General features: G+C 69.0%; 53 protein-coding genes (2 of these 53 cut by a window edge). 31 read left to right on the top strand and 22 right to left on the bottom strand.

All coding sequences use genetic code 11. The features are described from left to right. Together VGT00_00545 and VGT00_00540 are read left to right on the top strand one after the other, a co-directional pair. On the top strand, positions 1-911 hold the 3' portion of the coding sequence (locus tag VGT00_00545; GenBank protein ID HEV8529887.1) for a rhodanese-like domain-containing protein. Its footprint begins 712 nt before the window's first position; the window shows 911 of its 1,623 coding nt (coding positions 713-1,623); the start codon falls outside the window, past its left edge; it ends in the stop codon at positions 909-911. Positions 912-918: 7 nt separating this feature from the next. Continuing rightward, positions 919-1,977, top strand: coding sequence for an LLM class flavin-dependent oxidoreductase (locus tag VGT00_00540; GenBank protein HEV8529886.1), 1,059 nt, complete (start codon positions 919-921; stop codon positions 1,975-1,977). Between the two features lie 119 nt (positions 1,978-2,096). Here the strand turns inward: VGT00_00540 and VGT00_00535 are convergent, their stop codons facing one another. From VGT00_00535 to VGT00_00525, 3 genes are all read right to left on the bottom strand, one after another. Beyond that, the gene (locus tag VGT00_00535; GenBank protein HEV8529885.1) at positions 2,097-2,966 is read right to left on the bottom strand and encodes an LLM class F420-dependent oxidoreductase; all 870 of its coding nucleotides are present in this window, start codon (positions 2,964-2,966) and stop codon (positions 2,097-2,099) included. Between the two features lie 145 nt (positions 2,967-3,111). Continuing rightward, entirely contained in the window at positions 3,112-4,107 is a 996-nt protein-coding gene (locus tag VGT00_00530) for a methyltransferase (GenBank protein ID HEV8529884.1), read from the bottom strand. Between the two features lie 73 nt (positions 4,108-4,180). Then, positions 4,181-5,098 carry a diiron oxygenase gene (locus VGT00_00525; GenBank protein ID HEV8529883.1) on the bottom strand — a complete coding sequence of 306 codons (918 nt, stop codon included), beginning with the start codon at positions 5,096-5,098 and terminating at the stop codon, positions 4,181-4,183. 604 nt (positions 5,099-5,702) lie between these two features. On the opposite strand from VGT00_00525, the gene VGT00_00520 reads away from it, so the two are divergent. Further along, positions 5,703-7,082, top strand: a complete 1,380-nt coding sequence (locus VGT00_00520; GenBank protein HEV8529882.1) for a lactate racemase domain-containing protein — start codon at positions 5,703-5,705, stop codon at positions 7,080-7,082. Then, the gene (locus tag VGT00_00515; GenBank protein ID HEV8529881.1) at positions 7,079-7,435 is read left to right on the top strand and encodes a nuclear transport factor 2 family protein; all 357 of its coding nucleotides are present in this window, start codon (positions 7,079-7,081) and stop codon (positions 7,433-7,435) included. Before VGT00_00520 ends, VGT00_00515 begins: the two co-directional genes overlap by 4 nt. A gap of 16 nt (positions 7,436-7,451) precedes the next feature. On the opposite strand, the gene VGT00_00510 is transcribed toward VGT00_00515, so the two are convergent. From VGT00_00510 to VGT00_00490, 5 genes are all read right to left on the bottom strand, one after another. Continuing rightward, positions 7,452-8,306 carry a metallophosphoesterase gene (locus tag VGT00_00510; protein ID HEV8529880.1) on the bottom strand — a complete coding sequence of 285 codons (855 nt, stop codon included), beginning with the start codon at positions 8,304-8,306 and terminating at the stop codon, positions 7,452-7,454. Positions 8,307-8,465: 159 nt separating this feature from the next. After that, positions 8,466-10,148 carry a methylmalonyl-CoA mutase family protein gene (locus VGT00_00505; protein HEV8529879.1) on the bottom strand — a complete coding sequence of 561 codons (1,683 nt, stop codon included), beginning with the start codon at positions 10,146-10,148 and terminating at the stop codon, positions 8,466-8,468. Beyond that, positions 10,149-11,609: an AMP-binding protein gene (locus tag VGT00_00500; protein ID HEV8529878.1), complete on the bottom strand. Its 1,461-nt coding sequence runs from the start codon at positions 11,607-11,609 to the stop codon at positions 10,149-10,151. Positions 11,610-11,629: 20 nt separating this feature from the next. After that, on the bottom strand, positions 11,630-12,046 hold the full coding sequence (locus VGT00_00495; GenBank protein HEV8529877.1) for a cobalamin B12-binding domain-containing protein: 417 nt from the start codon (positions 12,044-12,046) through the stop codon (positions 11,630-11,632). A gap of 22 nt (positions 12,047-12,068) precedes the next feature. Then, the gene (locus tag VGT00_00490) at positions 12,069-15,410 is read right to left on the bottom strand and encodes an ATP-binding protein (protein HEV8529876.1); all 3,342 of its coding nucleotides are present in this window, start codon (positions 15,408-15,410) and stop codon (positions 12,069-12,071) included. Between the two features lie 253 nt (positions 15,411-15,663). Here VGT00_00490 and VGT00_00485 point away from each other — a divergent pair, with 253 nt between their 5' ends. Then, a complete protein-coding gene (locus tag VGT00_00485) occupies positions 15,664-16,692 on the top strand; it encodes an Ldh family oxidoreductase (GenBank protein ID HEV8529875.1) in 1,029 nt (342 codons plus the stop codon). 193 nt (positions 16,693-16,885) lie between these two features. On the opposite strand, the gene VGT00_00480 is transcribed toward VGT00_00485, so the two are convergent. After that, positions 16,886-17,695 carry an amidohydrolase family protein gene (locus VGT00_00480; protein ID HEV8529874.1) on the bottom strand — a complete coding sequence of 270 codons (810 nt, stop codon included), beginning with the start codon at positions 17,693-17,695 and terminating at the stop codon, positions 16,886-16,888. A 45-nt stretch (positions 17,696-17,740) separates the two neighbouring features. On the opposite strand from VGT00_00480, the gene VGT00_00475 reads away from it, so the two are divergent. Continuing rightward, complete coding sequence (locus VGT00_00475) at positions 17,741-17,962, top strand: hypothetical protein (GenBank protein ID HEV8529873.1); 222 nt, start codon at positions 17,741-17,743, stop codon at positions 17,960-17,962. Next, positions 17,959-19,263, top strand: coding sequence for an APC family permease (locus tag VGT00_00470; protein HEV8529872.1), 1,305 nt, complete (start codon positions 17,959-17,961; stop codon positions 19,261-19,263). Before VGT00_00475 ends, VGT00_00470 begins: the two co-directional genes overlap by 4 nt. Here the strand turns inward: VGT00_00470 and VGT00_00465 are convergent. Next, a complete protein-coding gene (locus tag VGT00_00465; GenBank protein HEV8529871.1) occupies positions 19,243-20,058 on the bottom strand; it encodes a BadF/BadG/BcrA/BcrD ATPase family protein in 816 nt (271 codons plus the stop codon). The two genes, VGT00_00470 and VGT00_00465, sit on opposite strands and share 21 nt — an antisense overlap. A 159-nt stretch (positions 20,059-20,217) precedes the next feature. Here VGT00_00465 and VGT00_00460 point away from each other — a divergent pair, with 159 nt between their 5' ends. The 3 genes from VGT00_00460 (at position 20,218) to VGT00_00450 (ending at position 23,527) form a co-directional block, all read left to right on the top strand. Then, positions 20,218-20,781, top strand: coding sequence for an ABC transporter substrate-binding protein (locus tag VGT00_00460; protein ID HEV8529870.1), 564 nt, complete (start codon positions 20,218-20,220; stop codon positions 20,779-20,781). 184 nt (positions 20,782-20,965) lie between these two features. After that, on the top strand, positions 20,966-22,453 hold the full coding sequence (locus VGT00_00455; protein ID HEV8529869.1) for a sodium/solute symporter: 1,488 nt from the start codon (positions 20,966-20,968) through the stop codon (positions 22,451-22,453). 42 nt (positions 22,454-22,495) lie between these two features. Beyond that, positions 22,496-23,527, top strand: coding sequence for a cation diffusion facilitator family transporter (locus tag VGT00_00450; protein ID HEV8529868.1), 1,032 nt, complete (start codon positions 22,496-22,498; stop codon positions 23,525-23,527). A gap of 317 nt (positions 23,528-23,844) precedes the next feature. Here VGT00_00450 and VGT00_00445 read toward each other — a convergent pair whose 3' ends face one another. After that, complete coding sequence (locus VGT00_00445) at positions 23,845-24,579, bottom strand: phosphocholine cytidylyltransferase family protein (GenBank protein ID HEV8529867.1); 735 nt, start codon at positions 24,577-24,579, stop codon at positions 23,845-23,847. 272 nt (positions 24,580-24,851) lie between these two features. On the opposite strand from VGT00_00445, the gene VGT00_00440 reads away from it, so the two are divergent. The 5 genes from VGT00_00440 to yidC all read left to right on the top strand — a co-directional run bounded on the left by VGT00_00440 (position 24,852) and on the right by yidC (position 30,621). Next, complete coding sequence (locus VGT00_00440) at positions 24,852-25,652, top strand: phytanoyl-CoA dioxygenase family protein (GenBank protein HEV8529866.1); 801 nt, start codon at positions 24,852-24,854, stop codon at positions 25,650-25,652. Positions 25,653-25,748: 96 nt separating this feature from the next. Next, on the top strand, positions 25,749-25,994 hold the full coding sequence (locus VGT00_00435; protein ID HEV8529865.1) for a hypothetical protein: 246 nt from the start codon (positions 25,749-25,751) through the stop codon (positions 25,992-25,994). A gap of 45 nt (positions 25,995-26,039) precedes the next feature. Next, positions 26,040-27,233, top strand: coding sequence for a CDP-glycerol glycerophosphotransferase family protein (locus VGT00_00430; GenBank protein ID HEV8529864.1), 1,194 nt, complete (start codon positions 26,040-26,042; stop codon positions 27,231-27,233). Then, positions 27,230-29,029: a DUF3413 domain-containing protein gene (locus VGT00_00425; GenBank protein ID HEV8529863.1), complete on the top strand. Its 1,800-nt coding sequence runs from the start codon at positions 27,230-27,232 to the stop codon at positions 29,027-29,029. Before VGT00_00430 ends, VGT00_00425 begins: the two co-directional genes overlap by 4 nt. Continuing rightward, positions 29,029-30,621, top strand: a complete 1,593-nt coding sequence (gene yidC, locus VGT00_00420) for a membrane protein insertase YidC (GenBank protein HEV8529862.1) — start codon at positions 29,029-29,031, stop codon at positions 30,619-30,621. Before VGT00_00425 ends, yidC begins: the two co-directional genes overlap by 1 nt. Positions 30,622-30,843: 222 nt before the next feature. Here yidC and VGT00_00415 read toward each other — a convergent pair whose 3' ends face one another. The 4 genes from VGT00_00415 to VGT00_00400 all read right to left on the bottom strand — a co-directional run bounded on the left by VGT00_00415 (position 30,844) and on the right by VGT00_00400 (position 36,047). After that, on the bottom strand, positions 30,844-31,656 hold the full coding sequence (locus VGT00_00415; GenBank protein ID HEV8529861.1) for an alpha/beta hydrolase: 813 nt from the start codon (positions 31,654-31,656) through the stop codon (positions 30,844-30,846). A gap of 3 nt (positions 31,657-31,659) precedes the next feature. Then, positions 31,660-33,261: a DHA2 family efflux MFS transporter permease subunit gene (locus VGT00_00410; protein ID HEV8529860.1), complete on the bottom strand. Its 1,602-nt coding sequence runs from the start codon at positions 33,259-33,261 to the stop codon at positions 31,660-31,662. Positions 33,262-33,333: 72 nt separating this feature from the next. Then, positions 33,334-34,878 (bottom strand): beta-N-acetylhexosaminidase, encoded by a 1,545-nt coding sequence (gene nagZ / locus VGT00_00405; GenBank protein HEV8529859.1) that lies wholly within the window; start codon positions 34,876-34,878, stop codon positions 33,334-33,336. Beyond that, positions 34,875-36,047, bottom strand: a complete 1,173-nt coding sequence (locus VGT00_00400; protein ID HEV8529858.1) for a DUF1343 domain-containing protein — start codon at positions 36,045-36,047, stop codon at positions 34,875-34,877. Before VGT00_00400 ends, nagZ begins: the two co-directional genes overlap by 4 nt. Positions 36,048-36,078: 31 nt before the next feature. On the opposite strand from VGT00_00400, the gene VGT00_00395 reads away from it, so the two are divergent. Then, the gene (locus VGT00_00395) at positions 36,079-36,975 is read left to right on the top strand and encodes an N-acetylmuramic acid 6-phosphate etherase (protein ID HEV8529857.1); all 897 of its coding nucleotides are present in this window, start codon (positions 36,079-36,081) and stop codon (positions 36,973-36,975) included. A 187-nt stretch (positions 36,976-37,162) separates the two neighbouring features. Here VGT00_00395 and VGT00_00390 read toward each other — a convergent pair whose 3' ends face one another. From VGT00_00390 to VGT00_00370, 5 genes are all read right to left on the bottom strand, one after another. Beyond that, complete coding sequence (locus VGT00_00390) at positions 37,163-37,873, bottom strand: ABC transporter ATP-binding protein (GenBank protein ID HEV8529856.1); 711 nt, start codon at positions 37,871-37,873, stop codon at positions 37,163-37,165. Continuing rightward, positions 37,873-38,646 carry an ABC transporter ATP-binding protein gene (locus VGT00_00385; protein HEV8529855.1) on the bottom strand — a complete coding sequence of 258 codons (774 nt, stop codon included), beginning with the start codon at positions 38,644-38,646 and terminating at the stop codon, positions 37,873-37,875. The genes VGT00_00390 and VGT00_00385 overlap by 1 nt, the downstream gene beginning before the upstream one ends. Next, the gene (locus VGT00_00380; GenBank protein HEV8529854.1) at positions 38,616-39,551 is read right to left on the bottom strand and encodes a branched-chain amino acid ABC transporter permease; all 936 of its coding nucleotides are present in this window, start codon (positions 39,549-39,551) and stop codon (positions 38,616-38,618) included. The genes VGT00_00385 and VGT00_00380 overlap by 31 nt, the downstream gene beginning before the upstream one ends. A gap of 5 nt (positions 39,552-39,556) precedes the next feature. Next, entirely contained in the window at positions 39,557-40,471 is a 915-nt protein-coding gene (locus tag VGT00_00375; protein HEV8529853.1) for a branched-chain amino acid ABC transporter permease, read from the bottom strand. A 69-nt stretch (positions 40,472-40,540) separates the two neighbouring features. Further along, entirely contained in the window at positions 40,541-41,818 is a 1,278-nt protein-coding gene (locus VGT00_00370) for an ABC transporter substrate-binding protein (protein ID HEV8529852.1), read from the bottom strand. 293 nt (positions 41,819-42,111) lie between these two features. Here VGT00_00370 and VGT00_00365 point away from each other — a divergent pair, with 293 nt between their 5' ends. The 13 genes from VGT00_00365 (at position 42,112) to VGT00_00305 (ending at position 54,278) form a co-directional block, all read left to right on the top strand. After that, positions 42,112-42,738: an enolase C-terminal domain-like protein gene (locus VGT00_00365; protein ID HEV8529851.1), complete on the top strand. Its 627-nt coding sequence runs from the start codon at positions 42,112-42,114 to the stop codon at positions 42,736-42,738. 63 nt (positions 42,739-42,801) lie between these two features. After that, positions 42,802-43,599 (top strand): SDR family NAD(P)-dependent oxidoreductase, encoded by a 798-nt coding sequence (locus tag VGT00_00360; GenBank protein ID HEV8529850.1) that lies wholly within the window; start codon positions 42,802-42,804, stop codon positions 43,597-43,599. A 203-nt stretch (positions 43,600-43,802) separates the two neighbouring features. Next, positions 43,803-44,114 carry a DUF4864 domain-containing protein gene (locus VGT00_00355; protein HEV8529849.1) on the top strand — a complete coding sequence of 104 codons (312 nt, stop codon included), beginning with the start codon at positions 43,803-43,805 and terminating at the stop codon, positions 44,112-44,114. Positions 44,115-44,132: 18 nt separating this feature from the next. Beyond that, positions 44,133-45,326, top strand: a complete 1,194-nt coding sequence (locus tag VGT00_00350; GenBank protein ID HEV8529848.1) for an acyl-CoA dehydrogenase family protein — start codon at positions 44,133-44,135, stop codon at positions 45,324-45,326. After that, positions 45,326-46,312 (top strand): 2-oxoglutarate and iron-dependent oxygenase domain-containing protein, encoded by a 987-nt coding sequence (locus tag VGT00_00345; GenBank protein HEV8529847.1) that lies wholly within the window; start codon positions 45,326-45,328, stop codon positions 46,310-46,312. The genes VGT00_00350 and VGT00_00345 overlap by 1 nt, the downstream gene beginning before the upstream one ends. An 8-nt stretch (positions 46,313-46,320) precedes the next feature. Further along, positions 46,321-47,115, top strand: a complete 795-nt coding sequence (locus VGT00_00340; GenBank protein HEV8529846.1) for an enoyl-CoA hydratase-related protein — start codon at positions 46,321-46,323, stop codon at positions 47,113-47,115. A 216-nt stretch (positions 47,116-47,331) separates the two neighbouring features. Further along, complete coding sequence (locus tag VGT00_00335; protein ID HEV8529845.1) at positions 47,332-47,967, top strand: hypothetical protein; 636 nt, start codon at positions 47,332-47,334, stop codon at positions 47,965-47,967. 135 nt (positions 47,968-48,102) lie between these two features. Then, complete coding sequence (locus VGT00_00330) at positions 48,103-48,738, top strand: LysE family translocator (GenBank protein HEV8529844.1); 636 nt, start codon at positions 48,103-48,105, stop codon at positions 48,736-48,738. A gap of 25 nt (positions 48,739-48,763) precedes the next feature. Next, positions 48,764-49,645, top strand: a complete 882-nt coding sequence (locus VGT00_00325; protein HEV8529843.1) for an EamA family transporter — start codon at positions 48,764-48,766, stop codon at positions 49,643-49,645. A gap of 75 nt (positions 49,646-49,720) precedes the next feature. Then, complete coding sequence (locus VGT00_00320) at positions 49,721-51,112, top strand: CoA transferase (protein HEV8529842.1); 1,392 nt, start codon at positions 49,721-49,723, stop codon at positions 51,110-51,112. 72 nt (positions 51,113-51,184) lie between these two features. Continuing rightward, entirely contained in the window at positions 51,185-52,000 is an 816-nt protein-coding gene (locus VGT00_00315) for an SDR family oxidoreductase (GenBank protein HEV8529841.1), read from the top strand. Then, entirely contained in the window at positions 51,997-53,067 is a 1,071-nt protein-coding gene (locus VGT00_00310; protein HEV8529840.1) for an LLM class flavin-dependent oxidoreductase, read from the top strand. Before VGT00_00315 ends, VGT00_00310 begins: the two co-directional genes overlap by 4 nt. A 2-nt stretch (positions 53,068-53,069) precedes the next feature. Then, positions 53,070-54,278: a CoA transferase gene (locus VGT00_00305; protein ID HEV8529839.1), complete on the top strand. Its 1,209-nt coding sequence runs from the start codon at positions 53,070-53,072 to the stop codon at positions 54,276-54,278. Positions 54,279-54,840: 562 nt separating this feature from the next. On the opposite strand, the gene mtgA is transcribed toward VGT00_00305, so the two are convergent. Further along, entirely contained in the window at positions 54,841-55,569 is a 729-nt protein-coding gene (gene mtgA / locus VGT00_00300; protein HEV8529838.1) for a monofunctional biosynthetic peptidoglycan transglycosylase, read from the bottom strand. Positions 55,570-55,571: 2 nt separating this feature from the next. Beyond that, complete coding sequence (locus VGT00_00295) at positions 55,572-56,096, bottom strand: gamma carbonic anhydrase family protein (protein HEV8529837.1); 525 nt, start codon at positions 56,094-56,096, stop codon at positions 55,572-55,574. Between the two features lie 82 nt (positions 56,097-56,178). Here VGT00_00295 and VGT00_00290 point away from each other — a divergent pair, with 82 nt between their 5' ends. Both VGT00_00290 and VGT00_00285 read left to right on the top strand, forming a co-directional pair. Continuing rightward, positions 56,179-57,204 (top strand): type III polyketide synthase, encoded by a 1,026-nt coding sequence (locus VGT00_00290; GenBank protein HEV8529836.1) that lies wholly within the window; start codon positions 56,179-56,181, stop codon positions 57,202-57,204. Between the two features lie 10 nt (positions 57,205-57,214). Continuing rightward, a protein-coding gene (locus tag VGT00_00285) for a methyltransferase domain-containing protein (GenBank protein ID HEV8529835.1) crosses the window boundary here: on the top strand, positions 57,215-57,425 show its 5' end (the start). Its footprint extends 656 nt past the window's final position; only the first 211 of its 867 coding nucleotides appear in the window; its start codon is at positions 57,215-57,217; its stop codon lies off the right edge, out of view.

Here is a 57,425-nt window from a genome sequence, read left to right as displayed (position 1 = left end):
CCGCCTCGGCGGCGGGGCTGGCCAGGGCGGAAGCCTTCGCCGCGCGCATCGCGGCCGAGGATGGCGTGCCGTCGCTCTCGATTCCCGCGCTCCAGGAGCTGATGGCCACCGCCGACGACCAGAACGTCTACCTGATCGATGTGCGCACCACCGACGAGTACGCACGCGGCCATATCCCCGGCTTTCAGTGGTTCCCGGGCGGGCAAGCCGTGCAGCGCGCGGACGACCTCGTGGCGGTGAAGAACGGCCACGTGGTCTTCGCCTGCGACGGGCGGGTACGGGCGACGGTCGCCGCCTCCTGGTATCGGCAGATGGGCTTTCCCAATGTCCACGTCGTGGACGGGGGCACGACGGCGTGGAGGGCGAGCGGCCAGCCCCTCGTCACCGGCGAATCTCCGGGCGGGCCGCGGGGCTACGACGAAGGCATCGGGGGCGGACTGCCCACGGGCTATGAAGCCGCCCGAGCCCAGGTCGAGCTGCTGACTCCTTCTGCGCTTGACGACCGCCGGAAGGGCTCGCCGCCACCCGTCATCATCTTCGTGGACACGAGTCGCGATTTCAGCGGCGCGCACGTGCCCGGGTCGCGGTGGGTTCCCCGGGGGTGGCTGGAGCTCGCGATCTCCGACGTGGCGCCGTCAAAGGACACGGCCCTCGTCGTGACCTGCGCCAATGGCCTCCAGTCGGTCCTCGCGGGAGCCACCCTGAAGACGCTCGGATATCGGCGCGTGTCCGTGCTCTCCGACGGGATGCCCGCGTGGATCAAGGCCGGGCTTCCCGTGGAACAAGGTCTCAGCGGAGTGATGACTCCTCCGAACGACGTGCTGACCATGGGGACGGATCGCACGTGGGCCGAAGCCATCCAGTACCTGCGCTGGGAAGAAGAGCTGGGCAAGAAGTACGAGACGCCCTGAGGCCACCATGACCGCGCCCGTTCGCGTTCATATCCGCGTTCCCGGCACCGAGCCGATGCCCCGCCTGATGAAGCTCATCCAAGGTATCGAGGCGGCGGGCTTCGACGGCGCGGGGATCCTCGACAGCCAGATGCTCAGCCGCGATACCTTCGTCATCCTCGGCCAGGCCGCTGCGCAGACCACGCGGCTCGCGCTCTTCCCCGCCGTCACCAATCCGTTCACCCGCCACGCCTCCGTGCTGGCGAGCGCCATCCAGACCGTGGAAGAGCTGGCGCCGGGGCGGGTGAGATTCGTGATCGGCACCGGCTATACCTCCGCGAGCACGATCGGGCGGTCGCCGGCGACGCTTGCCGAGATGCGGGCCTGCATCGGCACGGTCAAGGCCTTGCTCGCCGGCAAGACCGTCGACTTCGGCGGCACGCCCGGGCGCCTGGGCTATGTGTCCGGCCGTCACATTCCCGTGCTGATGGCCGCTTCCGGAGCCAAGGCGATCGAGGTCGCGGGCGAGGTGGCCGACGGCGTCCTCCTGCTCGTCGGGTTCAACCGGGGCATCGTGGAGCACGCGCTCGAGCTTCTCGAGCGCGGCGCGCGGCGTGGCGGGCGCCGGCTCGAGGATCTCGAGATCATCTGGGCGGTCCGGACGGCCACGCTGCCCACGACGGCGGAAGCCCGTCGCCTCGCCCGCCCCACCGCCGTGCACTGGGGCATTCTTCGCTGGGGCGGGTACTGGCTCGGGCCCGCCGGTCTCAAGCTTCCGAAGATGGAGATCCCCGACGCGGTGAACAAGGTCTATCCCGACCTCTCCCACGCCCACGACTGGGAGGCCGCCATCGCGGCCACCTCGTTCGTGCCCGACGACGTGGTCGCCGAGCTCTGCGAGGCCCTGGGGCTCATCGGGACGGCGGCGGATTGCGCAGAACGGATAATTGAGATGACCAAGCTCGGCGTGCGGAATCTCTACCTCATGCCGCTCCTGACCTTTGCCCCGCCCGAGCGGGAGATCGCGGCGTTCCGGGACACCGTGTTCCCCCGCCTCGTCAAGGCCGGCCTCCGCCCCGCCTCCTAGCCGGCTTCGGCCTGGTCCCATGCCCTCGCGAGCAAGAACGTTCCGCTCCGAGCGCCGGCTTTGCCGGCGCAAGCTGTTCGGGGGGAGGCTTCGGAAGGGGGGCGGAGCCCCCCTCCGAGTTAACGAAAGCGCGCGATCATTTCTTTGCCGTAGCGAAGCACGTCGTCGGGCGTCTTGACCTGTGCGGGCAGCCCCGCGGCAGCGCTGACCGGCACGGCGACGCGCGTGATCCCTCGCTTGGCCAGCGCCTCGATCTCCGCCGGCTCCGTGGGAGCGGCCACCGTGATCTCGATGGAACCCGGATCGCGGCCGGCCGCCTCGGCGGCGCGGCGCATCTCGTCGAGCAGCTCGGGGGGCGCGGGGCGCGCGGGGAAGTAGCCGTCGCCGAGTCTCCCGGCGCGTCGGGCCGCCGCCGCCGTGTCCCCGCCGACGATGATGGGAATCCGCCGCTCCGGAGGCAGGGGACGGCAGAAGACCTGATCGAAGGAGACGAAGCGACCCTTGTAGCTCGCGCACTCCTGGCTCCAGAGCGCGCGCATGGCGGCGACATACTCGTCCGTGCGGGGCCCGCGGTCCTCGAAAGGCACCCCGAGGGCGGCAAACTCCTCGGCGAGCCAGCCCACGCCGATGCCCAGGAGCACGCGGCCACCGCCAGCCAGGTGGTCGAGGGTGGCGATCTCCTTGGCGGTGATGACGGGATTGCGCTGGGGCAGGATGAGAATAGCCGTGCCGAGCTTGATGGTTCGCGTGGCGGAGCCGATATAGGCGAGCCAGATCAGCGGATCCGGGATCGGATAGTCCTCGAGGCCCGATCCCATGCGCCCGCTCGGGGAATACGGATAGCGCGACTGATATCCGTGCGGCACCACGACGTGTTCCACCGTCCAGATCGAGTCGAAGCCGGCGGCCTCGGCAGCCTGGGCCAGCTCCACTGCCGCGGGGCCACTCGAGTAGCGGCCGAGGCTCGCGTATCGCAGTCCGAACTTCATCGTCGTTCTCCTGTCATCTCCATTGATCGTCGCGTCGCCCGGGCAGGGGAGTCAGTGGCAATCGGGCCTGCCGGTCATTCGCGGCGCCTGATGGATGATCGGCCCGTGGAGTGCCCGAGGTGGGCACGCTCGGAGGAGACCTTGATCAGGGCCGGCGCGCCGTCAGCGCCTTCGTGATCGTCGGGATGAGATCCTGGACGGCGACACCCTCGAAGCCGGCCGCACGAATTGCCTCCGACAGGTCGCCCGGGGTCAGGGAGATCGCGTCCCCCCGGAGCGCCATAGGTAGGAACCACAGCGCGGCGCTGAGCGGCCCGGTCCTGTCATCATCCACCATGAAATCGTGCACGACGAGAAGCCCGTCGGGCCGCAGGGCTCCGTACGCACGCTCGATCAGCGTAGTCACGTCACGCTCTCCCACCGCGCTCAGGACATAGGACATCAGGATCGCGTCCCGATCGCCCGGCCACTCGGTGTCGAGCGCGTCGCCGGGCAGGAAGGCGATGCGCGAGGCGAGCCCGGCCTCTTCCACGTATCGCCGCGCCGTCTCCCCGACGCTCGGGAAGTCCAGGATCGTCGACGTGAGCTTCGGGTTCCGCTGGCACAGGGTGATACTGAAGGCTCCGCTGCCGCCGCCGACGTCGAGCAGCGTGCCACGGCCGTCGAGCGGGATCTGCCGGGCCAGGACTCGGGCCGGGCCAAGTGAGCCCACGTGCTGCGCCCGGCTAAAGAGGTCCGCCTGCTCCGGATCGGCGAGGAAGGTCTCGTAGAACCCCTTGCGCTCGCCGCGGAAGCTCGCCGTCAGCTCGAGGAGCGATGGATAGACCTGCTTGTCGATCTGCAGGCGGAGATAGTCGCCGTAGTATTTCGGGGAGTGCCGCGCCAGGTACGCCTCGCTCGCGGGCGCGTTGGCATAGAGCGCGCCTTCCTTCGCCACCAGCCCGAGGCACACGAGGGCCGTCATGAGGGTGAGGAGCTGATTCGGCCGGACGCCGGCCTCCCGCGCAAGATAGTCGAGATTCTGTGGCTGGCCCGACAGCCGCGTGAAGATGTCGAGGTCGAGCGCCGTGAAGAGGGCCTTGGACGCCATGAAACCGTACCCGATGCTCGAGATCTTGCGCACGTCGGTAATGGGGCGCATCAGGCGCTCCTCCGAGGTCGCGCGGAAGGATTCGGGGCCGCCACGGCGCCGATACTGCCAGCCAAGAGCTTGCTCATGCCGACGCGAGCAGCGCGTCTAGTGCCGTCTGGACCTTCGCCTGCTGCGCGGGTGTCGTCACCTCGCTGAACAGCGCCTGGAAGTTCGGGTGCGTCACGCCACTCTCGATGAAGGTGTAGCGCTTGGCCTTGAGCACGCTCGCGTAGACCTCTTGCTTCTCGGTCCCGGTGAAGGACCGCGCGAGGTAGCGCTCCAGATTGTCCACGTCAAGCCCCGCCTGCTTCTGGAGGAGGCCGTCCACCGCGCCGATCAGGTCAATGAGGTCGTCGATGGCTGTATCCTTCTCCGCCACGGTCATGCGTGCGAACGCGCGCGTGGTCTCCAGGTGATCCATCTTGGCGTGCTGGGACTCCTCCTGCCAGTGCGCGCGGAAGATCGTCTTCGTGAAAGGGTCGAGCGAGTCGTCGTCCTTGAACGCCGTGAGGTAGTGGAGCTGGGTGAACCACTCGATGGCCGCCGTCAGGAGGAGCACTGCCCCGGTGTGCTTGCTCAGGACGGCGCGAGCGACTGCCTTCTCGTCCCCGAGCAGGGCAAGCGGAAAGCCCACCGTCCGGTCCACGCGGGCTCGGATCTCGCGGAAGAGGTTCATGTGCTTGACCTCCTCCGCAGCGAAGTTGGTCAGGGCGTCGAAGGCCTCGCGGTTGTCGACCTCGAAGTCGCAGGCGAGGTGGATCATCTTGGGGGCGATGAACTCCTCCACATACGCGAAAAGATGGGCGTAGGACCCCATCTCGACGTGAGTGAGCCGGACCTTGTCCTGGGCACTCAGGCCAGTGATCGCGTCGGCCCCGGACAGCCGCGCAGGCAGCCAGTGCCGCGAGGAGTCAAACTGGTTGGTGCCGAGGACGTCGGCGATCTTCCAGTTGATCCGGTAGGAGTTCTGCAAGCACTCCGCGTATGAGTACGTCGCCATGGTGCCTCCCACTGCGCACCGAGCCATGGGGCTCTGGCTGCCGCTCGAGCGCTGGACGATGTCGCCTGATGCCAGGGGAACGTAGGAGAAATGGTTTAGACCTGGATTTCCAATATGGGCCGATGTCTGCTCACCGTCGTGGTGTTGAACGCGCGGATCGCCCCGTCGCTCAGTTCATCCTTTCCGGCACGTTGAGGGAAGTCAGGCTCGCGACGGAGGGACCGTCCGCGGCCCCGTGCCTGTGGGTCTCGTCACCCTGACGGTCCTTGTTCAGGGACACCTCCGCTGCTTCGCCCCCCTCCCCTCATGGTCTCCGGGCCTCGTGAGGGGCTCTCGATCACGGGGGGTGCCACCCGAGTCGCTCGATGCGCCCGAGGATTTGCCGAAACAGATCCGATGTCAAGTAGCTCTCGGCCAGCTGGAAGACGAAGTACTGGGCGTGCCGAATGAGCCCTCTGCGTCAGCGAGGAGCGGCCGAGAGTCGCGTTTCTTGCGGGGTTGAGCGATTATGGCCTGGTGCGTTCGCCTCTCAAAACGAAAATGTGGGGTTAGTATGGCCGCACTGTAGCCACGAGGGTATGACCCGTCAAGGAAGCGAGGGGCCATGAAGGTCGAGCTCCCATACGGTGAGACGACGATCGCGGCCGAGCTGCCCGACCACACCCGGCTCCTCTCCAACATCGAGCGCGCGAGCCTGCCCCCGCTGCCCGATCTGGACGGCGCCGTGCGGGCGGCGCTCGCGGCCCCGCGCGGACTGCCGCGCATCGGCGCTCTTGCCCGTCCCGGCGCGACGGTGACCATCGCCTTCGACGATCACACGACCGGATCCTTCGGGCCGATCCGTCAGGTGGCCATCCAGGCCGTCCTCGACGAGCTCGAGGGAGCAGGCGTGCGCCGCCGGGACGTGACGCTGATCTGCGCCAATGCGCTCCACCGCATGCTCCGGCCCTCCGAGCTGGCGCGCCTCCTCGGCGACGGCCTCGTCGCGGAGTTCGGAGACCGGCTCCTCTGCCACGACGCCGAGGACCGCGAGCAGATCATCGATCTCGGGCTGACGCCGGAGCACGGCTATCCCGTCGAGGTACATCGTCTCGTGGCCGACTCGGACCTGACCGTCTACATCAACAGCAACTACATCCGCGGATTCACAGGGGGCTGGAAGTCCGTCTGCGTCGGGCTGTCGACGTGGCGGACCATCCGCGTCACCCACACCCCCGACGGCATGTCGATGGCGGTGAACGGCAACCGCATGCACGCCGTGCTCGACGAGATGGGCCACCACCTGGAGGCGCGCCTGGGCAAGCGCATCTTCAAGATCGACACCCTGCTCGCCGATCCCCATCACCCGGCGCGGGTCTTTGCGGGCGCCGTCGACGAGACGCGCCGCGCGGCCCTCGAGGAGCAGGCGGCGCTCTATCCGCCGCGGCGAGAAGCGAGCCAGGAGCGCTTCGATGTGCTCGTCTACGGCATCCCCGATTCGAGTCCCTACGCCATCTTCGCCGCCGTGAACCCGATCCTTACCCTCATCTCGTCGGGGCTGGGATATCTCGGCGGTATGATCGAGGCCGTGGGCAAGCCCGGGTGCACGGTGATCATGGCGGCGCCGGCCCGCGACGCGTGGGACCGCGTCGCCCATCCCTCCTACCCCGAGGTGTGGGAGCGCATCCTGCCCGAGACGCGCGACCCGTACGAGATCACCGCGCGCTTCGCCGAGGACCTGGCCAGCCGCCCCGACTATATCGAGGCGTACCGCCGTCGTCACGCCTTCCACCCGATCCACGGCATTCTCGCCACGCACCCGCTCAAGCGCCTCCGGCACGTGGGACGAGTGATCGTGGCCGGACCCCGCGATGCCCACGTGCCACGGCACCTCGGCTTCGAGGTCGCCGGGAGCGTCGAGGAAGCCGTCGCGCGGGCGCGCCGGATCCACGGACCAGACTGCGCGATCGCCTACGTCGAGCAGCCGCCCCTGGTCAGGCCGTGACCGCGCTGAAAGAGCGGGATCTTCTGAGCGCCACCTACCGGGCCTTCAATGCTCGCGATATCGACGCCGTCCTCGCCGTCATGCATCCCGATGTGGATTGGCCGAACGGGATGGAGGGTGGACGCGTCCATGGCCACGCGGCGGTCCGTGAGTACTGGAGCCGCCAGTGGTCCGTGATCGACCCCCATGTCGAGCCGCGGCGCTTCGGCACCGATGAGACCGGGCGGGTCGTCGTCGACGTGCATCAACTCGTCCGCGACCTGGCCGGCAAGGTTCTGGCAGAGCAGCTGGTCCAGCACATCTACCTCATCGAGGACGGCCTGATCCGGAGCATGGAGATCAGGAAGCCGTAGGGCCGGCGTGTCTCACTCAGGCTGGCTTCAGTCGCGCCATCACGATCTCGGGCGGCACGAGGAAGCGGACGGGGATGATGCTGGTGGCGAGCCCCGAGGTGACGAAGAGATGCCGGCCCTCCTCCTCGATATGGCCGATCGCATAGCGCTGGCCATACCTCGACGGGACGATGGGCCGGCCGATGAGGGGAAGGTAGACCTGCCCGCCATGGGTATGACCGGCCAGGGTGATGGCGACGCGCGGCGGGATCAGGGGGAAGATGTCGGGATTGTGCGTGAGCGCGACGACGGGCTCCGCGGGCGGAATGGCGCTCGTGGTCCGGGCGGGGTCGGAGGTCCGGGTGTCGAAGTCGGCTAGCCCGACCAGCCAGAACGCGTGGCCGCGATGCCGGAGGCGTACCGCTTCGTCCTCGAGCACGACGATGCCGGCGGCCCGGAGCGCCCGCGCCACCCGCTGACCGTCGTACCACCAGTCGTGATTGCCCAGCACGGCAAAGACGCCGAGGGGCGCCCGCCGCGCCTCGAGCCGCGCCGCGGTCACCTCGGGCTCGATCCTCCGTCCCCCGATCACCCCGTGCACGACAAAATCCCCGGGCAGGACCACGAGGTCGGGCTGTCGCTGATTGATGATGGAGACGATCCGATCGACCTTGGCGGGATCGATGTGGGGCGCGCCCGTGTGGAGATCCGATACGACGGCGATGGTGAGCGGAGGCATGGCCCGCGGCCACGTGGCGAGAGGAAGATCGACCTCCCTGACCACGAGCCGGCCGGGCTCGATGGCCACGGCCCAGACGGCCAGACCAAGGCAGATCACGAAGAGCCCGACCGCGCCGATGACGAGCGACCGCGGGCAGAGAGCCGTCACCATGCCTCGTCTAGCCTGAACAATTCGCGAGACAACGCCACCCTCACCCTGCCCTCTCCCTCGGAGAGGGAGAGGGATTCATTTGATCCCTCGCCCCCGCAGGGGGAGAGGGCAGGGTGAGGGGGAGGCCACGATGCGGTACGCGCGTTCGTGAAGTTCGGGCTAGAAGACGGGGCGCTCGGTGTAGGCGCCGAAGACGGAGCGGAGGTGCGCCACGATCTCGCCCATGGTGGCGCGGGCCTTGACGGCCTCGATGGTCAGGGGCATCAGGTTGGCGTCGGGATTCTTGGCCTCGGCGGCGAGCCGGTCGAGGAGGGCGTCCACCTTGGCGCCGTCGCGGCGGCGTCGCGTCTCCTGGAGCCGGGCGATCTGGCGCGTCTCGACGGCGGGGTCGATCTTGTGGATGGGCACGGGCACCGGCGCCGCCGGCTCGACATTGCGGTTGACGCCGATCACGGGCTGCTCGCCGGAGGCGCGCCGCCGCGCCGTCTCATACGCGCTGTCCGCGATCTCGTGCTGGAAGTAGCCCTCCTCCACGGCCCGGATGGTGCCCCCCATGCCGTCCACCTTGACGAGGATGTCCATCACGCGGCGCTCGATCTCCGCGGTCAGGGCCTCCACGTAGAACGAGCCGCCGAGGGGGTCGACGACCTGGGTGGCGCGGCTCTCCTCGGCGATGATCTGCTGGGTGCGCAGGGCGATCTTCATCGCCTCCTCGGAAGGGATGGCATAGGCCTCGTCGAGGCCATTGGCGTGGAGCGACTGGCATCCGCCCAGCACCCCGGAGAGCGCCTGGAGGGCCGTGCGGACGATATTGTTCATGGGCTGGGCCTTGGTCAGGGTCATGGCCGCCGTCTGGCAGTGGAAGCGCAGGCGCATCGATTCGGCCCGCGTGGCCCCGAAGCGCTCCTTCATGAGCCGCGCGTAGATGCGGCGCGCGGCCCGGAACTTGGCGATCTCCTCGAAGAAATCGTTCTGGGCCACGAAGTAGAAGGCCAGGCGCGGGGCGAAGTCGTCCACGGCCACGCCCGCTCGCGTCACCTCCTCCACGTAGGCGATGGCGTTGGCCATGGTGAAGGCGAGCTCCTGGACGGAGGTCGCTCCCGCCTCGGAGATGTGGTAACCGCTGATATTGACGGGGTTGTAGCGCGCCATGTGCCGCGTCGACCACACGATCATGTCGCGCATGATGCGCATGGAAGGCCGGATGGGAAAGATCCACTCCTTCTGGGCGATGTACTCCTTGAGGATGTCGGCCTGGACGGTGCCCGAGAGGCGGTTCAGGTCGCAGCCGCGACTCTGGGCCAGCGCCACGTACATGGCCAGGAGGACCCACGCCGTCGGATTGATGGTCATGGAGACCGAGATGCGCTCGAGGTCGATGTCCGCGAAGAGCGCCTCCACGTCGTCCAGCGTGTCTATGGCCACCCCTTCGCGCCCGACTTCGCCGAGCGAGCGCGGGTGGTCGGAGTCGTAGCCCATGAGGGTGGGCATGTCGAAGTCCACGCTGAGGCCCGTCTGGCCCTGGCTGATCAGGTAGCGGAAGCGGCCATTGGTATCCTCGCCGGTGCCGAAGCCGGCGATCTGCCGCATGGTCCAGAGCCGCCCCCGGTACATGGTCGGGTAGGGCCCGCGCGTGAACGGGTACTGGCCGGGCAGGCCGAGGTCCTCGTGGCGCAGGCCGGCCGTGTCCTCGGCGGTGTAGACGCGCTTGACGGGGATGCCGGAGAGCGTGCGGTACTCGGCGCGGGACTCGGGCTGGCGGTCGAGGAAGGCGCGAAGCTCCCCTGCCTCCCACGCCGCGCGCAGCGCCGCGGCCCGCGTGATCTCCTCGCGATCGAACATCTAGTCCTCCTTCCTCTTGTCCAGCCCTTCGCGGTACAGGTCCCGGTCGTCGATGATACGCCGCGCCTTGAACTCCGTCCGGGGCAGCGTGCCCTCGGGGACGAGCTCGACCACGGGATGGATGCCGAGCCGCGCGCGCAGCCGGTTGCGCATCTCTCCGCGCAGCGTCTCGAGCCGGCCCGGATCGGTCAGGCCTCCCGCATGCTCGGCGCGCACGAGGAGCTCGTCCATGTGCTCGCGCCGTGACACGATGACCCGGAACTCGCCGCCAAAGCCTTCCGTGGCGCGCAGGGCATCCTCGATGGCGCTCGGATAGATGTTCTCGCCCCGCACGACGATCATGTCGTCGAAGCGCCCGTAGAGCCCCAGGGGCAGCCGCGGGTACGTCCGGCCGCACGGGCACGGCTCGTCCGTCCAGCGCGCGCGATCGCCCGAGACGAGCCGGATCATGGGCTGCGAGGTGCGCTCGAGATGCGTGTAGACGGGCGTGCCCTCCGCGCCGTAGGGCAGGGGCTCGAAGCTCTCGGGATGGCAGACCTGGGTATACACCAGGTCCTGCCAGAGGTGCATGCCGGTCCGGTGCCCGCATTCGGCATTGGTCATCCACGGGGTCATCTCGGCCATGCTGCCCATGTCCACACAGATGCCGCCGAAGGTCTCCTCGATGAGCCGCTTGGTGGCCGGGATGCCCGCGCCGGGCTCGCCCGAGAAAAACAGGACGCGAAAGCCGAGCGCGCGGGGATCGATGCCCTCGCGCTTCGCGGTCTCGGCGAAGTGGAGCGCGTAGGAGGGCGTGCCGTAGAAAGCCGTGGGCCGGAGCTCGCGCGCCCAGCCGACGGCGGCCAGCGTCTGCCCCGCCTGGCCCGCGCCAAATGGAAAGACGGTGGCCCCGAGCGCCTCGGCGCCCGCCAGCGCTCCCCAGGATCCCAGATAGAGGCTGAAGAAGGAGCAGATCAGGATGCGGTCGTGGGGGCGGATCCCCGTGCCCCAGAGCACGCGCGCGTGCGCGAGCGCGATGCGCTCCCAGTCCTCGCTCCCGATGCCGAACACCGTGGGCCGCCCCGTGGTGCCGCTCGTCCCGTGGATGCGGGCGACTTCCGAAGGCTCGATGCCGAGATAGTCTCCGAAGGGCGGGTGCGCGGCCTGCGCCTGACGGAGCTCGGACTTCCGCACCACGGGGAAGCGGGCGAGATCGGCGAGACTCTTGAGGGTGGCGGGGGAGACGCCTGCCTCCTCCCATTTGCGCCGATAGAAGGGGCAGCGCTCCCACGCATAGTCGAGCTGGCTCTTGAGCTTCCTGAAAATGAGCTCGTCGCGGAGGGCGGGAGGCGCGCACTCGACCTCGGGCAGCCAGCACCGCTCCTCGGCCGCCGGCCGATAGCTCGGATCATAGCGGGGCGGCCAGACGCCCAAGTCCACGCCACGTGTCTGCCGGAGCTTTGCCAGGTCGAGCGTTTCCACGATCCGGATTGACGGTGGGCTCAGCCCGCGGTGCGCGAGCCCACGAGCCCGCGGACGCGCGCGACGATCTCCTCGGGCGGGGTGTCCTGCAGGATCACGTCGGCCACCCCCATGTCGCGAAGGGCGGCCACGTCCTCGTCGGGGACGACACCGCCCACGACCAGGCGCACGTCCTCCGCGTGGGCTTGCCGCAGGAGGGCGATGACTTTCGGCACGAGCGTCATGTGGGCGCCGGAGAGGAGACTGATGCCGAGGACATCGATGTCTTCCTGGACGGCGGCGGCCACCACTTCCTCCGGCGTTCGATGGAGACCCGTATAGACGACCTCCATGCCCGCGTCGCGCAGGCAGCGGGCCACGACCTTGGCGCCGCGGTCGTGCCCGTCCAGCCCGACCTTGGCGACGAGGACGCGGATGCGAGGGGAGGACGCGGGCACGAGACGGAGGGTCGGAGCGTGGCTAGACGCGCGTGGGCCGGTTCTGGCCTACGTCTTCGGCGCGCTGGACTATGGTACCGGTGGGCGTCCCCGTGGGCGTCTGGGCGGAGACGGACGCGGGGGGAGCCCCTGCGCCATTTCCATTCGGGGGCGCGCCACCAAACGCGGGCGACGGGGCTCCCTGAGCGGCCGGCGAGGGCTGCGTCTCGAGGACCTCGCGCACCTTGGCGGCCAGCGCGTCCGGCGTGAAGGGCTTGGAGAGGAAGGCCATGCCGGCCCCGAGGACACCATGGCGGACGATGGCGTCATCCGTATAGCCCGACATGTAGAGCACCCTCATGTCGGGACGCAGGGGGGCGAGCCGCTGGGCGAGCTCGCGACCGCTCATCTGCGGCATGACGACGTCCGTGACCATGAGGTGGATGGGGCCCTGGTGCCGCCCGCTGATCTCGAGCGCGTCGGCGCCGTGGCGTGCCTCGAGGACGTGATAGCCGCTCATCTCGAGGATCTCGCGGACCACCGCGCGCACCCGGAGGGCATCCTCCACGAGCAGGATGGTCTCGGCGCGCGAGGGTGTGGCCTCGGCCGCGACGACGGGAACGCTCGGGATGGGGGCCGAGGGGCCGCCGCTCACCGGCGCCGCCGGCCTCGGAGCGACCACCGGGGGAACGGCTGCCGCGACGGCGGGAGCGGGCCGCGCCGGCGTGACCGTGGCCGGGCGGGCCGTGGGGAAGCGGGCCGCTGGGGCCACGGGGCTCTCGCGCTGCTGCTGCACCGGGGCCACGACCTGCGGCAGGTAGATGCGGAAGGTCGTGCCGCGGCCGAGCTCGGTGTCCACCGCGATGGAGCCGCCGCTCTGCTCGACCACGCCATAGACCGTGGAGAGCCCCAGCCCCGTGCCCTTGCCCGGCTCCTTCGTCGTGAAGAACGGCTCGAAGAGGTGCGCCTGGGTATTGGCGTCCATGCCCGTGCCCGTGTCGCTGACCTCGAGCATCACGTGAGGGCCGGGCGCCGCGGCGCCGCCTCCCGGCGGCGACGGCACCTCGCCCGCCTGCACATTCGCCGTGCGGACCATGAGCCGTCCGCCATCAGGCATGGCGTCGCGCGCATTGACGGCGAGGTTCATGATGACCTGCTCGATCTGGCCGGGATCCGCCTTGACTCGACCCAGGGTCGGCTCGGGCACGACCACGAGGTTGATCGTCTCGCCGATCAGGCGCTGCAGCATGGTCTGCATGCCCGCCACGATGCTGTTGAGCTCGAGCACCTTGGGAGCGAGCACCTGCTTGCGGCTGAAGGCGAGAAGCTGGCGCGTCAGGGTGGCGGCCTGATCCGCCGCCTCGCGGACGCCCTCGGCGTTCTTGCGCAGGGGGTGGATGGGGGGCAAGCGCCGGAGGATGAGGTCGCTGTCGCCGCGGATGACCATGAGCAGGTTGTTGAAGTCGTGCGCGATACCGCCGGCGAGCTTGCCCACCGCGTCCATCTTCTGGGCCTGGCGAAGGTGATCCTCGCTCGTGCGCAGCGCCTCGTCCGCGTGCTTGAGCTCGGTCAAATCCACGGTGAGGCCGCGCAGCTGTCCGGCATTGCCCGGGGCGTCCGGGACGACGTGTACGATGTCGCGCAGCCACACGATCTCGCCCGACGCGGTCAGGGCCCGGTACTCGAGCTCGTGGTCCTCGCCGCGCATCAGGGCGGCCCGGCACTTGGCCATGACCTTGGCGCGATCCTCGGGGTGGATGCGCTCGCTGAACCAGCTGGGCTGCTCGAGCCAGCGGTCGGTGGGGAAGCCGAAGATGGTCTGGGCGCGCTGGCTCACGAAGGAGAACCGCAGGGAGGCGGCGTCGGCTTCCCACACGATGGCGTCGAGGCCCTGGACGAGATCCTGGAACCGCTGCTCCGAGGCCAGGCGCGCCGACTGGAGGCGCTCTTCCTCGGTCAGGTCTTCGATGATGAGGAGCAGGCGTGCCTCCTCCTGCTCCTCGATGCGGATGCCCGTCATGGTGACGCGCACGGGGCGCGTCTCCTGGCGGTGAAGGAGGTGGAGCTCGAAGAGCATGTCGGGCTGGGCCACCCCGGACTGCATGACCTCGCGCGCGCGGCGCACGAGGCCCTCGGCCCGCACCACGTCCTCGAGAGAGTGGCCCACGACGTCATCGCGCCGGAGGAAGAACGATTCGAGGAAGGAGCGGTTCGCCGAGAGCACGCGCAGGTCGGCGGAGAGCAGGAGCAGGCCCGAAGGCACCGAGGCGACGATCTTCTCAGCGTAGCCCTTGAGGTTGAAGATGGCGCGCTCCTGCTTCATCTGCTCGCGGAGCAGGGCCGCGCGCTGGCTCTGGCGCCAGAGGCTGATCAGCACGCCGGCCAGGGCCAGGGTGAGGAAGGCGCCGGCCAGGCCGGCCAGCTTGCCCGCCTGGTAGAAGTCGGCCAGCGCTTCTTCGCGGTCGACCTTGAGCACGAGACCCCAGCCGGCCGGCGCGATCCAGCGCGTGGCCGCGAAGACGGGGGTGGCGCGATAGTCGAACATCTCGCCGAAGGTCTCCCGTCCCTCGGTCGCGCGCTTGGCGAGCGGCGAGAGTTCCTCGAGCGAGCGGTCCACGGCCGACCAGCCCGCGGACTGGCCCTTCAGCGGCGAGATGTAGCTCGGCTTCGGGCCATCGATGCGGAAGAGCAGGGTCTCCCCGGTGCGGGTGGGCACCGTCTCGTCGGAGAGGAGGGGGAAGAGCCGCGAGGCCGGATCCATCATGAGCGCCACCACGCCGACCACGGCACGGTTCTGGCCGGTGCCGTCGCCGAAGATGGGCACGCTGATGACGAGGAGCTTCCTCTTGGCCTCCTCGACCAGGTCCGCGCGCATGGCGCGGTTGCGCACGGCCAGGAGCACGGCCTCGGCGCTCTCCCGTCCGGGTTCGGAGGCGCCGGACGAGCGCGCCAGGGTGCGCCCCTGCGTGTCCATGAGCGAGATGCCGGAGTAGCCGTAGGCCGCGGCCACCCGATCGAGCTGCGGGACGAGGGCGCTGCGCACGTCGGCGCCCTTGCCGCCGCCCTCGAGCACGAGCGCGCGCACGGCGGGGGAGGCGGCGAGCACGTCGGCGTCGGCGCGCCGGGCATTGAACCAGTCGGAGACCAGTCGGGCGCGCCCCTCGGCGATGGCGGTCACGCGCGCCTGCCAGTTCGCGAGCACGACCTGGCGCTCGCTCTCGATCTGGTACCAGATGAACGTGGAGACGAGGGCGGTCCCGAGGAAGAAGGCGGCGAGATAGGCCCAGGGCAGCCGCTCGCGCGTCCGGGCGCGGAGGGGCCTCGCCCCGCGCGGGCTGGAGACCGCCGGGTTGGCTGGACGGGAAAGATCGGCGCGGCTGATCATGCCTGCTGTTCCACTCGGCTCAATGCTCGCTGGCATCCTAATACAATGGATGCTCCGTCCGACCAGGTTACGAGAGTTTGAGCCCCGGGGCAAGGATTATGCCGGGGGACATGCATCTGTGTAAAGGCCGAAAAGAGCAGCCTTTTCCGAGTTTCATTGAATTTCGAGCTGAGACGCTGCCGGCGAGCCGGAGGCGAGCAGAGCGGCGAGGCGAGGGCTGAAATAGAATTTGCGATGAGGTATCGTATCCGGCATGCCAACCATCGACGCCGCCCGACTCGAATCGACCGCGACCCGCATCTTCGAGGCCCTGGGCGCCCCCGCCGGCGATGCCGCGTGGATCGCTCGGCTGCTCGTGCTCGCCAATCTCCGCGGCCACGATTCCCACGGCGTCATCCGCATTCCGCAATACGCGGAGGCCGTCCGGAAGGGCACCGTGGACCCGAAGTCGCCGATCACCGTCACCGCCGAGACGCCGGTGACGGCGCGGCTCGACGGCGGGCGCGGCTTCGGCCAGGTGGTGGCGCGGCGCGGAATGGAGATGGCCATGGTCAAGGCCAAGGCCTCCGGGCTCGCCGCGGTGGGGCTCTCGCGCACCGGACACGTGGGACGTCTGGCCGACTATGCGGAGATGGCGGCGCGGCAGGGTCTCGTCGCCATGCTCTGGGTCAATGCCGTGCACGGGCTCAACGTGGCGCCCTGGGGCGGCTCCGGACGGCGCCTGGGCACCAACCCGCACGCGATCGGGATTCCCGGCGCTGATGGACCCGCCATGGTGCTCGACTTCGCCACGAGTGTGGTCGCCGAAGGCAAGATGCGAGTGAAGAAGAACCGCAAGCAGCACGCGCCTCTCGGCTGGTTCATCGACGCGGAGGGTCGGCCGGCCACGGATCCCGAGATCTTCTACGGCGATCCCGTCGGCTCGCTCCTGACGGCGGGCGAGCACAAGGGCTACGGGATGTCGCTCGCGGTGGAGATCCTCGGCGGCATCCTCTCGGGCACGGGTCCGGCGGGGCCCCCGCCCGGCGTGTTTGCCAACGGGACGCTGATGATCTGCCTCGACGTGGAGCGCTTCGTGCCGCTGGCGGACTTCCACGAGCAGGTAGCCGGGCTCTTCGACTGGGTCAAGTCAGCCAAGCTCGCGCAGGGCTCCCAGGAGATCTTGATCCCGGGCGAGCCGGAGGCGCGTCTCGAGGCTTCGCGCCGGCGGGACGGCGTCCCCGTGGAGGACGAGACCTGGAATCAGATCGAGCGAGTGGCCGCCGAGCTCAACCTCCGCTGAGCCGAACCGTTCACGAGCGCGCGTACCGCATCCTGGCCGCCCCCTCACCCTGCCCTCTCCCCCGATGGGGGAGAGGGATGAAAATGAATCCCTCTCCCTCGGAGAGGGAGAGGGCCGCAGTTCGAGCTGAAGGGCGAGCCCTGAGGCGAGGGCTGAGTAGATCAGGGTGGCGTTGTCTCGCGAGTAGTTCAGGCTAGGGGAACAAACGCTCGATGTTCTTGTAGGCGAGCTTCTCGGCGACATCGGGGGGGAGCTGCTTGAGGATCTTGCGAGCTTCCCCGGCCATCCCGACCACCTGCTCCCACCGCGACGTCGTCCACGTGTCGCTGCCGAGCATGAACCGGTCGGCGTGGCGGATGAGGAGCGCGCGCCACGCGGGGTCGAGGGTGCCGCCGGGGGCCACCTCTCCATAGCGGTAAGACAGATCGGCCCACAGGCTCGCGTGCTTGTCCATGAGGGCGCCCACGGCCGGCGCGCCCGCGGACATGCCCGCGTGGGCCCAGATGATCCTCGACCGAGGCTCGATGGCGAAGAGCTCGATCACGGCGGCGTCGTCGGAGTGGGCGTGCAGGTACAGGTGTCGCTGCACCGCGATTTCCGTGATGCGCGTGAGCACGGGCGTGCGAATGTCCTTGCCATGGATGTGAAACTCGCCGATCCCCTTGTGCACGCCCTTGGCCAGCCGCTCCTCGAGGTACGGGATGATGGTCGGATCTTTCCACCACGTGCTCATGTCATCGCGGGTGCGATACGGGCGGAGGATGGGGATGACCCGCTTGGGATCGCGCTCGTAGAGCTTGAGGGTGCCGTCGTCCGGCGTGCTCGACACGAGGGCACGTCGGATGCCCGCCTGATCGAGGATGGCAAAGACCTGGTCCGGCGTGTACGTATTCCAGTCGGGCCGACTGTAGTGGATGTGGCCGTCGAAGAGCGGCGGCTCGGCGCTGCGGGCGGGGGTACTGAAGGTGAGCAGGGTCACGGCGAGCAACAAGATCCGTCTCATTGACCCCGAGGCTATCACAACTTACGATGCCGACGGGAGGAGCCCATGCTCGATGCGGTCGGCATGAACGAGATCAACAAGATCTTCGAGGTCCTGGACGCCATGGGCATTCACCGCGAGCACGTGGTGATCCCGCTCGGCACCGGCCAGGGTCGCGTGCGCCGCCTGCCCAGCGGCAAGCTCGAGATCATCGTGGACGCCACCACGCCCATCGACGAGTGGCTGAAGGGTCTGCCGGAGCTGATTCGGGCCGCGCAGTCTGCGTGAGGTCGGCCGCCTCCTCGCGTCTCGCCTTCCTGCCTTTCCTGGCCGTTGTCTTCTTCAATGTCAGCGGTGGTCCGTACGGGGTCGAGGATGCCGTCTCCGTCTTCGGCCCGGGGCTCGCGCTCTGCCTCCTCGTCCTCACCCCTCTGCTCGTGAGCCTTCCCGTCGCCCTCGCCATGGCCGAGCTGGGCTCCGCGCTGCCCGAGGAAGGCGGCTACGTCGCCTGGGTCGGGCGCGCCTTCGGGCCTTTCTGGGGCTTTCAGGTCGGCTGGTGGAGCTGGCTCAACAGCTTCGTGGATGTGGCCGTCTATCCCGCGCTCTTCGTGGACTACCTTCGCTACTGGCATCCGGAGATGACGGTGGCGGAGCGCTGGGCGCTGGCCCTGGGCTTCATCTGGATCTTGACGGCCGTGAATCTCGCCGGCGTCAGATTGACCGGCTGGGGCGCGGCCGCCCTGGCCGCCGGCGCCCTCTCGCCCATCGTGTGGCTCACCATCGCGTCCGCCTCGCGTGCCGTGCATGCGCCGTGGGTGCCCTTCGCGGCGCCGGGGCAGGGCCTCGTGGGCGGGCTCGGGCTGGGGCTCGCGGTGATGATGTGGAACTATTCGGGCTGGGACACCCCGAGCATGGTTCTCGGGGAGACGCGCGCGCCCGAAACGACGTATCGCCGCGCGCTCTGGTGGGCGCTGCCCGTCATTGCACTCGCCTACGTCGCGCCGGTGGCCTCGGGTCTGGCGGCCACGGAAGACTGGCAGAGCTGGCGAACGGGCCACTGGCCCGTGATCGCCGCGGCCGTGGGCGGCCCATGGCTCGCGGGCGCGGTGGTGGCCGGCGCGGTGGCGGCGACGGCCGGGCTCTTCCTCTCGCTCGTGCTCACCAATTCGCGGCTGCCCTATGCGCTTGCCCTTCGCGGTTTGCTGCCGCGATGGCTCGCAATCGTCTCTCCACGCACCCAGGTGCCATGGGCCGCGGTGCTCGTCTCGTGCGCGGCCTACAGCGTGTGCGCGCTCTGGTCCTTCAAGGAGCTGGTCATCCTCAATGTCTGGCTCTACTCGCTGACCCTGCTCCTCGAGATGGCGGCCTTCGTCGTCCTGCGTCTGCGCGAGCCGGCCCTGCCGCGGCCCTTCCGGGTGGGGGGCGGCGCCGCGGGCTTCTGGCTCACCGCCGTGCTGCCCTCCCTGGCCGCGCTCCTTGCCATGGCGACGGCGGGTTGGCTCAATACGATGGCCGGGCTCGCCGCCGCCCTCACGGGGCCGGCGGCGTGGTGCTGGTACCGCGCGCGATCAGCGAGGGCGGGCGGCTAGACGCGCGGCGGCCTGGAGAGGGCTCTCTCGCGGCGTGCGCGAGACGATATTCAGTCCCTGACGTCGTGCCCACCGCCATACCTGGCCGCGGAAGTAGTCATTGCTCATCAGACTCCCCGCCCAGCTCACGGGCACGCGGCCCTCGAGACGGAGAGGGCCGGCGACACGGGCGAGGGTCCAGGCGAGGGCCGCCGCTTCCGCGCTGGCGATGAGCCGCGCCGTGGCATTGCCCCCACGGGCCAGATGCAGCACGCGCGGCCCGAGCGCCGCGATGCGCGCCACGGCGTCCGGAGCCTTGGCGAAGCGCCGCGCCCGCGCTTCGTCTCCGTGCCCCAGCCACGTGAGCCCGAGCGAGAAGGCCGATCCCGCGTCGTGAAAGAGCGGTCCGAGCCCGCCGCCTCGCCTCCATCGTCCCCGGGCATCGCGGCCGAGAACGATGGAGCCTGTCCCCGACAGAACGAGCACGCCGGGGGTGGGGCCGAGGGCGCCGAGATATGCAGCCTCGGCGTCTGAGATGACCGTGATCCGGCGGGCGAGGTCCTGCAGGCGGCGCGCGGCCACGCGACGCTCGGCCGGCGTCCACACCCCGCGGGAGGCGACGACGAGGCGCGCGACGTCGCGGCCGCGCAGTTGCCATCGCCGCCAAATGCTCGCGAGCGTGATTCCGATCTCGTCCGAGGCCGAGGCGCGCACTCGGGCCCGCCGCCGCCGGCCGTGATCATCGGTGGCGAGCGCGCGCACCCAGGTGCCGCCCGCGTCGACGCCCACCGTCCATGTCCGCGCCATGGCGGTCATTTTGCGCCGTGCGCCTGCGCCGGCGATATGAATTTGTTGCGTGCTGGCATCGTCTGGGCACCTGTGGGACACTCACGGAGTCAGCAGCTTCCCCCCAACGGCGAGTCGCGGAGAGAGAACAGGGTGATCAGAGTGACCAGACCAATCAGGCTGAGTGTGATGATGGTGATGCTGCTCACGTCGGCCGGAGTGGCGGCTGCGGCGAGTCCGACGGAGACGGTGCAGGTCGCCGTGAAGCAGGTCTTCCCCGAGCAGGGCAATACTGCGGCGCCGAAGGTGTCCACGGACCAGCGCCGCGCGCAGATCCGCCAGGTGACGGAATCGCTCTTCGACTTCCAGGAGATGTCGCGCATCTCGCTGGGCGGATACTGGACCCAGGTGTCCCCGACGGAGAAGGACGAGTTCATCCGACTCTTCAGCAATCTGGTCGCCACTTCCTACATGGGCAAGATCGAGCAATATGCAGGCGAGCCCATCAGCTTTGTCGGCGAGCGCGTGGAAGGCAATGCCGCCGTCGTGCAGTCCCGGGTCGTCACCCCCAAGGGCTCGCAGATCCAGGTCGAGTACCGCCTGGCCAAGGCGGGCGATCGCTGGGCCGTCAACGACGTGCACGTCGATGGGGTGAGCCTGGTGGCCAACTACAAGACTCAGTTCGCCCGCATCATCCAGCGCGGCTCGTTCGCCGACCTCCTCAAGGCACTCCGCCAGAAGTCCGGCTCCTAGTAGCTCGGAGGGGGGCTCTGCCCCCCTTCCGAAGCCTCCCCCCGAACAGATTGCGCCGGCGCAGCCGGCGCTCGTAACGGAACACTCCTGTTCGCGAGGGCAGGGGAATTGCTTGGACAGACTGCTAACCCCGCTCTACTTGTGACGACGGCGTCGTGAGCCTGGGCCATAATGGCCCAGGCCCATGGCTTCCGCGCTGACCTGGCCCGACTACGCGATCCTCCTCGGATCGCTCGCGGCGCTCGTCGCCATAGGCGGTGCCTTCAGCGGCGAGCAGCGCGGCACCGCCGACTTCTTCCTCGCCCGTCGCCGCATCCCCTGGTGGGCGGCCTGTCTGTCCTTTCTCGCCACCGAGATCAGCGCCGTCACCATCATCTCGGTGCCCGCCACCGCCTACAGCGAGAACTGGGAATACGCGCAGTTCTTCGTGGGCTCGAGCCTGGCCAAGCTCGCCGTGGCCTATCTCTTCATTCCCGCCTTTTACCGCTACGACTGCACGACGATCTACGAGTTCCTGCGCCACCGCTTCGGTCCGGCGAGCCAGGTGACGGGCTCGATCTTCTTCTTCATCACGCGCCTCCTGGGCTCGGGGGTGAGGCTCATGGCCGCGGCCCTCGCCGTGGCCGTCCTGGTGGGCTGGCCGCTGTGGGCGACCATCACCCTCTTCACGGTGGTGTCGATCGCCTATATCGGCCTGGGCGGCGTCAAGGCCGTGGTGTGGACCAATGTGTTCCAAGCGAGCACCTTTCTCATCGGCGGCGCCCTCACCGTCGGCTTTCTCGCCTTCAGCACCGAGGGCGGGCTCGGAGCCATGCTCGGCACTGCCGCCGAGGCGGGCCGGCTCAGCGTCATCAACTGGGGGCCCGCGCCGGGGGCACCCGATTTCTGGAGACGGGTGCTCACCGATCCCAATATCGTCTGGCTCGCCGTGCTCAACGGCTTCGTCGGCTCCATGGCCGCCTTCGGCACCGACCACGACCTGATGCAGCGCCTGCTCACCGTGGAGACGCGCGGCGAGAGCCAGCGCACGCTGAGCCTCACGCCCATCGGCACCCTGGTGACCCTCGCGTTCTATCTCTCCATCGGCGCCGGGCTCTTCACCTTCTACGCGCAACACCCGGGGCAGACGCTGCCGCGACCGGACGAGATCTTCCCCTTCTTCATCCGGACGGCCATGCCCGAGCTGCTCCGCGGCGTGATGCTCACGGCCATCGTGCTCGCCTCCATCGACTCGCCCCTCGGCTCGCTCGCCGCCTCCTTCGTCACCGACATCTACCGGCCGTTGCTGGTGCGTGACGGCACCGAGCGCCACTACCTGATGGTCTCGCGGGTCGCCGTGGTCATCTTCGGCTTGCTCCTGGCCATCCTGGCCTGGGGCTTTTCCTTCTTCGACAAGATCCTGTGGCTGGCCTTCAAGATCGCCGGAGTCACCTTCGGCTCGCTCCTGGGCGTCTTCCTGCTCGGTCTTCTCACGAAGCTCCGCGCCAACCGCGCCAATGTCGCGGCCATGATCATCATGGCCATGGTCAACCTCGTGCTCCTGACGCTTTCGGAGTCGGGCCGCATCGCGCTCGGCTGGTCGTGGCTGGTGATCCTGGGGACGGCCGGGACCATGCTCCTGGCCCCGCTCCTCGCCCCCCTGCTCGACGGCGACCGCGACGCTCGCGCCTGACCCGCGCTCCCGTCGCGCGCTCCGCCGGAGTATGATCGGAGCGTGACGCCAGAGCTCACCCCGCCCGCCGCGGTTCCCACCCTCGGAGACGACTCGCGCGTCCGTCTACGCGCAGGGATCCTGTCGCTCGTCGTGTCGGTGATCCTTCTCGGCGCCAAGTACCAGGCCTATCGGATGACGGGCTCCACGGCCATCCTGTCGGATGCTCTCGAGACCATCGTCAACGTGGTGGCCGCGCTCTTCGCTCTCGGCGGCCTCGTCTTCGCCGGGCGCCCCGCCGATCGCAACCATCCCTATGGCCACGGCAAGATCGAGTTCTTCTCGGCGGCCTTCGAGGGCGGGTTGATCGCCTTCGCGGCCGTGGTCATCGTGTACGAGGTCGGCCGGAGTCTCCTCGCCGGACCCGAAGTGCGCCAGCTCGGCCTGGGCGGCCTCATCATCTTCACCACCGGCCTCGTCAATCTCGCTCTCGGCGGGTACCTCGTGCGCACGGGCCGGCGCTATCAGTCGCTGACCCTGGTGGCCGACGGGCAGCACGTGCTCGCGGACTTCGTGACCAGCACGGGCATCGTGGTGGGCCTCGGCCTCGTGTACCTGACGGGCATCGCCTGGCTCGACCCCGTGGTGGCCCTGGTCGTCGCCCTCTCATTGATGTGGACCGGCTTCCGGCTCGTGCGTCACGCCGCCGGCGGCCTCCTCGACGAGGAAGATCCGGCGCTCCTGAGCCGTGTCCTCAGCGGGCTTCAGACTTATGTCGGCCACGGCGTGATCCGCGTCCATCACCTGCGCGCGATCCGTTCGGGGCGTTTCCACCACGTCGAGGCCCATCTGGTGGTACCGGAGTTCTGGAGTGTCGACCGGGCGCACGAGGTGGCGGAAGATGTGGCGGCGCGGGTGATCAAGGATCTCGGCGTCGAGGGTGAGATGGTCTTTCACACCGATCCCTGTCACCGGATCTACTGCGCGGCCTGCGACCTCCAGGATTGTCCGATTCGGCGCGAGCCCTTCCGGACGGTGACGCCCCTCACGCTGGAGGAAGCCGTCCAGCCGGATATGCCCCGCCCCGTACCCTAGATGTTGGCGGGCAGGGCCAGGCTGGCCGCTCACGCGCGGGTCGTTTCAGCCCTCGCTTCGCCGCTGACTAACTCAGCCCTCGCCTCGCCGCTCTCGTCGCCTGCGGCTCCTCGGCAGCGTCTCAGCTCGAACCCCAACCCAGCCCTCGCCTCAGGCCTTCGCCCTTCAGCTCGAACTGCGGCCTGCGGGATCAACTCAGCTCTCGTCTCGCGCCGGCGCCAGGTCGTCGCTCAACTCGGATCCACTCGGCTCTCGTCTCGCGCCGGCCTCAGGCCGTCGCTCAACTCGAAATGCGGGGCAGCGTCTCGGCTCGAAATTCAGAGCCGGGCAATCTCCGGGAAGACCTCCGTCTGGGCCCGGCGCAGGTCCTCGACGAAGTCCACCTCCGTCCACGGCAATCCCGTCACGTCCACGGCCTGCACGGGGTGCCGGCTCACCAAGAGATGCAGGGCGTCCTCGTACTCGCAGAGCCCCTGGCTCTCGTCGATCACGTGCTCGAGCAGGCGCACGAGTTCTGGACCTGCCTCCGCTCCGCACTTGAAGAAGCCAATGCCCTCTCCCACGCGGTCCCACGCCTTGGGAATCACCTTCTTGCCGAGGGCGATGACCTGGTCCCCCTGCGTATAGATCTTCACCTCCTCGCCCGTGTCGGCAAAACCCAGGTCGATGAGGAGCGCGTTCGCGGCCGCCGATCCCACGAGCCGGCGCAGAAACTCCCGGGGGAACACCACGTCCGCGTCCATGATGAGGGTGGGCTCCCGCACCATCACGTCGCGGGCGCAGTAGAGGGACAGGGCCGAGCCCTTCTGGTAGGCGGGGTTGTGAACGCACTGGATGCTCAGGCCGCGCGGTGCCGACGCGGTCAGGGCCTCCACTTGATCCGCGCAGTGCCCGACCACGATCACCACACGCGGCACGCCGACCGCGTGGAGCGCCTCCAGCATCCACGCGAGCATGGCCCGGCCTCCCACGGGAAGGAGTGATTTCTGCGTGTGATCGGTCAGGGGGGCGAGCCGGCGGGCCACGCCGGCGGCCAGGATGACGGCCGTCACCTGGTCGTCTCGGCGTTCCTGATTCGTTCGTTCATGGCTCTCGGCGCGTGGTGGCGAATCGGCCTAAGGGTCGCATCGGGGGAGCGGAGTGTCCATAATATTTTTGGCCTTCTCTCGACTCTGCCTGGAGTAGAAGAGGAAGCACGGGGACGGGGCTCACCCTCCGCGTCGAGGTTCCCTTTGACCTCTTCCCCGGACTCTGGCACGATCGGCGCGCATGTCAGAGGGTCCATCCAACATGGCCGGCCGCCCGGACGGAGGTTCGTGCGCGAATGAGCAAGACGACGACCCCGTGGTCCGAGACGGGACGGGCGCCTGATCCCAAGGGGGCGGCGCCCCGCGAGGCTTTCCGGCGTGACGGCTTCGTGGTGGTGCCGGGCCTGTTCGGCGAGGAAGAGATGCGAAGGATCTCGGCGTGGACCGACGAGCTGCAGGGGCTACCCGAGGTGCCCGGTCGATGCATGATGTACTTCGAGCCGAGCTTGCTGCGCCCCGGCGAGCGCGTGCTCCAGCGGATCGAGAACTTCTGCCCGTTCCATGACGGCTTTGCCGCGTTGTGCGACGGCGACAAGCTGCGCGGCTCCGTGTCCCGGCTCTTCGGCGAGCCCGCCGTGCTCTTCAAGGACAAGATCAATCTCAAGCTGCCCGGCGGCGACGGATTCAAGCCCCATCAAGACCAGCAGGCCGGCTGGAGCGCCTACGCCGACCTGTTCATCACGGCCATGGTCAGCCTCGACGCCACCACCGCCCAGAACGGCTGCCTGGAGCTCGCGGCCGGACACCACACGCGGGGCCTTCTGGGGGACGAGTGGACGCCCCTCACCGACGACGACATGCGCCGCCTGGGTGCCCGTCCCGTGCCCACCCAGGCCGGCGATGCCGTGTTCTTCGATTCCTACACGCCGCACGCCTCCGGCCCGAATCTCACCGCGGAGCGCCGGCGTGTGCTCTACATCACCTACAACCGCCAGTCGGCCGGGGATCACCGCATACGCTACTATGCCGACAAGCGGAAGAGTTTTCCGCCTGACATCGAGCGAGATCCGACCCGGACCTACACCTTTCGAGTCTGAATCGACGTGGGGAGGGAGCGCCGGCCGCTCCCGGGCACGCGGGTCTTGATTCCCACGGCCGATTCTGCTACTCAAGACAGTCGTGGAACCCAGAGGATGATGATCCGTCGAGCTCTTCGGGTCGCGCTCGTTCTCGTGGCCGGCCTGTCCATCGCGTCCCCCGCCTACGCCTATCTCGATCCGGGGACGGGAAGCATGCTCGTCTCCGCGGTGATCGGCGTGACGGCGGCGGTGGCCCTGGCCGTCAAGATGTTCTGGTACCGGCTGGTCGGCTGGGTTCGCGGCAAGAAGCGCGGGCCTCGCCCAGGAGCGGTGGACGGCACACCCGCCGCGGACGAGTAGCGCGTCGCTCGGCGCTGCCCGACGGCTCCGGCGTCGCCGCGCCCCATGAAGATGTGGCGGGACTGGACCAGCTATCGCCGCTTTCAGAAGCTTCCGCCGCGCGACCGCAACATCGTCTTCTACTCCGAGACCCACCAGGACTGGCATCACCTCCAGCCGCTCATCGACTTCCTGATCGAGAAGCTGTCCCGGACGGTCTGCCACGTCACCTCCGAGCAAGTCGCCGACCTTCCGTCCAATCCCCGCACCGGTCTCCACGCCTTCCGCATCCGCTCGGGAGCCATGTGTACCTGGTTCTTCCAGATGCTCAAGGCCGACGTCATGGTGCTGACCATGCTGGATCTGGGAAACTTCCAGCTCAAGCGCTCCATCCACCCCGTCCGCTACATCTACGTGTTCCACAGCATGGGGAGCACGCACATGGTGGACCACGAAAATTCGTACGATCACTACGATAGCCTCTTCTGCACCGGGCCCCATCACGTGGCGGAGATCCGCCGGCGTGAGGAGCGGAACGGCCTGGCCCCCAAGCACCTGTTCGCCTACGGTTATCCCCGGCTCGAGCGTCTCGTCGAATTCGCCGCCGCCCACCGGCGGGAGCCGTCGGAAAGCATCACCGCGCTGCTCGCCCCCACCTGGGGCGAGCACTCGATTCTGCACGTTTGCGGGGAGCCGTTGATCGCCGCCTTGCTGGGGGCCGGCCTGCGCGTGATCCTGCGGCCGCACTACCAGACGACCCGGCTCTCGCCGCGCCTCGTCCAGGACATGATCACCCGGTTCGGGAAGCACCCCCGATTCCAGTACGTGGACAGGATGGACGAGAGCGCCTCGCTGCTCGAGTCCGACCTTCTGATCTGCGATTGGTCGGCCATGGCCATCGAATACGCCCTGGGCCTCGGCAAGCCCGTGCTCTTCGTCGATGTTCCCCCCCGCGTGCGGAACCCGAAATACGCAGAGCTCGGTCTGGAGCCGATGGAGATGCGCATCCGGCGGGAGCTCGGGACCATCCTGCCCCTCGACCGTGTGACGGACGCGCCCCAGCACGTGGCGGCCTTGCTTCGCGGCGCGGCGGAGTTCCGTCAACGCAGCGCCGCCTTGCGGGAACAATGGACGTTCAACTTCGGACGCAGCGTCGAGGTGGGGGCGCGGGAGATCGCGCGCATCGCGGACGAGCGAAGGGAGGCGGGGGCGCCCGGCACTCCCCTGAGGGCGGGGCGCCGGCGAGGCGAGGAGCGGTGAGCGCGCGACGACGGCTGCTCCGCTGGGGGAGCTGGTTCGCCGTCGTCAACGCGGCGCTCCTGGGTGTCGTCGGCCTGCGCTACCTCTGGTACTACGTCGCCGTCGGGCCCTCGGTCGCCTGGGTCTACGCCCTCCTCGCCTACGTGGGCCACCTGTCCGCGCTCGCCTACCTCCCCTTCCTCCTGCTCGTTCCCGTCATCGCGCTGATCCCGCGGCCGCGACTGGTTCTGCCCCTCGGCGTCTTTCTGGGCAGTGTCGTTCTCAGCTTCCTGCTCCTCGACACCCTGGTTTTCGCCGAGAACCGATACCACCTCAGCGTGCTGACCTTCACTCTGCTGGAGCCGCAGACCTGGGCGTTCCTCGCTCTGTACTTTCTCCTGGGCATGGCCATCGAGGCGATGCTGGCCGTCTGGGTCTGGAAGCGCACCGCCCTTCCCGCCACGCGTCGGATCGGGCGGTATCTCGCCCTGGGCCTCGGGAGCTGCCTCCTGGCCAGCCAGCTCATCCACGTGGTGGCCGACGCGCGCTACTACGTGCCCGTCACCTCGTTCACCCGGTACCTGCCGCTCTACTACCCGCTCCGGGATTATCGGCGGCTGTGGAGGCTCGGCATCGTGGATCAGGCCCGGGCGCGTGAGCAGAGCCTCGCGGCCGCCCTCGCCCGGCCCCCGAGCGGCGAGCTGAACTACCCAAGGGCCCCGCTGCGGTGCGATCCGCGCCCGGCCCCGCTGAACGTCCTGCTCGTCGTGGTCGACGCCATGCGCGCCGACGCCCTGAGGCCCGAGGCCGCGCCGAGGCTCGCCGAGTTCGCGCGCGACACGATCCGGTTCGAGGGGCACTACAGCGGCGGGAACTCGTCGCGGGCGGGAATGTTCTCCCTGTTCTACGGGCTCCCCGCGACTTACTGGGACGCCTTCGCCGACATCGCTCAGCCTCCGGTGCTCATGGACCTGTTCCGACAGTACGGCTACCAGCTGGGGTTGTTCGTCAGCTCGCCCGTGTACGCCTGGGTCGTCGGGCTCGATCGGACGGCCCTGGCCCGCGTCCCAAACCTACGCCGCGAGACGATCTCGCTCTATCCTGGGTCGAGCGGGCGGGACCGGACCTTGACCGAGGAGTGGCTGGACTGGCTCAACCGGCGGGACACGGCGCGTCCGTTCTTCGGGTTCCTGTACTACAACGCCGCGGTGGCCATGGACCCGCCTGACAATTACCCCCCGGTGGCTGTTTCCGTCCCGCCGGGAGCATCGACCCAGGTACGCCAATACGCCCGGTACCTGACGGCCGTGCACTACGTGGACTCCTTGGTCGGGCGGGTGCTCGACGATCTGGAGCGCCGGAAGCTCCTCGAGCGCACCGTGGTCATCGTCACCTCCGATCACGGGATGGAGTTCAACGAGAACGGGCAGGGCTTCATGGGGCACGCCACCTCCTTCAGCGACTACCAGATGCATACGCCCCTGCTCGTGCGCTGGCCCGGACGGCCACCGGGCCGCGTCGTTCGCCGGACCTCCCACAACGACGTGGCGCCCACGCTGCTCACCGAGCTGTTCGGCTGCACGAATCCGCCCTCCGACTACGCGAGCGGGCACAGCCTCTTCTCCGACCGGCAGTGGGAGTGGCTCATCGCCCTCGGTCTCACCGACTTCGCCTTGATCGAGCCCGACCGGGTGATCATCGTCTACCGGGCCGGCATCGAGATCCGCGACCAGAACTATCGCCTCGTCCAGAAGCCCACGCTCCCGCGCGACAGGCTGCGGGCCGCGCTGCAGGAGATGAGCCGGTTCTACCGGTAATGGAGAGGCAGGGCGGGCGGTGGCGGCGGCTGGCCCGCGGCCGCGCGACGCGACTGCTTCCGGGACTGCTCGTCGTTCTGGGCGCGATCGCCCTCCCCGTCTCGGCAGGGGAGGCGGGCGGCGAAAGCGTCCACATCACGACCAACCGCCTCGACCTCCTGTTCTCCCTCGACGGCGCGCGCCCCACGCGGTGGCGGGCCTGCCATCCGTCTTGTGCCATGGCCGACGGGGCGTCGGGGACGTCGGTCCAATTCACGAGCGACGATGAGCCGTCGCAGGCGCGGCTCATCCTTCGCGGCCCCGGTCCTGATCCATCCGTGGACCTCCAGCGCCTGCGCTTCACCGCCGCCCTCACGGAGGACGCTCGCGCCCGGATCGTGACCTTCCAGTCCGACCTGCCCATCGACGGCGTCCGTCTCGTGAAGTCATTCGAGATCTCGCGGGAGGGCTACGAGGTCGTGATGACCGTGCGACCGCTCGGACCGAACGCGGCCGCTTTCATGACGGACCGGCGCCTCGAGCTCGAACTGGGGGCGGGCCGTCGCCTGTTCGCGGCACCGGCCGCCGGCTTCGCCGCGGTGCTTGATCGTGTCAGCCGAGTGGTGGTCGCCGGAGGTATCGTCCGCGTCGTCGACGACGATCGCCGAGACCCCACGCCTCTCCGCGCGGGCGACTGGGTGGGTTTTCGCAGCCGATTCTGGGCCATTGTCCTGCGTTCGGATGGCGCCGGCGTCCTCGAGTCGCGGCCCGGGACGAGGGTCGCCCTCGTCTCCGCCCACGATCCAGAACAGCGCTCATGGCGCTACACGTTCTACTCGGGGCCGCTCGAGAACCGCGCCTTGACCCAGGCGGACCCGGCCCTCGAAGAGATGCTCTTCTCCGGGCTCTGGTCCTGGCTGCGCGCGCTCAGCTTCGCCCTTCTGTTCCTCCTCCGCGGGCTGACCGCGCTCGTGGGTCATCCCGGCGTGGCCATCGTCGCTCTCGCGGTGTCGGTAAAGGTCCTCCTCCTGCCCCTGACGGCCGTGGCCGAGCGATTGCAAGAAAAGGTCAACGCCACCCAGGCGCGGCTCCAGCCCGGGATCGACGCCATCAAGGCAGCCCATCGCGGCGAGGAGCGCGCACGGCGCACCCTCGCCTTGTACCGTGAGGAAGGCGTCCACCCCCTGTACACCTTGAAGAGCCTGCTCGGCTTCCTGATCCAGCTTCCCGTGTTCATCGCCGTCTTCGACATGCTGGCGGAGGACTTCGATCTCTACCGGGTGTCATTCCTGTGGATCCCGGATCTGTCGCGGCCGGACGAGCTGCTCCGGCTACCCATGTGCCTGCCCTTCTTCGGGTGCCACCTGAACCTGCTCCCGGTCGTGATGAGCGGAGTCTCGCTGGCCGCGCTGCTGCGGTTCCCCTCGCGCGTCCTCACGCCCCCGCTCGTTCGGCGGCAACGCAGGAACCTGATGGGCATGACCCTGCTGTTCTTCCTGCTCTTCTACACGTTCCCCGCGGGCATGGTCCTCTACTGGACGTCGACGAACCTCTTCCAGCTCGCCAGTCAGGAGCTGGGGCGACTGCGACGGTCTCGGCGGCGACAGGATTGAGCCGTCTCGGTCGCGTGAGCGGAACGCGCTCGAGCTCGGGGGCTGTCCAAGTAATTGCCATGCCCTCGCGAGCAAGAACGTTCCGCTTCGAGCGCCGGCTTCGCCGGCGCAATTTTCAGATTGCTCGCCTCTGACGGCAGGGCCCCAGCCCCGCGACGTCCTGCGGCTCGCCCTGCATCGGGGGAGGCTTCGGAAGGGGGGCGGAGCCCCCCTCCGAGCTATCTAGGGACTCGAGCGCGTGATCTGAGCGGGGGAGGAGGGCAGGCCGTCGAGGAAGTCGCGGACGGTCCGCGTGAAAGCCTCTGGCTGCTCCCAGAACACCCAGTGGCCGGCCCCCTCGATGATGGTCAGCCGAGCGCCGGCGATCTGCGCGGCGAGGAACTGGTGATTCCGCACGGGGGTGAGCCGGTCCTCGGCCCCGCACACGACCACGGTGGGAACGCGGATATCCTTCACGCGGCTCATGACGTCGAAGGTGTCGTCCGCGATCCAGTCTCCGTAGGTGACCCATGGGTCGCCGTTCGCCGTCAGCTTCTGGACGGCGTCGACGACGGGCGGAGGCGTGGCGGCCGCGTAGGCCCACGAGCGATCTGTCGCGGATGGGCGCCCGGACGTGGCCGCGTCGCGGGCCCCGCGAAGGAGAGCGGGGTGCACGCGCAGCCGCGCGCCCGTGTCGACCAGCCCGAGGCCCTCGAGCAGCTCGGGGTGATGGAGGGCGATCATGAGGGCCACGGCGCCTCCCATGGAATGGCCGACCACCACGAAGCGATCCCATCCCAGCCTCTTCGCGAGCTCGATCACGAAGTAGGCGTAGTCGGCAATCCCGCGAAAGCCGCGGCCCGGCGACCCTCCATGGCCGGGCAGGTCGATGGCCACCGGTACGTGAGCGGCCGCGATGGCGGTCATGTGGGGGACCCACACGTCCGAGTTGCACCCGGTCCCGTGCACGTAGAGCACGCGCTGTCCGGGGCGCGCCGCCCCGCTGGTGATGGCCTGATACTGGATGGTGCGCTCGGCGATGACGACGGATCCCATGTCTCACTCAGCGGGAGCGGGAAGACCGGGATCGCGGGCGCCCGGTTCGTCGGCCGCCTCTGGCCGGCGGGCCGGCGGTCCCCGGCGGACCTTGACCCGGCGTATGAGCGGGATCAGGAGCACGACGGCGATGTACGCCACCACCATGAGCCAGAAGTCGTCCGCGAACGACAGGATCTGCGCCTGGGTCCTGGTCTCGCGGTAGAGCATCGACAGCGCTTGCCGCTCGGCGGTGAAGGTGTCGGCGCCATGGGCCATGAAGTGGGCCGCCCACGCCCGGAGCCGATCGTCGACCACGGAATTCCAGATGTCGATGTGGCTGGCCAGGGTGAACTGATGCTGCTGGCTGCGCCGGGCAAGGAGCGTGGTGGCCACGGCCACCCCCACGCTTCCGCCCATGTTGCGGAGCACGTTGTACGCAGCGGTCGCGTTGCCCAGGCGCTCCGTCACGATGGTGCCGAGAGAAAGGGCCTGGAGGGGGAGGAAGATGAATCCCTGCGAGAAGCCCTGGAGGAAGCGCGGCCAGGCCAGGCTCCAGAAGTCCATGGTGGGCGTGACCTGCCCCATGAGCCAGAGAGCATATGCCCCAAGCAGACAGCCTCCGGCGAGCATGAGGCGCTGGTCTACCCGCGCGACGAGCCGGCCGGAGATCATGAGCGAGATCATGGTGCCGAGCCCCCCGGGGGCCAGGGTGAGCCCCGAAGACCACGCGTCGTAGCCCAAGATCTGCTGGGTGTAGAGGGCGACGAGGAGAAGGCTCGAGTTGAAGCCGAGGGCGACCATGAAGATGGCGAGGGTGCTGACCGCGAAGTTGCGGTCCCTGAACACATCGAGATCGAGGATGGGCTCGGCCGCGCGGATCTCGCGGATCACGAAGGCGCACAGCGTGAACACGGCGAGCAAGCCCAGGCCGACGATGAGCGACGAGTCGAACCAGTCGTTGCGCTCGCCCAGGTCGAGAAAAAGCTGAAGGCAGCCGAAGCCGAGCACCATGAGGGCAATACCCCAGACGTCGACGTGGCGGGGCCGGCGGTGAAAGGGCGCATCGAAGAGAAAGGCGCTCACCATGAAGAAGGCGAGGATGCCGATGGGGAGATTGATGTAGAAGATCCAGCGCCAGGACCAGTTGTCGGCGATATAGCCGCCCACCGTGGGCCCGAGGATGGGGGCCATCATGATGCCGATGCCCCACACCGTCATGGCCGTCCCGCGCTGCTCGAGCGGGAAGATCTCCCACATGATCGCCTGCGTCATGGGGACCACGGAGCCTCCGCCCAGACCCTGGAGAATGCGCATGGCCACGAGGAACTCGAGGTTCGGCGCCAGTCCGGAGAGGAACGAGCTGGCCGTGAAGGTGAAGGTGCAGATCAGGTAGAAGCGCCGCCGCCCGAACACCGCGGTGAGCCAGCCGCTGGCCGGGATGACCACGGCGTTGGCGGCCAGATACGAGGTGATCACCCAGGACATCTCGTCGATGCTGGCCGAGAACGATCCCTGCATGTGGGGGAGGGCGACATTGGTGATGCTGGTGTCGAGCACCTGCATCACGGTGACCAGCATCACGGAGAAGGTGATGGCCCATTTCCGCACGGAGCCGACGGGCACGTCGGTCGCGGGGGATGGTGGGGGCTGGGCCACGCGCTAACATGCGCACGGCCCTTCTGCGATGTCAAATGCTCAGGTCGACCCTCGGGCCTTCTCCAGCGAGGGAGCGAGCAGGCGAGCGAGCGCCGCGTCGAGCTGGCAGCGGCGCCAGCCGTAGGCCGTCACCGCCGCCACCCCGGGGCGGAGCCACTCCGCGTCCCAGGGATCGCGCATCAGCACCACCCCCAGGGCCGGCGCATCGTCCTGGAGAGCGTCGAGGAGCGCGCGATTCGACGGATAAAGATGCGCATCGTAGAGGAAGACGATGACGGCGTCGGCGGCTCTGGCCGCCGCGGCCGCGCGCGCGATCTCGGGCTCGCCGGGCTCGACGGCCACGACCTCCACCTCCGGCTCGACCCCGTGAGGCGCAAGGGCCTCGCGCACGAAGCGCGCCTCCTCTCGCATGACGTCCTCGACGGTGATCCGGGGCGCCAGCTCGGAGAGGCGAGGGAAGATCACGAGCACGCGGCCGTTGAGGGCCCGACGAAAGGCGGACGTGATGGGCGCCACGCAGGTCGCGGCGCGCGTGGCCTGGGCCTTGGCCAGGGGCTCCCCGTCGCGCTCGGGGCGTGGGGAGCCGCCGTGGTAGCGAGCGGCCCGCTTGGCGGCGAGAGCCTCGATGCGCGCGGCGCTCTGCTCGAGGCCGCGCAGGGGCAGCCGCGATGCCCGACCGGCCTCGAGCAGCGCGCGGTGCGCTTCATACTGGAGCGCGGGCGTGTGGCAGATCAGAAGGAGATCGTGTCCGGCCGCCGCGGCCCGGACGGCGGCCTCGCCCACGGGGCAGAGCTCGCCAATGGCGCCCATCTCGAGGTCGTCCGACACGATGACCCCTCGGTAGCCGACCTCGCCGCGCAGGTATTCCTCGACGATGAGCCGCGAAAACGTCGCGGGCATGCGGGGGGCGGGATCCAGGCGCGGGTAGAGCGGATGCGAGGTCATGATCGCGTCGACGTCGGCTTCCATGGCGGCGAGGAAAGGCGGCAGGTGTGTCGCGTGCATCTCGCTCCAGTCCGAGTCGATCACCGGCAAGCCCAGATGGGCGTCAATCGGGGCATGGCCCTTGCCCGGGAAGTGCTTGGCGCAGGCCGAGACGCCCGCCGCCTGCATCCCGCGGATGCGCGCGGCCCCGAAGCGCGAGACCAGCTCGGGATCCTTGCCGTACGAGCGAATGCCGATGTTCGGACTGTAGCGCTCGGTGAGCACGTCGAGCACGGGGGCGAAGTTGAGATCCACGCCAAGCCGTCGCAGCTCGCGTCCCTCGAGGAGACCCTGACGATGGGCGAAGCCAAGCTCTCCGGCCGTCCCCACCGCGAGCGCGTCGGGGAAGATGGTCACGCCGCGCCCCAGCATGATGATGCGCCCGCCCTCGTGATCCGTGGCCACGAGGAGGCGCCGGCCCAGCGCCTCCTCGAGGCGGTCGAGCAGACGGGCGAGGCGCTCCGGCGTCTCGAAGTTGCGGCGATAGAGGATGAGTCCCCCGGCCTCCGTCAGGCGAAAAAGTCGGATGTCCTCGTCTGTGAGGTCAGGCCCCGGCAGGCCGAACATGAGCTTCCGCCCCACCAGCTTCTCGAGGCTCATGAGTAGAGCAGGTACGGCCGGCGCTCGCGGGCGAACCGGACAAGATCCGGCTGCCAGGAGGCCTCGAGACGCGCGAGGGGCACCCCGCGCTCGAGAGCGCGCCGTATTCCGGGGCCGCCGCAGAGCAGATCCATGGGCAGCCTCACGCGCTCGAATTCATAGGGCGGCTTGCGCCAGCGGAAATGGCGCGGGGCCTGACCGCGCGCCTCGGCGATGAGGGCGACATAGGTCGCAAAAGGCTTGAAGCGAGCGGCGTCGGTGACGTGGACCTGGAGCCCGCCGCAGCGCTGCCCCTTCCACTTGTGAAAGGCCGGCTCGAAGCCCACGGGGCGGAAGCGCACGCCGGGCAACCCGCGACGCTCGAGGGCCCGCGCGAGTCGTGGGCCATCCAGATAGGGCGCGCCGATCCACTCGAAGGGCCGCGTGGTGCCGCGGCCCTCCGAGAGATTCGTGCCCTCGATGAGGCAGCCGCCGGGATAGACGCGGGCCGTGTCCGGCGTCGGCATATTCGGCGAGGGCGCCACCCACGGCAGCCCGGTGTCCTCCCACACCATGCCCCGCTTCCAGCCCAGCATGGGCACCACGGTCAGATCGCAGCCGAGGGCGTGCGTATCGTTCAGATATCCGGCCAGCTCGCCCATAGTCATGCCGTGTCGGATGGGAAGAGGGTAGAGCCCGACGAAGGAGCGCCAGCCCGCCACGGGCCAATTGCCCTCGAGCCGCTCGCCGCCGAGGGGATTCGGACGATCCAGCACGATGACGGGGAGATTCACGCGGGCGGCGGCCTGCATGGCGAGGGCCATGGTCCAGTTGTAGGTGTAGTAGCGCGCGCCCACGTCCTGGAGATCGATGACCAGCGCGTCGAGCCCGTCGAGCGCGCGCGGCTCGGGATCGAGGCGCTTGCCGTAGAGGCTCATGACGGGCAGCCCGGTCAGCGGATCTCGCTCGTGGCCGACGAGCACGAGGTCTTGCGCGGCGCCCGTGATGCCGTGCTCGGGCGCGAAGAGGCGACGGAGCTTCACCCCCTTGACGCGCATGAGCGCCTCGGCGGCGGGGGTCAGGTCGGCCGTCACGGAGGCGGAGTGGCAGAGCAGGCCGACGGATTGTCCACCGAGGAGAGTCCGGAGGCGCCCGAGCAGGACGTCCAGACCCGAGAGGACGGCGGTCATCGCCCTCCATAGTAGGGTAGGCTTCGGGACCATGGCGAGGATTCGCTACGACCGGCTGCCCACGGAGCGCAGGAATCCCCGGAGCGGGCGGCTCGACAGGCTGAGCGCAGCGGCCATCGCGCGGTTGATGAATCGAGCGGACGCGGGAGCGGTGCGTGCGGTCGGACGCGCGACGCCGGCCATTGGCAAGGCGGTGACCGGCATCGTCGAGCGCCTGAAGGCCGGGGGCCGGCTCATCTTCCTCGGGGCGGGAACGAGCGGGCGGCTCGGGGTCCTGGAGGCTGCCGAGTGTCCCCCTACCTTTAATATTCGCCCCGCCCAGGTCCAGGCCCTGATGGCCGGCGGCCGGCCGGCGGTGTTCAGATCGGTGGAGGGCGCCGAGGACGACGCGGCGGCGGGCGCTCGCGCCGTCCGGCGTCTCGCCCGGAGCGAGGATGCCGTGGTCGGCATCGCGGCCAGCGGCGTCACGCCCTTTGTCCGGGCCGGACTCACCGAAGGGCGCCGCCGCGGCGCCCTCACCATCCTCGTCACCTGCAATCCCGCGGTGCCGCGCGGCGCCGCGCGCATTGTGATCGCGCTCCGCGTCGGGCCCGAGGTCCTCGCCGGCTCCACGCGTCTCAAGGCCGGCACCGCGACCAAGCTCACCCTCAACACGCTGACCACCGCTGCCTTCACGCGGCTGGGCAAGGTCCACGGCAACCGCATGGTGGATCTCCAGCCGCGCTCGGCGAAGCTGCGGGCCCGGGCCGTCACGTTGGTGAGCGAGCTGGGCGGGGTCAGCCCGGCGCGAGCGATGCGTCTTCTCGGCCCGGCGGGAGGGAGCGTCAAGGTCGCCGTCGTGATGGCCCGCCGGCGCATGACGGTTGCCCAGGCGCGCCGCCGACTGCGCGACGCGCGGGGCTTCCTGGGGCCGGCAGCGGGAATCTGAGCGTCACGGTATCTCGGGCTCCCGAGCAATTCCTCGCTTCACGGCAATGCAGCCGAGCTGGCCAAGCACCCCCGTGGTAGCAAGACGCTGGCTCAGCTGCAGGCGCTCGAGTCCCTCCTGATAACGCACGGGCCCGCGGATGGAAGCCAGCAGCTCCAGACCGGCTGCCCGTAGGGCTTCGAGGTAACTACACGGCGAGGTAGGCGCGGCGCACGTCGTCGCTCGCGAGGAACTCGGACATCACGCCCTCGTAGCGCACCGTGCCCTTCTCGAGGATGTAGACGCGGTCACCGAGGGCGGAGACGAAGCGGACGTTCTGCTCGGTGAGCATCATGGTCAGGCCGGCCCCCTTCAGACGACGAAGCTGCTCCTCGAGCGTCTCGACGACGAGCGGGGCCAGGCCTTCGGACGGCTCGTCCAAGAGCAGAACCTCGGGGCTTCCCATGAGGGTGCGGGCGATCGTCAGCATCTGCTGCTCACCGCCGGAGAGATGACCCGCGCGCTGGTGTCGCCGTTCCTTGAGGTGCGGGAAGAGCTCGAAGACCCGCTCCGCGGTCCAGAGATTCGGGGCCGCGCTTCCCCACGTCTTCCGCGCCACTTCGAGGTTCTCGCGCACGGTCAAGTTCGGGAAGACGCGCCGGTCCTCCGGCACGTAGCCGAGTCCCCGTCGGGCCACCCGGAAAGGAGGCAGCCCGCACACGTCGTGGCCGCGCAGCCGGATGTGGCCCGACCGGGGCGGCGCCAGCCCGATGATGCTCTTGAGGGTCGTGGACTTGCCGGCGCCGTTCCGGCCGAGGAGACACACGACCTCGCCCTCGGCGACCTCGAGGGAGAGATCGACGAGGATGTGGCTGTCGCCGTAGAACGTGTCGACGTGGTCGACCTCGAGGAGCGCCATCAGTGAGCCTTCGTGTAGCCGAGGTAAATGCGCTGGACCTGTGGATCGAGACGGATCTCCTGGGGCGCTCCCTCGGCGACCACGGCCCCCTGATGCATGACGGTGATCCGGCGGGCGACGGCGAAGACCACGTCCATGTCGTGCTCGGTGAAGAGCACCGTCAGCCCGGTGTCGGCGGCGATGCGCGCCACCAGCGCCATGAGCTGGTGGCGTTCCCGCGGGGCCATGCCCGCGGTCGGCTCGTCCAGCATGAGCAGCCGGGGTTCGCTGGCCAGCGCGATGGCCAGTTCGAGCCGGCGCTGATCGCCGTGGGACAGGATCCCGCTCGGCTTGGGCGCCTGGTCCCTGAGCCCGACGCGCTCGAGGATCGCGAGCGCGCCATCCCGATACAGTCGCGCCGCGCGGGCCATGAGGTTGTAGTGCCGGCGATGGTGGGAGAGCAGCGCGGTCTGCACGTTCTCGAGCACGGTCAGGCGCCGGAAGACGCTCGTGATCTGGAAGGTGCGACCGATCCCTCGGCGGCACACCTCGTGGGGAGGCAGGGCACTGATCTCCTCTCCGCCGAAATAGACGAGACCCGAGTCGTGGCGGATGTCGCCGGTGATCAGGTTGAAGAGGGTCGTCTTCCCCGCTCCGTTCGGCCCGATGATCGCTCGGAGATCGCCCCGCGGGATCAGGAGGTCGACGTCGCAGACGGCCTGGACGCCGCCGAAGTGCTTCTTCAGCGCGCGCGTCTCGAGGACTACTTCGCGATCGTCGGCCGTGGTCGCCACGCACGTCTCTCGAGCAGCCCGACGAATCCTTGGGGGAGCAGCACGACCACCGCGATGACGATGGCGCCCAGGAAGAGCGGCCAGTAGATCGGCGCCCACTTCGAGATGAGCCACTCGAGGAGCTTGAACCCGAACGCGCCGGCCAGGGGGCCGTAGAAGGACTGCACGCCGCCCAGCAAGACGACCACCAGCGGCTCGAACGACTTGGTGAAGAACGCGAAGTCCGGGAAGACGCTTCCGTTGTGGAAGGCGAAGACGCCTCCGGCGATGCCCGAGAAGAAGCCGGAGAGGACGAAGGCGTAGAGCTGGTGGCGTCGGACGTTGACTCCGATGAAGCGGGCGCGCCGGGGGTTCTCCCGGATGGCCTTGAGGGCATAGCCGAAGGGCGAGTTCACGATGGCGTAGAGGCCGAGGAAGGAGGTACCGATGATGAGCAGTGTGAAGTAGTAGTAGGCGGTCTGCGATCGCAGGAAGGTGGGCGGCCACACGTTCAGCAGGCCGTTGTCGCCGCCGGTCAGGCTGGTCCACTTGAAGATGACGGTGTAGACGATCTGTCCGAAGGCGAGGGACAGCATCGCGAAATAGGTATGGGTCAGCCGCACGATGAAGAAGCCGAAGACGAAGGCGCCCAGCGCGGCCACCAGCGGCGCCGCGGCGAGGGCGGCCAGCATCGGCCACCCGGCCTTCTGCGCCAGCAGCGCCGCGGCGTAGGCGCCGAGCGCGAAGTAGGCGGCGTGGCCAAAGGACACCATGCCGCCGAAGCCCATCAGGAGGTTGAACGCGGTGGCGAAGAGCGCGACCACCGCGATCTCGATCAGGAGCACGATGAAGAAGGTCGACAGGACGAGCGGCAGGGCGAGGGCGGCGGCGAGGGCGATCCCCCAGACGGCGGTGCGGCGTCCCACGGTCGTCACTCCTCCGGATGGCCGAGGAGTCCCCACGGCCTCACGATCAGGACGACGGCCATTATTGCGAAGAGCAGGACAATCGAGACGGCCGGGAAGATCAGGATGCCGAAGGACTGGAGCTCGCCAACCAGGAGCGCGCTGATCAGGCTGCCCGCGAAGCTCCCGAGCCCGCCGATCACGACGACGACGAAGGCATTGATGAGGACGTCGCCGTCCATCCCGAGGGCCACCGCCACCGTCGGCGCCGCGAGCGCCCCGCCCAGCCCCGCCAGCCAGCTCCCGAACACGAAGACCTCGGTGTAGAGCTTCGAGACGTCCACGCCGAGTGCGCCGAGCATCTCCCGGTCGACGGTAGCGGCGCGGACGAGCATACCCCAGCGCGTGCGATAGAAGAGAAGCCAGAGCCCGACCGCGACGAGCGGGGACAAGCCCAGGACGAGCAGGTAGTACGACGGGAACGGCTGGCCGAAGATGCGCACGGAGCCCGCGAGCGCGTCCGGGCGGGGGACGCTCTTGTTGTCGGGGCCCCAGACGAGAAGGACGAGCGTTCCGATGACGAGGATCAGCCCGAAGGTGAGGATGAGCTGCATCATCGGGTCGCGGCGGTAGATCCGGCGGAGCAGCGTGACCTCGATGACCCCACCCAGGATCCCCACGCCGACCGGGGCGAGGAGGAGGGCGATCCAGAAGCTCACGGGATGCTCGGGCATCACCTCGATGAGCGTCACCATGAGGTAGGCGCTCACCATGTAGAAGCTCCCATGGGCGAGGTTCACGATGCGCGTCACGCCGAAGATCAAGGACATGCCGACGGAGACCAGGAACAGGAACATGCCGACGCTGAGCCCGCTCATCACCTGGACGAGAACGAGCGGACCGTTGGTGATCCAGGGGAAAAGGCTCGTGATGAAATCCATGCTCGGCTGCGGGCGTTGAGGCGTGGGCCGGGGCCGCGCGGCCGCGACCCCGGCCCGGAGAGCCCCCGCCTACTTCTTCTTCTCGGCGGCGGCCGCCCGGAGCTTCGCTACCTCGTCGCAGCTCTTGACAATGTCCTTGCCGTGGAACTCCTCGATGTCGGCGACGATCGGCTTGCCCTCCTTGCCCATCTTCACGACGCCCCCGAATTGCGGCGCGATCGCCTGCTGGTCACAGCCCCGCATGATCACCTTGCCCCACGGGAACTCCATCTCGAACCCCTCGCTGAGCACGGCGATGACCTTGTCGGTGTCCGTCGACTTCGCCCGCTTGATGGCCTCGGCGATGATGTAGGCGCTCGCGTAGCCCCACGAGGCGCCCAGCTTGGGCTGGGGGTCTTTCATGCCGTGGGCCTTCGCCCACTCCGTGTACTTCTTGTTCCACTCGGTGAACTTGGGGTGCCGCTTCAGCACCCCCTCGTCGTACCAGGGGAAGGTCGTGGTGATGGCGCCGACCGGCGCCTCCTTGCCGAGCGGGTCCAGCTCGTCGGGGGTACCGATGGCGGGAGTGAAGTAATGGACCTTTTCCACGAGCGCGAAGGGCCGGGCCTGCTTCACGAAGGCGATCTCCTGAGCGCCCCACAACCCACTGAAGAAAGCCTCCGCGCCCGACTGAAGCAGGGCGGTGATGTAGGAGCTATGGTCGGTCTCGCCGAGCTTCGGCCAGTTCTGCTGGACCACCTGAACATCGGGCTTGAGATGCTTCAGGTACGCCCAGAACTCCTCCCAGAGGTTCTGACCGTACTCGTAGTCGGGTGAGATGTGTGCCCACTTCTTGTACGGGAAGGCCGCCGCCTTCTTCGCGACCACCCGCGCGTACTGGTTCACGTTGTTGGTAGTGTGGGCGACGTACCGGTGCCCCTCGTCCCAGGTCAAGCGCGAGGTCTGGCAGTGAGTGGCGAAGTAGAGGACCTTGGCGTCCTTCGCGTAGGCGGAGATGGCCAACCCCACCGCGCTGGTGATGCAGCCGGCGAGGAAGTCCACTTTTTCCTGGAGCACCAGCTCGCGCGCGGCCTTGACCGCCTCGTCGGGCTTGAGCTTGTCGTCGCGGTGGATGAACTCGAGCGGCCGTCCCAGCACGCCGCCGGCGTCGTTGATCTCCTTGGTGGCCATGGCCAGCCCTTCCTTGTACGGGAAGGTGAAGACGGTGGCGACACCGCTGTACGAGTTGATTTCGCCGATCCGGATGGGTTTACCCTGCGCGCGCGTGGGTGCGAGCGGGGCCCCCAGGGCAAGGGACACGCTCAGGAGAATGGTTCCGGCGATTGCGGTCCGTCGATCGATTCTCATGGCCCGCCTCCTTGTGCCCGGCGGCGTGTCGTCCCTGCCGATGCCCGCCGACGACGAAGACGAAGGTTGGAAAGTGGGGAAGACTCTGCGCCGCCAGCCCCGGGCTTGTCAAGCCGCGCGCCGCGCCATGCCGTCGAAGGTCACTTGACCTTGCGGGCGGGTCGACCCAGCCGCCGCGCCACCGGCGGGGCTCCATCCGAGCACGCCGGTCTTGACCCCTCGGGACAGCCCGTGGCGGGGGAAGACAGGGCCAGTTGCATCCGAGGGCGCGCGACCACAGAATGCCTCTCGCCATGAAGATCGAGCGCGTGCGCACGTATCAGCTGAGGACCGAGCTCACCCCGGCGGAAGCATTCTCATTCTCTCAAGCGCGGGTGGGCATCCGCACGGCCATGCTGGTGGAGCTCGTGGCCGATGACGGGCGGTCCGGCTGGGGCGCGTGGTTCGAGGAGCCGGTGGTGCCCGAGGATCTCGAGGGATATCTTCAAGTTAAGCAGGCGCTGGGCATGCCGATCTCGGGGGGCGAGGCCGAGTACGCGCGGTTCGGCTTCCGCGCGCTCGTCTCGCGGCGCTGCGTCGACATTCTCCAGCCGGACATCTGCGGCGGCGGCGGCTTCACGGAGGCCCTGCGCATCGGGGCCCTCGCCAATACCTGGGGCGTCACCATCTACCCACACGTGTGGGGGAGCGCGGTCGGCTTGCATGCGAGCGTGCAGTGGGCGGCCTCGCTGCCCCCCAATCCGTTCGCGGTGGTTCCCGCCGAGCTCTGGTTCGAGCTCGACAGGACGCCCAACCCCTTCCGCGAGCGCCTGACCACCGAGCCGCTCGAGCGGGCCGGTGATATCATCGAAGTCCCTCAGCGGCCGGGGCTCGGCCTCGAGGTGGATCGCTCGCTGCTGGAGCGCTATCAGGTTTCATGAGCTCCACCCCTCAACCTGCCCTCGCCCCGAGGGGAGAGGGATAGAGGAGAGAGAGACGAGGCGATGAGGCTCGAGGGCAAGGTGGCAGTGGTAACGGGCGGCGGCGCCGGCATCGGACGGGGGATCGCCCTTTGCATGGCCCAGGAAGGCGCCGACATCGCCATTCCTGACATTCAGGACGGCAATGCGCACGCCGTGGTCAAGGAAGTCGAGAAGCTGGGGCGGAAAGCGCTGGCCATGCGCTGCGACGTGACCAAGGCCGCCGACGTCAAGGCCTCGCTCGACGGCGTCAAGAAGGTGCTCGGCCGGATCGACATCCTCGTGAACAACGCCGGCATGGCATCGGCTCCGGGCATGCCGTTCACGAACAATACGGAAGAAGACTGGGACAAGACCTATGCGGTCAATCTCAAGTCCGTCTTCTTGATGTGCAAGGAGATCGCCCCCTACTTCATCGAGAGGAAGGCGGGCCGCATCATTAACATAGCGTCCATCGCGGGGCCCCTGGCCGCCCCGACCATGCCGCCCTACTCCGTGGCCAAGGGCGGGGTCATCACCTTCACGCGGGTGCTCGCCAAGGAGCTGGCGGTACACGGCATCACCGTCAACGCCATATGCCCGGGCGTGCTGTGGACGGCCTTCTGGGAGAAGCTGGCCCAGTACCTCGCCGACACCAATCCCGCCTTCAAGGGAATGACAGCCCGCCAGGTCTTCGACAAGCGCATCGCCGACATCATCCCCCTCAAGCGCGAGCAGACGCCGGAGGACATCGGCTGGGCCGCCACCTTCCTCGCCTCCGATGAAGCGCGCAACATCACCGGCCAGGCCCTCAACGTGGATGGCGGCTCGGTGATGCATTGACCAGGACGCCGATAATGGCCCATCTGCGGCGTTGGCTCCCTTGCTCCTCCCTGCGGCGTACAAACACGTACGCCTCCGTCGTCGCTCAGTCGCCGCCTTGCATCTGGGCCATTCTCGTCGCCCTGGCTGTGGCACTTTCAGCGGTCGCTCCCGCGCTCGCTCAGCAGGCCAAGCCCGCGCCCAAGGAGGCTATGGAGCCGCCCATGAAGCAGCTCGAGGCCTTCCGGCGCGGCGACTTCGACACCGCGTACACGTTCGCCTCGGCGGAGATCAAGGAGCAATTCGACCGGGAGGCCTTCGAGCAGATGGTCAGGGGCGGCTATCCAGAGATCGCGCGCTCCACTTCCGCGACCGTCGCGCAGTCCATCCTTGCCCCAGATGGGACGGTCTACGTGATGCTCAAGATCCGCGGGTCAAATGGCAAGAGCATCGAGGCGCTCTACGAGCTGGTCTTGCAGAACGGCCAGTGGAAAATCAACGGCGTCAGGTCCAGGCCCGATCCCGGCCAGGTCTAGCGCGCCCGAGAGGATGCCATGGACTTCGACTTCACCCCCGAGCAGCAGCGATTCCGCGCGGAGGCCCGTGCCTGGCTGGCCGAGAACGTCCCCGCCGACCTCAAGGGCCGCGCCTTCGCCGCCTCGCGGGCCGATCGCGGAGAGGTCGACCGGCTGCGCGAATGGCAGCGGGTGCTCCACAAGGCGGGCTATGTCGGCATCGACTGGCCGGCCGAGTACGGCGGGCGCGGCACCTCGATCATGGAGCAGATCATTCTCTACGAAGAGATGTCGCGTGCCGAGGCGCCTCAGCCGGTGAATCGCGGCGGTATCTCCATGCTCGGGCCCACCCTGATGAGCCATGGCACGCCCGCTCAGCAGGCCCGGCACCTCGGCAAGATCCTGAATGCCGACGAGCTCTGGTGCCAGGGCTTCTCCGAGCCCAACGCGGGCAGCGACCTCGCCAATCTCCAGACTCGCGCGGTGCTCGACGGCGATGCGTACGTGCTCGATGGCCAGAAGGTGTGGACGAGCATGGCGCATGTGGCCGACTGGGGCTTCTTCCTCGTGCGGACGGATCCCCACGCCGCCAAGCACAAGGGCATCACCTTCATCCTCGTCGACATGAAGACCCCCGGCCTCACCATACGGCCCCTGCGGCAGATCACGGGCGAGGCCGAGTTCAACGAGGTCTTCCTCGAGAATGTCCGCGTGCCCGCCGCCAATGTCGTGGGCAAGGTCAACGAGGGCTGGGGCGTGGCCATCACCACCCTGGCCCACGAGCGCGACGTGCTGACCATGATCCGCCACATCAGCTTGCGCACCGCCCTCGAACGCCTGGTCGCGCTGTCCAAGCGGACCATGAAGCAGGGTCGGCCCGCCTCGAAGGATCCCGTGCTGCGCCAGAAGATCGCGGGGCTGCAGGTCGCCGAGCGGTGCCTCCAGCTCGACGGCTATCGGAGCCTGACCAGGATTCTCCAGGGCGGGCACCCGGGACCCGAGGGCTCGACCTCCAAGCTCTTCTGGAGCCAGGTCGACCAGGAGCTGGCCGACGTGGCGAGCGAGATGCTCGGCCCGTACTCGCAGATCGCCGATCCGAGCCCGCTCGCGCCCGACCACGGGCAGTGGGAGTTCTACACCCTCCTTGCCCGCGGGAGCGGGATCCGCGCCGGCACCTCGGAGATCCTGCGCAACATTCTGGGCGAGCGCGTCCTCGGCCTTCCCAAGGACTGATGACGCTCCGCGAAGTTCCCGTCATCGACGTCGCGCCATTTCTCGCGGGGGCGCCCGATGGGAAGCGCCGGGTCGCGGCCGAGGTCAATCGCGCCTGCGAGGAGCTGGGCTTTCTCATCGTGCGCGGCCACGCTGTCCCGGCGGAACTCGTGGCCGACATGTACGACGTCTCCAGGCGCTTCTTCGAGCTGCCGCTCCCGGAGAAGATGAGGGCGCGGGGCCAGGACAGGAGCCGCGGCTACGGGGCACTGGGCGAGGAGGCGCTGTCCTACGGGCTGGGCAAGGCGGCGCCCGCCGACGTCAAGGAGGGCCTGTACGAGGGGCCCATGGACGTGCCGGACACGCCCTATTTCCGCGGGCGCGAGGGCGCGCCGCATTTCGTCCCGAACGTCTGGCCCGACCGTCCGGCCGAGCTGCCGAGGATCTGGCGCGCGTACTACCGCCAGATGGAGCGGCTGGCCGCCGACCTCATGCGCGTGTTCGCGGTCGCCCTCGACGTGCCGGAGGATTTCTTCGCGGACAAGATCGACAAGCACGCGAGCCGCGTCCGCGCCATTCACTATCCCGATCAGCACGATGCCCCGCTGCCGGGCCAGCTCCGGGCGGGTGAGCACACCGACTACGGCACCATGACCATCCTCAAGATCGAGGACGCCCCGGGCGGGCTTCAGGTCAGGACGCGCCAGGGACGGTGGCTGGACGTGGAGGCGGTGTCCGACGCCTTCGTCGTGAACATCGGCGACCTCATGATGCACTGGACCAACGACCGGTGGATCTCCACGCTGCACCGAGTGGTGAATCCGCCGCGTGACGCGACGCTCGGCACGGGGCGACTCTCCCTCGCCTTCTTCCACCAGCCCAACTACGATGCGCTGATCGAGTGCCTCCCGAGCTGCCAGGGTCCAGGGAATCCCGCCAAGCACCCGCCCGTCACCTCGGGCGAGCATCGCAACCGCAAATTTGCCGCGACCACCGTCGCCCCCTGAGGAGAGACATGGCACCGGACACCGACGAGCTGCTCTACGAGATCAAGGACAAGATCGCCACGCTCACGCTGAACCGGCCGGACAAGATGAATGCCTTCACGGGGCCGATGCTGGATCGCTGGGTCTGGGCCCTCGGGGAGGCCCAGCGCGATCCCGACGTGAACGTGGTGATCGTCACGGGCGCGGGCAAGGCCTTCTGCGCAGGCGGCGACGTCGGCCGCATGGGCCAGGGGGATCCCACCGCGCTGGACAACAAGAACCAGCTCTGGGAGGGCATTCACCGCGTGCCCAAGACGCTGGAGCAGATGGACAAGCCCGTCATTGCCATGATCAACGGGGTGGCGGTGGGGGCGGGCATGGGCATGTCGGTGATGTGCGATCTCCGCATCGCCGCCGACACCGCGCGGTTCTCGACGGGCTACGTGCGGGTAGGGCTCGTCCCCGGCGACGGCGACACCTATTTCCTCCCGCGGCTCACCGGCACCGCCAAGGCCCTGGAGCTGCTCTGGACGGCGGACTTCATCGAGGCGCCCAAGGCGCTCGAGCTGGGCATCGTCAACCGCGTGGTGCCCGCGGACAAGCTCGCGGAGGAGACGTACGCCCTGGCCCATCAGATCGCCGAGGGGCCGCAGATTCCCATTCGAATGATCAAGCGGCTGGTCTATCAGTCGATGCGGCTCGATCTGCGCACGCACCTCGATCTCGTCTCCTCCCACATGGGGCTGGTGCGCCAGACGGCCGACCACAAGGAAGGCGTGCAGGCCTTCAAGGACAAGCGCGCGCCAAAGTTCACCGGGCGCTAGGTAGCTCGGAGGGGAGCTCCGCCCCCCTTCCGAAGCCTCCCCCCGACGCAGGGCGAGCCCCAGGGCGTCGTGGGGCTGGGGCCCCGCCGTCGGAGGCGAGCAATCCGAGAACTGCGCCGGCGAAGCCGGCGCTCGAAGCGGAATATGCCTGCTCGCGAGGGCATGAAATTGCTTGGACGGAGTCCTAGCAGTTTGACTTGCGACCGGATCAGCGGAGTGAGAGTCAGGGTCCTCCTCCGGCTCGTCCTCGTCGGGGCCGGCCTGGCCTTGAGCCTGGGGATAGCCCCAGGCCCGTTGGTGTCCTCCCCGGATCGCCCGCGGCAAGGGCCGCCGGGCAAGCCCGAGCACGTCTATCTCCAGGCCTTCGGAGACTTCCCGGTCTCGAGGGTCGCGGAGATCACCGACCACTATTTCTACATCCACGGTCTCCAGCTGGAGGTCCTGCCTGCCCGCCCCTTGCCGCCGCACACCGTCGATCCAGCACGGCGCCAGGTCATCAGCGAGGAGCTTCTGGATTTCATGAGAAGGGCGAACTCGCAGCTCGCCGCCGATCCCCGCAACGTGATCATCGGGTTCACCACGCTCGACATGTACCCGCGGAAGCTGGAGTGGGCCTATGCCTGGGCCTGGCGCGAGTGGCGCGTGGGCGTCATCTCGACGGCGCGGCTGGACCCCACGTGGTATGGAGAGCCACCTGACCCCTTCCTCCTCCGGCTGCGCTTGCGCAAGGTCGTGGCCAAGACGGTGGGGCTCCTCTACTACCGCCATCTCGTCAACGACAACCCGCGGAGCGCCCTCTATCACTCCCTCTCCACCGTCCAGGACATCGATCGCGTGAGCGAGGACTTCTGACATGCCGGCCCGGCCGGTCAGGAGTGCCTCAGGTTTGACCTGCTGCCGCCCCTCTGGCAGGATCGGCGCCATGGTCGCGAGAGCAATGGCGCGGGCGATGAAGGCAGACATGCGGCTCAAGAGCCCGTGATCGCGCTGCCCGAGTTCGCCAGCCTCGGCCTCTTCATCGCCGCGGCCCTGGTGCTGCTGCTCACGCCCGGCCCCGCCGTGCTCTACATCGTGGCGCGCAGCATAGACCAGGGCCGCCGGGCCGGGCTCGTATCCATGCTGGGAGTCCACGCGGGCACCCTCGTGCATGTCGCCGCGGCGGCGGCGGGGCTCTCCGCCTTGCTCGCCGCCTCCGCCATGGCCTTCAGCGTGGTCAAGTACCTCGGGGCGACCTATCTCATCTTCCTCGGCGTGCGCCGGCTGCTCGACCGGACGACGAGCGTCGCGTCCCCGCGCCCCGAGCGGCCTCGCCTGCGCCGCGCATTTCTGGACGGCGTCGTCGTCAACGTGCTCAACCCGAAGACGGCGCTGTTCTTCCTCGCCTTCCTGCCTCAGTTCGTCATCACCGCCCGCGGCGATGTGGGCGCTCAGATCCTTGGCCTCGGGCTGCTCTTCGTCGGGCTGGGCGTGATCACCGACGGTCTCTACGCGGTGGGGGCGGGGACGGCGGCGCAGTGGCTGCGCGGCAATCCGCGGTTCGTGAGGAGCGAGCGCTGGGTCTCCGGGAGCATGTACATCGGGCTCGGCGTGGCCGCGGCATTCTCGAGCAGCCACCGGAAGTAGGCGGACCGCCCGGGCGCCCTCGAGCGTGACGCCCGCCGATGTCTTCCTCGCCGTCCTTGTCGTCGTGATCTGGGGCGTTGCCTTCATCGCGACCAAGATCGGGCTCGCCTCCTTTTCGCCGCCTGAGCTGGCCGCCCTTCGATTCGTCATCGCCTCGCTGCCCGCCCTGTTCCTCGCGCGCCCTCCCGTCTCCTGGCCGCTCCTCGGCACGATCGGGCTCACCCTCTTCGCGGGGCAATTCCTCTTCCAGTTCTTCGGCATCGCCTACGGCATGCCGCCGGGACTGGCCGCGATCGTCGTCCAGACCCAGGCCTTGTTCACCATCCTCTTCGCGGCGCTGGTCCTGCGTGAGCGCCCGACCCGGAGGCAGGTTGCCGGGACGGCCACGGCGTTCGCGGGGCTCGCCCTCATCGCGGCGACGGTCGGTGGCGATCTCACCGCCCTCGGCCTGGGCCTGACCACGGTCTCCGCCATCAGCTGGGCCATCGGCAACGTGCTCGTGAAGCGGCTGCCCCCCGTGGAGATGCTGAATCTCATGGTCTGGCTCAGTCTCGTGCCGCCGCTTCCCTCCCTTGCCCTGTCCATGGTGCTCGACGGTCCCACGGATCTCGGCCGCGCGATCGCCTCCGCCTCGTGGCTCGGGATGGCCGCCGTCCTCTACCTCGGTGTCGTGGCCACGGTCTTCGCCTATGCCCTCTGGGGCTTGCTGCTGCGCCGCTATCCCGCGGCGACGGTGACGCCGTTCGCCCTCCTCGCGCCCTTCGTCGCTTCGTATTCGTCGTCTCTGGTGTTCGGGGAGCGCTTCGGCCCGCTGCGGCTGAGCGGGATGGCCCTGGTGCTGCTCGGCATTGCCGTGATCGTGCTGCCCGTGACTCGCTGGTCGCGGGTCACGGCCATTCCCGGATGAATCGGGGAGAGGATCTGCGCACCATGCTGTCGCCGTCCAACAGCGGACGAACTTCGACTACACTATGGCCACACCATGACGACTGACGGCTTCATCGCCCTGCAGAAGCTGTGGGACCTGGCGGGCGGCGACCCCGCCGCGCTCGACCGCGTGACGCTGACGGGCGCCGATCCTATCCTGCCCACCAATTTCAAGATCGGTACCGCAGCCTCCGCAGTGATCGCCGCCACCGCGCTCGCCGCCACCGAGATCTGGCGGCTGCGGACGGGGCGCGGGCAGTCGGTGGCGGTGGATCTGCGCGCGGCGGTCGCCGCGTTCAGGAGCGAGCGCTACCTGCGCGCGGAGAGCCAGCCGGACATCCATCGGCGCGATCCCATCTTCGGCTTCTATCAGGCGGGAGACGGGCGGTGGATCCAGATCCACTCCAACATGCCGCACCATCGCGAGGGGGCCCTCAAGCTGCTGGGCTGCGAGGGCACGCGGGAGAGCGTCGAGGACGCGGTGGCCAAGTGGACCGCGGGCGATCTCGAGAATGCCTTCGCCTCCGCGGGGCTCCCTACCGGCATGGTGCGCTCGCGCGCGGAATGGCACGCGCATCCCCAGGGGCTCGCCGTGGCCGCGCTTCCCCTCCTGGAGATCGAGAAGATCGGCGAGGCCCCGCCCGAGCCCGCGGGCTCGGGACCGCGCGCGCTCTCGGGCCTCCGCGTGCTCGATCTCACGCGCGTCATCGCGGGACCCGTGGGCGGCCGCACCCTCGCCGCCTACGGCGCCGACGTGCTGCTCGTTTCCGCCCCCCACCTGCCGAATCTGCCGGGGCTCGTGATCGACACCGGGCTGGGCAAGCTCTCGGCCTCGCTCGACCTGCGTCAGCCCGCGGCCGCCGAGACGCTTCGCGGCCTCGTCCGGGAGGCCGACGTCTTCTGCCAGTCCTATCGTCCGGGAGCGCTCGCCCGCCTCGGCCTCGCCCCCGAGGAGCTGGCAAAGATTCGCCCGGGCATCGTTTGTGTCACCCTCTCCGCCTTCGGCCACACCGGCCCATGGCGCGAGCGCCGGGGATTCGAGACCATCATCCAGTCCGTCAGCGGAATGGCGCACGAGCACGGGTTCGCGGTCGGCGCCGATGGGCCTCAGCACCTGCCCGCTCAGGTCGTGGACCACGGTACGGGATACCTCGCCGCGCTCGGGGCGCTGATCGCGCTCGCTCGCCGCGCGCGCGAGGGCGGGAGCTATCTGGTCCGCGTGTCGCTGGCCCAGACGGGGCGCTGGGTCGACGCCCTCGGCCGCGTGGAAGGCCGGCGCACCCAGGATCTCTCGCTGGAGGCCGTCCAGGACCTCATCGCGGACATGGACACGCCCTTCGGCCGGCTCCGCCACGTCCAGCCCGCCGCGCGACTCTCGGAGACGCCCGCCTTCTGGTCTCGCCCCACCGTGCCCCTCGGCACGCACGCCGCCGCCTGGCCCGCCTGAGCCTCGGAGATGAGACCCAGGTCGTAGAGCTACTCGAACCGCCGAAACTTCTAGATAGTCGCGAGGGAGTCCATGGCCTCGAGCTTCGATGTGCCGGATGACTGGGGACTGAGCGGGAAAGTCGCCATCGTGACGGGCGCGGGAGCGGCGCGGACGGGTATCGGTAATGGCCGCGCCGCTGCCATCCTGCTGGCTAAGGCGGGCGCGCGGGTCATCGTGGTGGATCGCGAGATCGAGCTTGCCGAGCAGACGGCTGCCATGATCAAGGAGCAGGGGGGCGAGGGCGTCGCCTTCCAGGCGGATGTCACCCGCGCCGAGGACTGCGCGGGCATGGTCAAGACCGCGCTCGATCGCTTCGGGCGCCTCGACTTCCTCGACAACAATGTCGGGATCGGCAGCCGGGGATCCGTCCTCGACGAGACCCAGGAGAACTGGCGCCGTGTCATGCAGGTCAACGTCGAGACCATGTTCCTGGCCGCCAAGCACGCCATCCCTGCCATGATCCGTGGGGGCGGCGGAGCCATCGTCAACGTGTCGTCGATCTCGGCGCTGCGGCCGCGGGGACTCACGGTCTACACCGTGTCCAAGGGCGCGGTGATCGCGCTCACGCGCGCCATGGCCGTCGATCACGGCAAGGACGGCATCCGCGTGAACTGCGTGGCCCCGGGACCGGTCTACACGCCGATGGTCTACGAGCGGGGCATGACCCCGGCCGCCCGCGACCAGCGCCGCCGCGCCTCCGTCCTGGGCATCGAGGGGACCGGCTGGAACATCGGCCACGCCGTGCGCTTTCTCCTCTCGGACTACGCGAGCTACATCACGGGCCATACCCTGGTCGTGGACGGCGGCGCCACGCTGGTCGGGCCCGCGCGGGAGAGCCAGGCATGAAGGTTCCCCGCTTCGGGCTGAACCGCTTCGACTCCCGCTCCGTGGACACGCTGGCCGCGGATGTCCGGCGCGCGGAGATGCTCGGGTGGGACGCGGCGTTCCAGCCCGACTCCCAGCTCCGCCGGCGCGACACCTACGTGCTCCTCGCCGCGGCCGCGCGGGCGACGACGACGATCATGCTGGGTCCGCTCCTCGCCAATCCCGTGAACCGGCACCCGTCGGTGACCGCGTCCTCGATCGCCACCATCGACGAGTTGGCGCCCGGCCGGGTTCTCCTCGGCTGGGGCGTGGGCGACACGGCCGTGAGGCTGGCGGGGCTCAAGCCCGCCCGCGTCAAGGATCTGGAGGAGAGCACGCGCCTCATGCGCGCATTGCTGGACGGCGAGTCGGTCGAGGTCGGCGCCGACCGGCCCGCGCGGCTCCCGCATCATCGGCCGGTGCCCATCTGGATCGCCGCGGGTGGCCCGCGCACCCTGCGCATGGCGGGCCGGGTGGCCGACGGCGTGTTCATCCGTGTGGGGACTCACCCGGCGAACATCCGCGCGGCCGTCGACGCCATCCGGGCGGGCGCGGCGGAAGCCGGTCGCGATCCGGCCCGCGTCGGGCTGGCCGCCATCTTTCACACCGTGCTCCTCGATGAGCCGAGCCGCGCCGTGACCATGGCCAAGTCCATGGCGGCCGGCTACTACGAGTACTCGCCCCGGCTCTTCGACCCGCCCGGGCTCACGTGGTCGGGGCCGGAGCCCGAGACCTTGAAGCATCAGCACAAGGTCTGGCCGGATTTCCATCACGCGGCGGATCTCGAGGCGAGCGGGCGCGTCGTCGATTTCTTGCAGACGAGCGCCGCCGACGCCTTCAGCCTGCGCGGCGGGCCGATCGAGGTGGCGGATCAGCTCGTGGAGGTGCTTCGCGAAGCGCAGGTGGAGTTCGACTACGTGGTGCTGCACCCCATCCCCGACCCGCCGGTGCCGCAAGATCCCGAGCGCGGCTACACCGCGCGGGTGGCTCGCGAGGTGCTGCCTCGCGTGCGCGCGGCCCTGGCGCCGAGCGCGCGCGACGCGCGCTGATCGTGTCCGTCCTCGGCGGCCTCAAGGTCCTCGACGTCGGCACCTGGCTGGCGGGGCCCGCGGCGGCCACCGTCATGTCCGATTTCGGCGCCGACGTCATCAAGATCGAGGCGCCCGAGGGTGGCGACACGTACCGCAAGCTCCAGGACCTGCCCGGCATTCCCCGGAGTGACATCGAGTACGCGTGGCTCCTCGCCTCGAGGAACAAGCGCAGCGTCGCCCTCGACCTGACCACCCGCGAGGGGCGCGACATCCTGCTCGCTCTCGTGCGGCGCTCCGACGTCCTCGTCACGAACTTCGTGCCGGACCGGCTGGCCCGGCTCAAGCTCACCTGGGAGGACGTCAGCGCCGAGAATCCGCGTCTCGTCTTCGCCTCGCTCACCGCCTACGGCGAGGCGGGGGCGGAGGCGAGCAAGACGGGCTTCGATCTCAACGCGTGGTGGGCCCGCACCGGGCTCATGGATCGCGTGCGCGCCGTGGGCGCCGCCCCCGCCCGGTCGATGCCGGGCATGGGCGACTATCCGACCGCCATGGCTGTCTTCGGCGCCATCATGATGGCGCTCTATCAGCGGGAGCGCATGGGCCGCGGCTCCAAGGTCTCGACCTCCCTCATGGCCAATGGCGCCTGGACCAACAGCTTCCTCATCCAGGCGGCCCTGTGCGGGGCCGCCTTCGCCGAGCCGCTGCCGCGCGAGCGCGGCTTGAACGCGCTGACCAGCATGTACCGCTGTCGCGACGGTCGCTGGTTCGTGCTGTCCTTGCTCGCCGAGGACAAGGCGTGGGAGCCGTTCTCTCGGGCCATCGAGCGTCCGGACCTCCGCGAGGATCCTCGCTTCAAGCGGCAGAGCGACCGTCGGGCCAATTCTCAAGCGCTCATCGCCATCCTGGATGCGGTCTTCGCCGAGCGGGACTGGGAAGAATGGCGCGCGCGCCTGGACGCCCAGGGCCTGACCTTCGGGGCGATCGCGACCGTGGCTGATGCCACCCGCGATCAGCAGATGACGGCGGCCGGGGTGATCGTGCCGTTCGACGACGCGGGCGTGCCGGGGCTCCGCACCGTGTCGAGCCCCATCGCCATGACGGGAGAGACCAAGGCCACGCCGAGGCGCGCGCCGCGACTGGGCGAGCACACGGACGAGGTGCTGCGCTCGCTCGGCCACGACGACGCGGCGATCCAGGCCCTGCGCGAGCGCGGCATCATCGGCGGCTAGTCTCGTGAATCTCTATGATGGCGCCTTCGGGCTGCCGCCTGTTGGAGCGGACACCCCGACGGAGCTTTGGGTTGGTGTCTCAGCTAGGCAAGGTCTCGCGCTCACCGCCAGAGGATGCAACACGTCGATCGCCCAAACCACATTCAGGCGCTCCCCGAGCCAGGTAGCACACCCCGTCCGCGCGGTGACACGAAGGCCCTGCGCGTCGTCAGGGACGAGTGATTTTCCGACGAGCAATGGTTTTTGATCCGGTCCCGCCCGTTTGCGCAGCGGCGGCCGTGTGCGGGCCGCTGGGCCGGCTCTTTCCGAGGGCTGCCGCCGCATGACCGAGTCACCCGGCCAGGGCTGTCAAGCGGAAAAGCGTGGGATCCGCGCCGCTGCGGACAATCGCGTGCGAAGGCCCGCGGCGAGGGGAGTCAGTGGTCCATGTCACCGATGATGTGATCGGGGTCAGGTCTCACAATCCAACATTTCGCGCGCGGCCCCTCGGTGGTGAGCGAAACGATCAGACTCACGAGACTCGTCTAGAGGATCTCAGGAAGTTCCATCCCTCATGAGCTCTCTAGATCTGCTTCCAGAGGAACTCGGCCTTGCCCATGCGCGAGCGGATGGACACCACATAGCGCTGATAGGCGCGGCTCGTGATCCCGGGATGCCATTGCGAGGGTCGGGGAAGCGAGGCGGCGAGCAGTGCCGCCTCGTCCTCGTCGAGATCGGCCGCGGGCTTTCCGAAATACCTCTCGGCGGCAGGACCCACGCCGTAGATGCCCGGCCCGAACTCCACCACGTTCAGATAAAGCTCCAAGATGCGCCGCTTGGACAGCGAGCGCTCGAGCTGCCAAGTAAGGATCGCCTCCTTCACCTTGCGGAGCGGGTGGCGGCTCGGCGACAGCCACAGATTCTTGGCGAGCTGCTGGGTGATGGTGGAGGCCCCGCGCGCCGCCTCCTTCTTGTCGTCGAGGGCCTCCTCGACGGCGCTTCGGATCTCGCCCCAGTCGAAGCCGCCATGGGAGAAGAAGTTGATGTCCTCGGCGACGAGGACCGCGCGCTTGACGTGAGGGGAGAGCGCCGCATAGGGCGTGAAGCGATAGGCGACGCGCGGCGGTCGTCCCGCCTGGCGCTCGCGCTCCTTGTAGCGCTCGATGAAGGCGGTGGTCGCGGGCGCCCGGGTGGCGAGCGCCTTGACGTCGGGCCACGTCACGGCCTCCCATGCCAGCAACGCTCCGAGCGCGAGGACGCCCAGCAGTAAGAAGCGGCGCCAGAGCCTCCCGAGAAGGGAGCGCCGGGCCACCTTCAGGCCGGCGAGACGCCGACGCGATGCCGCTGGGCAAGCGCCTGGTAGCCCTTCGGGTTCATGGCCACCCAGCGCTCGGCGGGCGTCCCCGCGAGCGGGCCCCTGACCTTGCAGGGGGAGCCCAGGGCGAGCACGCCGTCGGGGATCTCGGTGCCGGGCGTGACGAGCGAGCCCGCGCCGATCATGGCGCGCACGCCGATCTTCACGCCGTCGAGCACCGTCGAGCCATTGCCGACCAGGCATTCCTCTCCGAGGGTGGCCTGGTGGACCAGACAGAGATGACCGACGGTCGCCCCCGCGCCGACATCGGTGCCGCCGGCCGGGGTGACGTGGATGACCGCGCAGTCCTGGACGTTGGCGCCGCGGCGGATGATGATGGGCGAGAAGTCGGCACGGACGACGGCGTTGTACCACACCGAGGCATTCTCCTCGACGATGACGTCCCCGATGAGGACGGCGGTGGGGGCGATGAACGCGGTCGGATGCACGCGCGGTGACTTGCCTTCGAAGGCGAAGAGCGGCATAGGGTCTCCTTTCGTGTCGTTCCGTGCTCCATTACACCCAGCATCGATGGACAGGGCAAGGGGGCGGGTGTAGCCTCGCCCCATGGGGACGCCGAGAATCGTCGCGGTGTCGACGGCCACGCCCCGCCACCGCTTCGACCAGACGACGCTCCTCCGCATGGCCGGCTACGAGGATCCGCGCCGCGCCGGTTTCTTCGCCAACAGCGAGATCGACGGGCGCTATCTCTACCTCGATCCCGAGACGTTCACGCCGGGCGAGAGCGTGGACGAGCTCGGCGAGCGCTTCCGCCGTGGCGCTATTGAACTAGGAGCGGAGGCCGTCCGGCGCGTGGTGGAGCGGGCGGGATGGGATCTCGCCGAGGTGGACTTCCTCGCCACCACGACGTGCACGGGCCGGTTGTGCCCGAGCCTCGACGCGCACCTCATCGCCACCCTCGGCCTCAAAGCCGGGACCCAGCGCGTCCACGTGGGCGACACGGGCTGCGCCAGCGCCATGGTCGCCCTCGAGCAGGCCCACAATCACGTGCAGGCCTTTCCGCGGCACCGCGCGGTGGTGGTGGCCGTGGAGATCTGCTCGACGGCGTACTTCCTCGACGACCGGCTCGAGAGCGCGGTGGCCCATGCCATCTTCGCCGATGGGGCGGGGGCCATGGCCATCGCCGGGGAGGGCGATGGCCCCGTCATCGTCTGCCATCAGAGCCTCTTTCGCTCCGAGCACCTCGGGGCCATGGGCTTCGAGTTTCCCGGCGGCCGGCCGCGGGTCGTCCTCTCCAAGGACGTGCGGCGCATCGGCGCCGCCATGATGAAAGAGATGGCCGATCTCCTCATGGACTCGCAGGGGCTCAAGAAGGAGGACGTGCGTCACTTCGTCCTCCACTCGGCGGGCCGCCGCGTGATCGAGCAGGCGCGCCGGCTCCTCGACCTCGACGAGTCGCAGATCGCCCACTCGCGCCACGTCTTGCGCCATCTCGGCAACATGTCCTCGGCCACCGTGGTCTTCGTGCTCGAAGAGACTCTGCGCTCGGGCCAGCCCGTGCCCGGCGACTGGGGGCTCATGATCGCCCTCGGCCCGGGGTTTGCCGCCGAAGGCGCGCTACTTCGCTGGTAGCGGGCTGCCCATGGAGCGCGCGCACGACGCCGTCGAGATGCTCGACCGGCCTGCGCCCTTCGCCGACCTCTCCCAGAACCTGGACGACATCGCGCGCTTCAATGCCTTCTTCGGCGGAGCCCGGCTGACCATGCGTCACGTGAAACGCCTCGTCGCGGACCTGCCGCGTGATCGCCGCGTGACCGTCCTCGACGTGGGCACCGGGGGCGGCGATATCCCGC

Source organism: Candidatus Methylomirabilota bacterium (assembly GCA_036002485.1).
In the GTDB taxonomy this organism is placed as follows: domain Bacteria; phylum Methylomirabilota; class Methylomirabilia; order Rokubacteriales; family CSP1-6; genus AR37.
This window is presented reverse-complemented; position numbering and strand designations above follow the sequence as displayed.

Coding starts and splice junctions, on each gene's coding strand:
- VGT00_00540 (HEV8529886.1), top strand. CDS start 919: ATGACCGCGCCCGTTCGCGTTCATATCCGCGTTCCCGGCACCGAGCCG.
- VGT00_00535 (HEV8529885.1), bottom strand. CDS start 2,966: ATGAAGTTCGGACTGCGATACGCGAGCCTCGGCCGCTACTCGAGTGGC.
- VGT00_00530 (HEV8529884.1), bottom strand. CDS start 4,107: ATGCGCCCCATTACCGACGTGCGCAAGATCTCGAGCATCGGGTACGGT.
- VGT00_00525 (HEV8529883.1), bottom strand. CDS start 5,098: ATGGCGACGTACTCATACGCGGAGTGCTTGCAGAACTCCTACCGGATC.
- VGT00_00520 (HEV8529882.1), top strand. CDS start 5,703: ATGAAGGTCGAGCTCCCATACGGTGAGACGACGATCGCGGCCGAGCTG.
- VGT00_00510 (HEV8529880.1), bottom strand. CDS start 8,306: ATGGTGACGGCTCTCTGCCCGCGGTCGCTCGTCATCGGCGCGGTCGGG.
- VGT00_00505 (HEV8529879.1), bottom strand. CDS start 10,148: ATGTTCGATCGCGAGGAGATCACGCGGGCCGCGGCGCTGCGCGCGGCG.
- VGT00_00490 (HEV8529876.1), bottom strand. CDS start 15,410: ATGATCAGCCGCGCCGATCTTTCCCGTCCAGCCAACCCGGCGGTCTCC.
- VGT00_00485 (HEV8529875.1), top strand. CDS start 15,664: ATGCCAACCATCGACGCCGCCCGACTCGAATCGACCGCGACCCGCATC.
- VGT00_00480 (HEV8529874.1), bottom strand. CDS start 17,695: ATGAGACGGATCTTGTTGCTCGCCGTGACCCTGCTCACCTTCAGTACC.
- VGT00_00475 (HEV8529873.1), top strand. CDS start 17,741: ATGCTCGATGCGGTCGGCATGAACGAGATCAACAAGATCTTCGAGGTC.
- VGT00_00465 (HEV8529871.1), bottom strand. CDS start 20,058: ATGACCGCCATGGCGCGGACATGGACGGTGGGCGTCGACGCGGGCGGC.
- VGT00_00460 (HEV8529870.1), top strand. CDS start 20,218: ATGATGGTGATGCTGCTCACGTCGGCCGGAGTGGCGGCTGCGGCGAGT.
- VGT00_00455 (HEV8529869.1), top strand. CDS start 20,966: ATGGCTTCCGCGCTGACCTGGCCCGACTACGCGATCCTCCTCGGATCG.
- VGT00_00440 (HEV8529866.1), top strand. CDS start 24,852: ATGAGCAAGACGACGACCCCGTGGTCCGAGACGGGACGGGCGCCTGAT.
- VGT00_00435 (HEV8529865.1), top strand. CDS start 25,749: ATGATGATCCGTCGAGCTCTTCGGGTCGCGCTCGTTCTCGTGGCCGGC.
- VGT00_00430 (HEV8529864.1), top strand. CDS start 26,040: ATGAAGATGTGGCGGGACTGGACCAGCTATCGCCGCTTTCAGAAGCTT.
- yidC (HEV8529862.1), top strand. CDS start 29,029: ATGGAGAGGCAGGGCGGGCGGTGGCGGCGGCTGGCCCGCGGCCGCGCG.
- VGT00_00415 (HEV8529861.1), bottom strand. CDS start 31,656: ATGGGATCCGTCGTCATCGCCGAGCGCACCATCCAGTATCAGGCCATC.
- nagZ (HEV8529859.1), bottom strand. CDS start 34,878: ATGAGCCTCGAGAAGCTGGTGGGGCGGAAGCTCATGTTCGGCCTGCCG.
- VGT00_00400 (HEV8529858.1), bottom strand. CDS start 36,047: ATGACCGCCGTCCTCTCGGGTCTGGACGTCCTGCTCGGGCGCCTCCGG.
- VGT00_00395 (HEV8529857.1), top strand. CDS start 36,079: ATGGCGAGGATTCGCTACGACCGGCTGCCCACGGAGCGCAGGAATCCC.
- VGT00_00390 (HEV8529856.1), bottom strand. CDS start 37,873: ATGGCGCTCCTCGAGGTCGACCACGTCGACACGTTCTACGGCGACAGC.
- VGT00_00375 (HEV8529853.1), bottom strand. CDS start 40,471: ATGGATTTCATCACGAGCCTTTTCCCCTGGATCACCAACGGTCCGCTC.
- VGT00_00370 (HEV8529852.1), bottom strand. CDS start 41,818: ATGAGAATCGATCGACGGACCGCAATCGCCGGAACCATTCTCCTGAGC.
- VGT00_00365 (HEV8529851.1), top strand. CDS start 42,112: ATGAAGATCGAGCGCGTGCGCACGTATCAGCTGAGGACCGAGCTCACC.
- VGT00_00360 (HEV8529850.1), top strand. CDS start 42,802: ATGAGGCTCGAGGGCAAGGTGGCAGTGGTAACGGGCGGCGGCGCCGGC.
- VGT00_00355 (HEV8529849.1), top strand. CDS start 43,803: ATGAAGCAGCTCGAGGCCTTCCGGCGCGGCGACTTCGACACCGCGTAC.
- VGT00_00350 (HEV8529848.1), top strand. CDS start 44,133: ATGGACTTCGACTTCACCCCCGAGCAGCAGCGATTCCGCGCGGAGGCC.
- VGT00_00345 (HEV8529847.1), top strand. CDS start 45,326: ATGACGCTCCGCGAAGTTCCCGTCATCGACGTCGCGCCATTTCTCGCG.
- VGT00_00340 (HEV8529846.1), top strand. CDS start 46,321: ATGGCACCGGACACCGACGAGCTGCTCTACGAGATCAAGGACAAGATC.
- VGT00_00320 (HEV8529842.1), top strand. CDS start 49,721: ATGACGACTGACGGCTTCATCGCCCTGCAGAAGCTGTGGGACCTGGCG.
- VGT00_00315 (HEV8529841.1), top strand. CDS start 51,185: ATGGCCTCGAGCTTCGATGTGCCGGATGACTGGGGACTGAGCGGGAAA.
- VGT00_00310 (HEV8529840.1), top strand. CDS start 51,997: ATGAAGGTTCCCCGCTTCGGGCTGAACCGCTTCGACTCCCGCTCCGTG.
- VGT00_00295 (HEV8529837.1), bottom strand. CDS start 56,096: ATGCCGCTCTTCGCCTTCGAAGGCAAGTCACCGCGCGTGCATCCGACC.
- VGT00_00290 (HEV8529836.1), top strand. CDS start 56,179: ATGGGGACGCCGAGAATCGTCGCGGTGTCGACGGCCACGCCCCGCCAC.